The sequence below is a fragment of the Tuberibacillus calidus DSM 17572 genome, from assembly GCF_000430685.1.
GTDB classification, from domain to species: domain Bacteria; phylum Bacillota; class Bacilli; order Bacillales; family Sporolactobacillaceae; genus Tuberibacillus; species Tuberibacillus calidus.
This window is the reverse complement of the sequence record NZ_AUMM01000004.1, coordinates 115,343-171,787: the sequence shown is the minus strand read 5'-3', so window position 1 is coordinate 171,787 and position 56,445 is coordinate 115,343. Positions and strand designations below refer to the sequence as shown.

The 56,445-nt window shown below is 45.0% G+C and carries 57 protein-coding genes and 1 pseudogene; 9 read left to right on the top strand and 49 right to left on the bottom strand.

From position 1 onward, the window contains the following. The 6 genes and pseudogenes from H532_RS0101915 to H532_RS0101890 form a co-directional block, all read right to left on the bottom strand. Positions 1 to 228: UPF0236 family transposase-like protein (locus H532_RS0101915; RefSeq protein WP_027724065.1), on the bottom strand; the 228-nt coding region annotated here is incomplete at its 3' end. A gap of 113 nt (positions 229 to 341) precedes the next feature. Continuing rightward, a pseudogene (locus tag H532_RS0101910) lies at positions 342 to 575 on the bottom strand (sugar phosphate nucleotidyltransferase); the annotation flags it as partial. A 22-nt stretch (positions 576 to 597) separates the two neighbouring features. After that, entirely contained in the window at positions 598 to 1,365 is a 768-nt protein-coding gene (locus H532_RS0101905; RefSeq protein WP_027724063.1) for a tyrosine-protein phosphatase, read from the bottom strand. Positions 1,366 to 1,475: 110 nt separating this feature from the next. Continuing rightward, positions 1,476 to 2,141, bottom strand: coding sequence for a CpsD/CapB family tyrosine-protein kinase (locus H532_RS0101900; protein WP_038111316.1), 666 nt, complete (start codon positions 2,139 to 2,141; stop codon positions 1,476 to 1,478). A gap of 19 nt (positions 2,142 to 2,160) precedes the next feature. Next, positions 2,161 to 2,904, bottom strand: coding sequence for a YveK family protein (locus H532_RS0101895; protein WP_027724061.1), 744 nt, complete (start codon positions 2,902 to 2,904; stop codon positions 2,161 to 2,163). Between the two features lie 276 nt (positions 2,905 to 3,180). Further along, complete coding sequence (locus tag H532_RS0101890) at positions 3,181 to 3,432, bottom strand: hypothetical protein (protein ID WP_027724060.1); 252 nt, start codon at positions 3,430 to 3,432, stop codon at positions 3,181 to 3,183. A 338-nt stretch (positions 3,433 to 3,770) separates the two neighbouring features. Here H532_RS0101890 and H532_RS0101885 point away from each other — a divergent pair, with 338 nt between their 5' ends. Further along, on the top strand, positions 3,771 to 5,285 hold the full coding sequence (locus H532_RS0101885) for an alpha/beta hydrolase (protein WP_027724059.1): 1,515 nt from the start codon (positions 3,771 to 3,773) through the stop codon (positions 5,283 to 5,285). A 2,663-nt stretch (positions 5,286 to 7,948) separates the two neighbouring features. Here H532_RS0101885 and H532_RS0101875 read toward each other — a convergent pair. Then, complete coding sequence (locus tag H532_RS0101875; RefSeq protein WP_027724058.1) at positions 7,949 to 8,974, bottom strand: DUF3231 family protein; 1,026 nt, start codon at positions 8,972 to 8,974, stop codon at positions 7,949 to 7,951. A gap of 429 nt (positions 8,975 to 9,403) precedes the next feature. On the opposite strand from H532_RS0101875, the gene H532_RS20165 reads away from it, so the two are divergent. From H532_RS20165 to H532_RS0101860, 3 genes are all read left to right on the top strand, one after another. Then, positions 9,404 to 9,562, top strand: coding sequence for a hypothetical protein (locus H532_RS20165; RefSeq protein ID WP_155994942.1), 159 nt, complete (start codon positions 9,404 to 9,406; stop codon positions 9,560 to 9,562). Positions 9,563 to 9,824: 262 nt separating this feature from the next. Next, a complete protein-coding gene (locus H532_RS0101865) occupies positions 9,825 to 10,901 on the top strand; it encodes a CotH kinase family protein (protein ID WP_027724056.1) in 1,077 nt (358 codons plus the stop codon). 13 nt (positions 10,902 to 10,914) lie between these two features. Next, the gene (locus H532_RS0101860) at positions 10,915 to 11,283 is read left to right on the top strand and encodes an SET domain-containing protein (RefSeq protein WP_027724055.1); all 369 of its coding nucleotides are present in this window, start codon (positions 10,915 to 10,917) and stop codon (positions 11,281 to 11,283) included. Positions 11,284 to 11,713: 430 nt separating this feature from the next. On the opposite strand, the gene H532_RS0101855 is transcribed toward H532_RS0101860, so the two are convergent. Beyond that, positions 11,714 to 12,577 carry a hypothetical protein gene (locus H532_RS0101855; RefSeq protein ID WP_027724054.1) on the bottom strand — a complete coding sequence of 288 codons (864 nt, stop codon included), beginning with the start codon at positions 12,575 to 12,577 and terminating at the stop codon, positions 11,714 to 11,716. 446 nt (positions 12,578 to 13,023) lie between these two features. Here H532_RS0101855 and H532_RS19770 point away from each other — a divergent pair, with 446 nt between their 5' ends. The 4 genes from H532_RS19770 to H532_RS0101835 all read left to right on the top strand — a co-directional run bounded on the left by H532_RS19770 (position 13,024) and on the right by H532_RS0101835 (position 15,632). After that, on the top strand, positions 13,024 to 13,116 hold the full coding sequence (locus tag H532_RS19770) for a YjcZ family sporulation protein (protein ID WP_081412265.1): 93 nt from the start codon (positions 13,024 to 13,026) through the stop codon (positions 13,114 to 13,116). Positions 13,117 to 13,474: 358 nt separating this feature from the next. Further along, on the top strand, positions 13,475 to 14,101 hold the full coding sequence (locus H532_RS0101845; RefSeq protein ID WP_027724053.1) for a VOC family protein: 627 nt from the start codon (positions 13,475 to 13,477) through the stop codon (positions 14,099 to 14,101). Positions 14,102 to 14,370: 269 nt separating this feature from the next. Then, positions 14,371 to 14,805, top strand: a complete 435-nt coding sequence (locus H532_RS0101840) for a MarR family winged helix-turn-helix transcriptional regulator (RefSeq protein ID WP_027724052.1) — start codon at positions 14,371 to 14,373, stop codon at positions 14,803 to 14,805. 8 nt (positions 14,806 to 14,813) lie between these two features. Next, a complete protein-coding gene (locus H532_RS0101835; RefSeq protein ID WP_027724051.1) occupies positions 14,814 to 15,632 on the top strand; it encodes a class I SAM-dependent methyltransferase in 819 nt (272 codons plus the stop codon). A gap of 174 nt (positions 15,633 to 15,806) precedes the next feature. On the opposite strand, the gene H532_RS0101825 is transcribed toward H532_RS0101835, so the two are convergent. The 10 genes from H532_RS0101825 to spoIIID all read right to left on the bottom strand — a co-directional run bounded on the left by H532_RS0101825 (position 15,807) and on the right by spoIIID (position 24,144). Then, a complete protein-coding gene (locus H532_RS0101825; RefSeq protein ID WP_027724050.1) occupies positions 15,807 to 16,343 on the bottom strand; it encodes a CcdC protein domain-containing protein in 537 nt (178 codons plus the stop codon). Positions 16,344 to 16,454: 111 nt separating this feature from the next. Continuing rightward, the gene (locus H532_RS0101820) at positions 16,455 to 17,195 is read right to left on the bottom strand and encodes a class I SAM-dependent methyltransferase (RefSeq protein ID WP_027724049.1); all 741 of its coding nucleotides are present in this window, start codon (positions 17,193 to 17,195) and stop codon (positions 16,455 to 16,457) included. 350 nt (positions 17,196 to 17,545) lie between these two features. After that, the gene (locus H532_RS0101815; RefSeq protein ID WP_027724048.1) at positions 17,546 to 18,634 is read right to left on the bottom strand and encodes a DUF1648 domain-containing protein; all 1,089 of its coding nucleotides are present in this window, start codon (positions 18,632 to 18,634) and stop codon (positions 17,546 to 17,548) included. 1 nt (position 18,635) lies between these two features. Beyond that, positions 18,636 to 19,025: a GntR family transcriptional regulator gene (locus H532_RS0101810; RefSeq protein ID WP_027724047.1), complete on the bottom strand. Its 390-nt coding sequence runs from the start codon at positions 19,023 to 19,025 to the stop codon at positions 18,636 to 18,638. A gap of 515 nt (positions 19,026 to 19,540) precedes the next feature. Further along, entirely contained in the window at positions 19,541 to 19,981 is a 441-nt protein-coding gene (fabZ, locus tag H532_RS0101805; protein ID WP_027724046.1) for a 3-hydroxyacyl-ACP dehydratase FabZ, read from the bottom strand. Between the two features lie 300 nt (positions 19,982 to 20,281). Then, on the bottom strand, positions 20,282 to 20,656 hold the full coding sequence (locus H532_RS20765) for a DNA-directed RNA polymerase subunit beta (protein ID WP_245566383.1): 375 nt from the start codon (positions 20,654 to 20,656) through the stop codon (positions 20,282 to 20,284). A gap of 26 nt (positions 20,657 to 20,682) precedes the next feature. Beyond that, positions 20,683 to 21,531 (bottom strand): flagellar hook-basal body protein, encoded by an 849-nt coding sequence (locus H532_RS0101790; protein ID WP_027724044.1) that lies wholly within the window; start codon positions 21,529 to 21,531, stop codon positions 20,683 to 20,685. A gap of 158 nt (positions 21,532 to 21,689) precedes the next feature. After that, positions 21,690 to 22,505: a flagellar hook-basal body protein gene (locus H532_RS0101785; protein WP_027724043.1), complete on the bottom strand. Its 816-nt coding sequence runs from the start codon at positions 22,503 to 22,505 to the stop codon at positions 21,690 to 21,692. Positions 22,506 to 22,661: 156 nt separating this feature from the next. Next, on the bottom strand, positions 22,662 to 23,663 hold the full coding sequence (gene mreB / locus H532_RS0101780; RefSeq protein ID WP_027724042.1) for a rod shape-determining protein: 1,002 nt from the start codon (positions 23,661 to 23,663) through the stop codon (positions 22,662 to 22,664). 208 nt (positions 23,664 to 23,871) lie between these two features. Beyond that, on the bottom strand, positions 23,872 to 24,144 hold the full coding sequence (gene spoIIID, locus H532_RS0101775) for a sporulation transcriptional regulator SpoIIID (protein ID WP_027724041.1): 273 nt from the start codon (positions 24,142 to 24,144) through the stop codon (positions 23,872 to 23,874). Between the two features lie 1,499 nt (positions 24,145 to 25,643). On the opposite strand from spoIIID, the gene H532_RS0101770 reads away from it, so the two are divergent. Next, positions 25,644 to 26,126 carry a GNAT family N-acetyltransferase gene (locus tag H532_RS0101770; protein ID WP_027724040.1) on the top strand — a complete coding sequence of 161 codons (483 nt, stop codon included), beginning with the start codon at positions 25,644 to 25,646 and terminating at the stop codon, positions 26,124 to 26,126. Between the two features lie 205 nt (positions 26,127 to 26,331). On the opposite strand, the gene H532_RS0101765 is transcribed toward H532_RS0101770, so the two are convergent. The 31 genes from H532_RS0101765 to upp all read right to left on the bottom strand — a co-directional run bounded on the left by H532_RS0101765 (position 26,332) and on the right by upp (position 56,327). Beyond that, positions 26,332 to 27,411 (bottom strand): sensor histidine kinase, encoded by a 1,080-nt coding sequence (locus H532_RS0101765; RefSeq protein WP_027724039.1) that lies wholly within the window; start codon positions 27,409 to 27,411, stop codon positions 26,332 to 26,334. After that, complete coding sequence (locus H532_RS0101760; protein WP_027724038.1) at positions 27,408 to 28,088, bottom strand: response regulator transcription factor; 681 nt, start codon at positions 28,086 to 28,088, stop codon at positions 27,408 to 27,410. The genes H532_RS0101765 and H532_RS0101760 overlap by 4 nt, the downstream gene beginning before the upstream one ends. 155 nt (positions 28,089 to 28,243) lie before the next feature. Next, positions 28,244 to 29,059, bottom strand: a complete 816-nt coding sequence (locus H532_RS0101755; protein ID WP_027724037.1) for an ABC transporter permease — start codon at positions 29,057 to 29,059, stop codon at positions 28,244 to 28,246. Next, entirely contained in the window at positions 29,056 to 30,075 is a 1,020-nt protein-coding gene (locus H532_RS0101750) for an ATP-binding cassette domain-containing protein (RefSeq protein ID WP_051263066.1), read from the bottom strand. The genes H532_RS0101755 and H532_RS0101750 overlap by 4 nt, the downstream gene beginning before the upstream one ends. 442 nt (positions 30,076 to 30,517) lie before the next feature. Further along, complete coding sequence (locus H532_RS0101745) at positions 30,518 to 30,967, bottom strand: CBO0543 family protein (RefSeq protein ID WP_027724035.1); 450 nt, start codon at positions 30,965 to 30,967, stop codon at positions 30,518 to 30,520. Positions 30,968 to 31,675: 708 nt separating this feature from the next. Continuing rightward, the gene (locus tag H532_RS0101740; protein ID WP_027724034.1) at positions 31,676 to 32,218 is read right to left on the bottom strand and encodes a chromate transporter; all 543 of its coding nucleotides are present in this window, start codon (positions 32,216 to 32,218) and stop codon (positions 31,676 to 31,678) included. Beyond that, positions 32,215 to 32,790 (bottom strand): chromate transporter, encoded by a 576-nt coding sequence (locus H532_RS0101735; RefSeq protein ID WP_027724033.1) that lies wholly within the window; start codon positions 32,788 to 32,790, stop codon positions 32,215 to 32,217. Before H532_RS0101735 ends, H532_RS0101740 begins: the two co-directional genes overlap by 4 nt. A 69-nt stretch (positions 32,791 to 32,859) precedes the next feature. Then, positions 32,860 to 34,503, bottom strand: a complete 1,644-nt coding sequence (locus H532_RS0101730; RefSeq protein WP_027724032.1) for a gamma-glutamyltransferase family protein — start codon at positions 34,501 to 34,503, stop codon at positions 32,860 to 32,862. A gap of 21 nt (positions 34,504 to 34,524) precedes the next feature. Next, positions 34,525 to 35,508, bottom strand: coding sequence for an ABC transporter ATP-binding protein (locus H532_RS0101725; protein WP_027724031.1), 984 nt, complete (start codon positions 35,506 to 35,508; stop codon positions 34,525 to 34,527). Then, the gene (locus H532_RS0101720) at positions 35,471 to 36,478 is read right to left on the bottom strand and encodes an ABC transporter ATP-binding protein (RefSeq protein ID WP_027724030.1); all 1,008 of its coding nucleotides are present in this window, start codon (positions 36,476 to 36,478) and stop codon (positions 35,471 to 35,473) included. The genes H532_RS0101725 and H532_RS0101720 overlap by 38 nt, the downstream gene beginning before the upstream one ends. 6 nt (positions 36,479 to 36,484) lie before the next feature. Further along, positions 36,485 to 38,023: a glutathione ABC transporter substrate-binding protein gene (locus tag H532_RS0101715; RefSeq protein ID WP_027724029.1), complete on the bottom strand. Its 1,539-nt coding sequence runs from the start codon at positions 38,021 to 38,023 to the stop codon at positions 36,485 to 36,487. Between the two features lie 40 nt (positions 38,024 to 38,063). Next, positions 38,064 to 38,930, bottom strand: a complete 867-nt coding sequence (locus H532_RS0101710; protein ID WP_038111312.1) for an ABC transporter permease — start codon at positions 38,928 to 38,930, stop codon at positions 38,064 to 38,066. 59 nt (positions 38,931 to 38,989) lie between these two features. Then, positions 38,990 to 39,931, bottom strand: coding sequence for a nickel ABC transporter permease (gene nikB, locus H532_RS0101705; protein ID WP_027724027.1), 942 nt, complete (start codon positions 39,929 to 39,931; stop codon positions 38,990 to 38,992). A 241-nt stretch (positions 39,932 to 40,172) separates the two neighbouring features. Beyond that, on the bottom strand, positions 40,173 to 40,622 hold the full coding sequence (locus H532_RS0101700) for an Lrp/AsnC family transcriptional regulator (protein ID WP_027724026.1): 450 nt from the start codon (positions 40,620 to 40,622) through the stop codon (positions 40,173 to 40,175). Positions 40,623 to 40,971: 349 nt separating this feature from the next. After that, complete coding sequence (locus tag H532_RS0101695) at positions 40,972 to 41,859, bottom strand: DUF1028 domain-containing protein (RefSeq protein WP_027724025.1); 888 nt, start codon at positions 41,857 to 41,859, stop codon at positions 40,972 to 40,974. A 1,161-nt stretch (positions 41,860 to 43,020) separates the two neighbouring features. After that, positions 43,021 to 43,848, bottom strand: a complete 828-nt coding sequence (gene spoIIQ / locus H532_RS17575) for a stage II sporulation protein SpoIIQ (protein WP_038111284.1) — start codon at positions 43,846 to 43,848, stop codon at positions 43,021 to 43,023. Between the two features lie 174 nt (positions 43,849 to 44,022). Next, entirely contained in the window at positions 44,023 to 45,003 is a 981-nt protein-coding gene (gene spoIID / locus H532_RS0101675) for a stage II sporulation protein D (protein ID WP_027724022.1), read from the bottom strand. Between the two features lie 329 nt (positions 45,004 to 45,332). Next, on the bottom strand, positions 45,333 to 46,655 hold the full coding sequence (murA, locus tag H532_RS0101670) for a UDP-N-acetylglucosamine 1-carboxyvinyltransferase (protein ID WP_027724021.1): 1,323 nt from the start codon (positions 46,653 to 46,655) through the stop codon (positions 45,333 to 45,335). A gap of 90 nt (positions 46,656 to 46,745) precedes the next feature. Further along, positions 46,746 to 47,489, bottom strand: coding sequence for a YwmB family TATA-box binding protein (locus tag H532_RS0101665; protein ID WP_027724020.1), 744 nt, complete (start codon positions 47,487 to 47,489; stop codon positions 46,746 to 46,748). A 92-nt stretch (positions 47,490 to 47,581) separates the two neighbouring features. Then, entirely contained in the window at positions 47,582 to 47,809 is a 228-nt protein-coding gene (locus H532_RS0101660; RefSeq protein WP_027724019.1) for a DUF1146 family protein, read from the bottom strand. 286 nt (positions 47,810 to 48,095) lie between these two features. Then, positions 48,096 to 48,497: a F0F1 ATP synthase subunit epsilon gene (locus H532_RS0101655; protein ID WP_027724018.1), complete on the bottom strand. Its 402-nt coding sequence runs from the start codon at positions 48,495 to 48,497 to the stop codon at positions 48,096 to 48,098. 32 nt (positions 48,498 to 48,529) lie between these two features. Next, a complete protein-coding gene (gene atpD / locus H532_RS0101650; RefSeq protein WP_027724017.1) occupies positions 48,530 to 49,951 on the bottom strand; it encodes a F0F1 ATP synthase subunit beta in 1,422 nt (473 codons plus the stop codon). 65 nt (positions 49,952 to 50,016) lie between these two features. Beyond that, a complete protein-coding gene (gene atpG / locus H532_RS0101645) occupies positions 50,017 to 50,880 on the bottom strand; it encodes an ATP synthase F1 subunit gamma (protein WP_027724016.1) in 864 nt (287 codons plus the stop codon). A gap of 58 nt (positions 50,881 to 50,938) precedes the next feature. After that, complete coding sequence (gene atpA, locus H532_RS0101640; RefSeq protein WP_027724015.1) at positions 50,939 to 52,447, bottom strand: F0F1 ATP synthase subunit alpha; 1,509 nt, start codon at positions 52,445 to 52,447, stop codon at positions 50,939 to 50,941. Between the two features lie 13 nt (positions 52,448 to 52,460). Beyond that, positions 52,461 to 53,000 carry a F0F1 ATP synthase subunit delta gene (locus H532_RS0101635; protein WP_027724014.1) on the bottom strand — a complete coding sequence of 180 codons (540 nt, stop codon included), beginning with the start codon at positions 52,998 to 53,000 and terminating at the stop codon, positions 52,461 to 52,463. After that, positions 52,997 to 53,485, bottom strand: coding sequence for a F0F1 ATP synthase subunit B (atpF, locus tag H532_RS0101630; protein ID WP_027724013.1), 489 nt, complete (start codon positions 53,483 to 53,485; stop codon positions 52,997 to 52,999). Before atpF ends, H532_RS0101635 begins: the two co-directional genes overlap by 4 nt. A gap of 207 nt (positions 53,486 to 53,692) precedes the next feature. Then, complete coding sequence (gene atpE / locus H532_RS0101625) at positions 53,693 to 53,923, bottom strand: F0F1 ATP synthase subunit C (protein ID WP_027724012.1); 231 nt, start codon at positions 53,921 to 53,923, stop codon at positions 53,693 to 53,695. A gap of 29 nt (positions 53,924 to 53,952) precedes the next feature. Beyond that, entirely contained in the window at positions 53,953 to 54,681 is a 729-nt protein-coding gene (gene atpB, locus H532_RS0101620) for a F0F1 ATP synthase subunit A (protein ID WP_027724011.1), read from the bottom strand. Further along, entirely contained in the window at positions 54,659 to 55,078 is a 420-nt protein-coding gene (locus H532_RS17570; RefSeq protein WP_038111281.1) for an ATP synthase subunit I, read from the bottom strand. Before H532_RS17570 ends, atpB begins: the two co-directional genes overlap by 23 nt. Positions 55,079 to 55,084: 6 nt before the next feature. Continuing rightward, positions 55,085 to 55,303: an AtpZ/AtpI family protein gene (locus H532_RS0101610; protein ID WP_027724010.1), complete on the bottom strand. Its 219-nt coding sequence runs from the start codon at positions 55,301 to 55,303 to the stop codon at positions 55,085 to 55,087. 394 nt (positions 55,304 to 55,697) lie between these two features. Then, positions 55,698 to 56,327 carry a uracil phosphoribosyltransferase gene (upp, locus tag H532_RS0101605; protein WP_027724009.1) on the bottom strand — a complete coding sequence of 210 codons (630 nt, stop codon included), beginning with the start codon at positions 56,325 to 56,327 and terminating at the stop codon, positions 55,698 to 55,700. Between the last annotated feature and the right edge of the window lie 118 nt (positions 56,328 to 56,445).

The following is a 56,445-nucleotide window of genomic DNA, read 5'->3' as shown; positions in this document are numbered from 1 at the left end:
GTAAGTCACAGCCCCAAAAGTAAACGTCAACGTCTTTTTATCTTTACGTTCTCTTTTCCATCCTTCTTTTCTTTTTTCATTCACAATGGCTTCATCGAGTTGACCAAAGACAATGCCCATCACGTCGGCAAATGTGCTGTACATCAGCCGTTTAAGCTGTTCTTCAAACGAAATAAAATCGCGAGTTTCATTTAACAATTGGTATATTTTTGGTATAATGTTTTCCATGAGAAGGCCTCTCTTCAAATGTATTTGCTTGGTGGCATACATTTATGTTAGAGTGCCTTCTCTATTTTTTTCCATCATTTTGCTTCGAGAAATATTTTACACATACTTATTGTCAGGTTTTGTTCGAGTTCAAAAGCGTTGTCGAAGTGATCCTCAATCGCGCGTTTGCCTTTGCCGGTGACGATAATGATATCTTCGATGCCAGCCTTGACCGCTTCTTCGACGATGTATTGGATCGTCGGCTTGTCAACGATCGGCAGCATTTCCTTCGGCATCGCCTTTGTCGCTGGCAAAAAACGCGTGCCGAGCCCGGCAGCCGGTATAATTGCTTTTCTGACGGTGTTCATGTGACGTTCCCCCTGTTTCGTGCTAGAAAATCCCCAAAAATTTTCTTTCCTTAATCGGCATCGGCGGTTCGGCATTCACGGACTGGCCGTGAATTAAAAGATCCGCGTTTTCTTCGAGAAGATAACGAAGCTCGACCCCGAAGTCAGACGCGACCGTTTCGTACGCTTCGCGGAGATGGAAAGCGCGCGATGTCGTGTTGTGTGCATCAGAGGCAATGAAATGCGCCAATTGATGGTCCAAAATTTTATAGGTAAGCTTCTGTATTTTCTTGCCGAACTTACCGATGACGCTTGCCGCCGTCACTTGCGACAGCGCGCCGTTATTGATCAGTTCGTAGAGGACTTCTGGTGATTTTTCAATCTCGTGATTTCGTTCAGGATGTACAATCACGGGTATGATGCCGGAAAGCTGCAAATCGTAAAAGATGCGGGCTGTATATCGTGGTACATGTGAGGTCGGGAATTCGACAAACACGTATTTCCCCGTACGGTTCATCGTTAAAATGTCCCCGGCTTCGAGTTTCTCGACCAGATCTCCCTGTATGCGGTTTTCTTGTCCCGGGAGAATCATGACGGGAAGGCCTTCTTGGTCGAGCCATTCATTCAGCAGCTGGACTTGGTCAATGATTTCGTCTTTCGTATTTTCATAGACGCCGTTTCGATGGTGCGGGGTGGCGACAATGTGCGTAATCCCCTCCGCACACGCCGCCCGCGCCATCTCCAGCGCATCTTGTTCGGTTTTTGCCCCATCATCCACCCCCGGGAGGATATGGCAATGTAAATCAATCACGGTTTTATCCCCTTTGTTTCGTGCTCATCTCGTATGCTTTCAATCTCTATCTCTATTGTATTCAATGACCTATCCTATTTTTAGGAAAACTGCATCTCGTTTATCTTTTCTTAATTTCCGTAATAGTAATAGTAGCGGCTGTTTTTGATCGGCTGACGGTTGAGCACCACGCCTAAAATGCGCGCTTGCGATTTTTGCAAGAGGTCTTTGGCTTCCAGCGCTGCATCTTTCTCTGTTGTGCCGCTTGCGACGACAAGCACGGTGCCGTCGGCTTGGCTTGAGAGAACCTGTGCATCCGTAACGGCGAGCACTGGCGGCGTATCGAAAATGATGATGTCAAAAATGCCGAGCGCCTCAGTCATAAAATCATGCATCGCCCGCGAACTAAGCAGTTCCGCCGGGTTTGGCGGAATCGGTCCGCTGGTGATGACGTAGAGGTTATCGACATCGGTTTTCCTAATAACTTCGGTAAGTGTCGCTCGCTTGGTTAAAAGATTGGACAAGCCTTCGGTATTGATCAAACGGAACGTATAATGAACCGTTGGCTTGCGAAGGTCGGCATCCACCAGTAGCACTTTGCGGCCTTGCTGAGCCATGACAACGGCAAGATTGGCCGCTGTCATCGATTTTCCTTCGCCTGGGCTGGAGGAAGTGACGACAAGTGAGCGCAAATTGCGGTCAGCGATTGAAAAATCGATGTTCGTGCGGATCGTGCGATATTGTTCGGCGATCGGCGATTTCGGATTCAGATGCGTGATCAGCAACCGTTGTTTCATGCTGTTGAGATTCGTGCGCTTACGCCTCAAGCCGCTCACCCCCCGGTACCGTGCGGCGCGTACGTGATGATAATGGCTTTAAGTCGTCCATTTTCGCTTCGGCGACCATGCCTAAGAAAGGTAAACCCAAATCTTTCTCAATATCGTCTTCAGATTTAATCGTGTTATCAAGGTATTCCAGCAGGAAGGCTAGTCCTACTGAAATCATTAAACCGACGACAAATGCAATGGCGATGTTTAACTTCGGCTTCGGTGATACAGGTGAGCCGTCGTTCGAAATTTGCGCTTTAGACAAGATCGTGACGTTATTGACATTCATAATTTGCGGAATCTTTTCTTTAAAAACCGCGGCAATGGTGCCTGCGATTTTAACCGCTTTAGCGGGATCGGCATCTTGAACGGCTACCGTGAACACTTGTGAATCTTTTTCACTATTCACCGAAATCATTTCTTTTAAATCATTAGGTGTGAGATCCAGGTGAAGTTTGTCGATCACATCCTTCAAGACAGTCGGGCTTTTGATGATCACGCTGTATGTATTGACGTACTGGACGTTCGCCTGAATTTGACTGACATTGTATTGGGATGGGTCTTGTTGCGCTTGGTTGACGAGAATCTGAGTTTGAGCTTCATATTTCGGCGTGATGAAAAAATAGGTCACAAAAGCGCTCGCGGCGGAAGCCAAAAGCGTTATGACGATAATCATCACAAGCCGTTTCTTTAGTATTTGGAATATCTCTTGCAAACTGATTGTTTCTTCCATGAATCGTTTGAGCCTCCATTACTGTCGAATCGTATCTTTGCTAAACTATGTTGTTATTATAGCATAGAATGCCCCGAGTATTTTAAAGATTCGGAGACTCAAAGAAAAAACTTCCACATCGACAAAATCACCGTTTTCTCGTCAATTTTATGTCAAAAAAAGGAACTACCGTAGTAGTTTTGTCCTTTTCGTATCATTTCAACATACATATCATACACCCGCTATCGTTACACTTCCGTTACAATAAGGAAAAAAGCCGTCCATCTAAAGTCATATTTATGAGAGACTGACTTCAATATAATAGACTTGCTCCACGGGTGGCTTAAGAAAGGCTTTTTTGACCATATAAGCGCGATAGGCTTCGTCGGACAGTGCTTCATATTGAACACATTCAAGATGTTTCCGCCGGCAAAAGCGTTCAATGGCCTGATGAATGTCGGTCGCCATAATTTGTTCGACGGGGGCATCGTACGCCTTAGCATGAGTACGCTTTCCATCAAATTCTAAATAGAAATGATATCGATCCAATCTTTTCACTCCCCGAAGCCATTTTGTTGGTTTTGGGACTTTTGTCCCACATTCTTTATAATGATAAATGATTTACCGTTACACAACCATTACAAAGATAGGTCTTATAGTCCTATAATTTGTAAAATTTTTCCGACATTATGCGACGTTTTTAGTAAGTCATGTTGCAGATTGCTGTCGATTTTTTTTATATGGAATGGATTTTTGTTGAATGCCTGCATGAGGTGGTCGAGTGTTTACCATTCTTTTCTATCTTTTTTGGTCATCGACGAGGGAATACGTTATAATAGGCAAAAAGGCTTCATCGAGTTCGTTTGCTGCGCTTAGGGGGGAAGACCATGGATTATCTTGTCAGAAAAGATACCGGTACCCGGTTAGCTTATGAGTTTTTCAAAGCGCGGAAATCCCAAGCCGAGTCCGTTATTTTCATCCATGGTTTAAGTCTTGACCACAACATTTGGAGCGGTGTGGTGGATGGGTTTCGGGGCGATTATCATATTTTACTATATGATCTGTGCGGACACGGACAGTCGGATGCTGTCACTCAGCCATTATCATGGGATTTAATGGTCAACGGTCTGAAACAACTCGCACACCACTTAAAAGTTAAGCGCTGTCATATCATCGGGCATGGCTTTGGTGGGATTATCGGCATCCGCTTCGCTCGACAATGGGCCGGCGTGCGCTCGTTAACGCTCGTCTCGACACCCCTTTACTTCCCCCAAGAAATATACAGCTATGAGTATTCCGCCCGGTCTTTATACATAAAGGATCATATCGAAAGCTTTGCCGAAAGAATCATTCAATCCGAAGTCGTTGGAACGGAACAGGAAAAAAGAGCCTTAATCGAGAACGCCGTCCGTAAAGTAGACCCGGATATGTATCGCAAGGGCGTCCGGCTCATTTTTGGCAACGGCCATTCGTTGATGGAACACCTTCCAGGCATTCGCGTACCGACGCTTTTGATAAACGGTGACCGAAATCCCATTTTCCCGCCCCATTATATTGCGTTATATGGGTCGGTGATTCCGGCAAGCCGCGTGCAAATTTTCCCGAATGCGCGCAATGCTGTTTTTATCGATCATCCCGAGCTTTTCATCCGTTCAGTGAGAGAATTCTGGGCGAATCCGCCGGAGTCGTCTCATCCGCCGAGTTATCATTTTCTCTTAAAAAAAATGAGAGAGGCGCTGGAAAACGCGTATAAAATGGAAGTCGCCGCACCGGTTCTGGAAATCCGGACAATCGGTAAGTTTTCGGTGAAATGGCGAGGCCTGCCCATCGATGGGGCATGGACCCGTCGCTCGTCCCGAGAGCTTTTGCTATATCTCGCACTCGAAAAAACCGTGCCCCGCGAAGCCTTGATCGATGCGTTTTTCTCGGAAGTCGATGCCGAAAAAGCGAAAAATTACTTGCGCGTGATGTTGAATCATCTGAAATCGATTTTTGAGTCGACGGGGGATGCCGAATTAGTCAATGCTCTAAAAGTTACGCGCGGCTCAGTCAGCCTGCAATGCCATGTCAATAGCGATGTCACCCGGTTTATTCACGCGCTTCACGAAAATTTCCATGAAGGCCGCGACTTGAAAGAGATGAAAGCGGAATTCCTGCACCTCATCGAGCTTTACCAAAGCGGCTTTCTATCCGGACTGAACGCGCCATGGATTGTCGACTTAAGGATCACCGTCGAAAACAAGCTTGCCAACTTGCTCATGAAGCTCGTCAACCGCTGCGAAGAACACGAAGCCTACGATGATGCCCTCGAACTCCTGCGCGAAGGCCAAGCTGTCGAAATCTACGACGGCTACTGCAAGGAGAAAATCAACGAAATCATCGCGCGGGTTAGAGGGCGGTGATGTGGATTTGGGTGATGTGGGGGCCGATGATGCGGTTTTGGCGTGGAGGTACCTAGGAGGCGATACTGCAGCTTTGGCATGGAGGTATACAGTGGCTGGAAGTCGCAAGGGGGCGAGTCAGTGTTATTGAGGCCGTACAGCGGTGCGGAGTCGTCCGGGTTAGCTCGGTTGAGCAGATGGCCGAGTTGAGCAGATAACTGGGTTATGCAGGACGGCATGGATGATGTGCGTTTCGTTGTACGACATAGGTTTACCGAGTTCCAAGGGGATGTCACTGAAGTGGCACGGTTCACGAAAAATCGCTGGATGTGCCGTTTTGCTTGATAGAGTGGGTGGCGCCTTACAGCATGAGTGATTTGGGATTTGAAGGATGCATCAGTGATGCTACAGTCGTACGGGTTACAGCGCGTCATCTCAGTTGGCGGGAACTACAGGCCGACATTTTGTGTAATTGTTCATTATGACAGGGGATCAATACGCCTTGCTTCCGCGCTCAGATGAAGGAATCATTTATCCACCAGATTGAACAGACTTAGAAAACCATGTGATCACCACGAATCAGGCATTTTTCTTAACTTCATATCCATTGACACAGTTACACGTCCCACTGTGTCCCGGTTTCGGGATGCTAGTGGGACGTTTTTTAGTCCGCTCCTTCATGCAGGATTTTTTACCTCAGATTGGGAGATCATTTTGGGAAAATCGAAAGCTTAAAGCCTTTTTCGGGCACACACGCTTCATGACAATTTCTCTGATCTCGTATGGGGGTGTGGATTCTAATTATCGGGGTAAATTGCAGCAAGGTTTCGAAGGCGTCCTATTCCAGTCCGCGGGAAGCAAAATCGTAGTGCGCCCTAATTTAAAGACCATTATGACCCGTTTCTCACTTTAATACGATCAATAGGATACAGAGATTGGTAAAACAACTCCCAAACGGGTCATGTTTTTCCAATAAATTCTAGCTATCAGCCGTTTTAAAAAATTTTTCAGTCCAAAATGGACGTTAGAACCTTTCTAAACACCATTTTGATCCCCTTCTGATTTAAAAATGGTCAATAGGATACAGATATTGACAAAACAGCCTTCAAATCAGCTTCGATTTTCCAATAAATTCAAGCTATCGACCATTCCAAAAAAATTTTCAGCCCTAAATGGCCGATAGAACCCGAGACGGCAACCCATACCTATTACTGCGCAACGGGAACATCAGCCTGATTATAGTGCCTTGATTAGGCCCATTAAAAAAATAGGCTCCGCCCAGGCTTTTAGTTGAAGATAGTGCCTTAGTGGCCCCTAGGCTCGCCTAATAAATAATTTCTTACCAGTACAAAGCCTTGTTGCCGAGGCAAAAACCTTAGTGATCCTTATACTGGCCTGAAAAATAATATACTTTTTTTCAGTATAAAAAAATCGGGCATACACCCGGTCTTTTTTTTACAGAGTTAAACTGAGTTTCTAGCCGTTGCGCGAGTTTTTATCGCCGCTCTCTTGAGAAAAATAGCACAAATTTAGTTTGCGGATGTTTTGACCGCCGATCCCCCGGGAAGCTAACGTTCATTGTGCTTGGGCTAGATTTTATAGTCACAGACTCTTGAAAATAACACGGTACACGATACTGTGGGAGATCCGAATCTTTTATACTAGCTTTTACTTCTAAAAAAATTTTCCGATTAGGCCGAAAGTGTAATGAATTTGTAATGGGGCAAACGTTATGATATAGATGCAAGTCGACATTAGGGGAACATGTCGGCTTTCGGATCCGCATCACGTTTGGTTCAGTTTGTATTTAGGGATCTAGCCAAGAAAGCCGTGGGGGGTCAAGATTCGGTATATATGAACCAAACACTTGCGATCCGATTGTCTCTTTTCATACTTTGCTGTTTTGTGGAAAGACCTGGAGGGCACCGTCATAACCCAAATCATCTTTACAAGGTCTTTTCCACCCTTCTCTCTCGGGGAAGGTCCCCTGCTCTATGCAGGGGGCTTTTTTTATGTAAAATTGACTCACCTTTGTTTTTCGCCACTTCGGGGGTCACTCTTAAGGGGAATCAGTAGCCTTGGGTTCACTCCGCATTGATCCTTTAATCTAACCATTTAGATAATTCGCTTCGATTTCACTTTTTTTGGGGTTGTCATTCGTTAAAAACTTGAATAACACTTATTAAATCTAATCTAATCCAATTTCCAAGCAGAGACCAAATTTTTTGCTTGCTGGCAACTTTTCCATAAAAACGGTGTAGTCCTCAAGTTCGGCAGCCTTTTTGCGCGTCGAGTTTTATTACAAAAAAGGCTGTAGCCCTCGCCAAGGGATTGTTCCGCATGTTTAGTTATAAAAAGGGGAAGCGCTATCACTCCGCCCTTATTTTACCATCGCCCCTCCCTAAAAGATATATGACAAATGTCGTGGTTCTGAAGGGGTCTTAAGACCTAGCCGCACAATAAGTTGTATCTGACTCATGCTTTATGCGGTATAAACCGAATGGTTATTAGCGGCCACCGCATTTGCCAGTGTTATTTAGAAGTTGGTTCCAATTTTATACCGACTTACCAGTATAAAGGAAACTTGGCTCCGCCAAGCCTTTTTAGGCGAAGGCGGAGCCTTAATTGTACTTATGCTGGACCAAAAAAGACGGTATGTCTATACCGCCCCATTAAACCCAAATTTATGAGTTTTCACGGTTCGCTGCGTGAGGAGGCTGTTCGAGCCAGCCATTATCAATCAGGATATTAGATCCATCTTCCATATATAAGCTGACGTCGGCAATAAGTTTTGTATACATTGCCGCCAAATCCCGTCTACCGTTAAGGGAAAGGGCATTGCTGTAGGATCGGATTTTCATCGAGAACATGTCGACCTTATGTTGTACCATTAAGTTCTCCGAAAACGGTGGAAAGTCTGATGTGCTGACGAGATGATCCAACAGCGGTGGAGATGGTAAGTTATCCTTATGAAGTTTCTGTGAGCATATTTCAACGTGTTTGTTTGTAATATCTTTGCCGCGAAGTAAATATTCTTTCACTTTTTTTTCTTTGGCCGTTTGGCTAAAACCAATCAAAAGCGCTTTGCTGACAACATTGTTTTCAAGATTATCATAAAGATGGGTGATCTCCAGCGCGTGTAGCGTTCGAACATTCCCAAAATAGCCATTGAAAAAGCTTTGTTTTTCAACAATATCGATTTTGTCGGGGACGGGAATAGGCGGCGGCTTCATGAGCCACCCCTTGTCCAACATCACATCATTGGCCATTGATAAAAGCTTCATATTGCAATTTAAACAATATATAAAGAAATCACGGACGTCCTTTCTTAACACTAAAGGTACAGCAACGGAATAAATGCTTAAGCCCGCTTTACCGACATATTTTAAATAATGCAAATAAAACTCATCGGCAAATAATCTTGGTGCCCCTAAATTAACATCTTCTGAAGTCAGTCCCAAAGGAAGGGGTATACCTTCCTTCTTAAAAATATATTTTACGTTTTGGACGAATTCGTCGCTTAAACTATTCGCATAACTCACAACTTTTTTTACATCCGGATCGTTCACATGCTGCAAAAAGTAACTTAAAATGCATTGTGACAGCGTGTTACCCAAATAGATCGCCCACAGTTTACCGATCTCCGTGGAAGACAGTCTTTCATGGGTAGAACTCGGAGTGCCAAGTTTAAATGGTTTAAAAAACTCCATCGATTAATCCCCTTTGCCAGCTTTTTGCTTAGTTTTGAGCTATATATCAAAAAATATTCTTTGATTTAGGTATTTCGTTCATAGGAACAAGTGATGGATTTGAAGCTGCTGTTGTTTTAGTTTTTATGAAAAATCTCAAGGACGATAAGCCATTCGAAGGTAAGTATCTGTCCATTTGCAAAAACGTCTTAAAAATACATACTTGGTCTGATTCAAATGCCGTCCCTTATTTAACAATGCGCTTATATACTACAAATAAAAAAAGAAAGAAGGTCATTGATATGCCGAAAAAAGGAATTTTCGGACCCGGCGGCCCTGGATCACACGGGTCTGGGTCTCATGGATCTGGATCTCACGGATCTGGCTCCCATGGATCTGGGTCTCACGGACATGGGTCGCATGGGTCCGGATCTCACGGGTCAGGGTCGCATGGCTCCGGGTCGCACGGGTCCGGATCTCATGGCTCCGGGTCTCACGGGTCTGGGTCGCACGGGTCTGGGTCGCACGGGTCTGGTCTTTTTGACACCTGCCATACAAGTAATGGATCTGGAAGCGGATCCGGCTCCAACCACACTCATGGTCCCCTAGACCCTGGGCTTCCTCTAGAATTGGGACTCGATCCCAAGAAGAATAAGAAGAAAAACAAAAAGAATAAGAAAAAGAACCGCAAAAAACATAAGAATAAAAAAGGGAATTAAACAAAGAGAACTTTCATACCCATTGGAGTTCTCCAGACAATATCTATGAGGAACCAAGGGCATTGACCCTTGGTTTTCTCAATTCAACTTTTTTAGTAATGAATTTCTGATCCTACATTTTAGCGAGGTTATGGAGGTGGGTGAATGCGTCAATGAATGATCGAAAACGATTGCCTAAGTTCCAACTATTTGTCGACCCTAATGATATTGCAAAATTAGATGACCCTAAATATACATCAAGTGTCCCGGGTCAAATGATGATTGATAACAAAAAATTTTCCATTAAAACCCGATATCGCGGGCATTACACGAAAAACCTTCCGAAAAGATCGTACTTTATAAAATTAAAGTCACGCAGAAAACCGCGGGAATTTCATCTCAACGCAGAATATAAAGATCCATCATCCATTCGCAATAAACTTTCCCTTGATTTATTTCAGGCTTTTGGTGTTTTAGCGCCTTCTTCACAACATGTGCGTTTTTATTTAAATGGCGAATATGAAGGCGTCTATTTGCTATTGGAATCTGTAAACGAATTGTTTTTGAAGAAGAGAGGGCTTCCGCTTGGTCCCATTTATTACGGGATCAACTATGATGCAGATTTTTCCCTGATCAGCCCCTTAACGAAAAAAGAAAAAGAGTCATTGACTAGTGGGTATCAACGGAAGGTTGGAACGCCCAAAGACGATCTCTTTTTAATTGAATTCATTCGTAAGATTAATCAGACTCCAGACTGTGAATTTGAAAAAGAGATACAGAAATACCTCGCTGTCGATAAATATTTGCGTTGGCTCGCCGTTGCCGTTTGCACGCAAAATTTGGATGGTTTTTACCATAACTATGCCCTTTACCGCAACCCTGAGTCCGGTCTTTTTGAAATCATGCCGTGGGATTATGACGCGACTTTTGGCCGTGACTGGAGAGGCAAAAGGCGCAAACCGGATGTCATGCTGATTGGCGGCAGAAAAAACGGTCTGTCCGGCAGGCTTTTTGAATTCCCCGCTTTTCGGAAGCAATATCGCAAGCTCTTGGAGGAGTTGCTCGACACCTTATTTACGACCGATTATCTCGAGCCGATCATCACATCCCTGACCGAGACTATTCGTCCCCATATGATTTTTAATGATGCTTCCGACCTTGAGAAATTTGACGGAGAAAAAGATTTGATGCTGACATTCATCGAAGAGCGAAGCCGTTTTTTACGAGACTGTCTAGAAGACTTAGAATAAAGGGTTGGTGCAAGTGATCGAGATAAAAAAGTCCAAATACGGAAGAGGCGTATTCGCCCGCCGCGATATCAAAAAGGGTGAGTTGATCCATGTAGCGCCAGTCATTGTCATCAAAGCAGAGGAGTTCCCGCTGATCGATAAAACGGTTTTGTCCAATTACGTGTTTCACTGGAGCCAAACGAATGGCGACTGCGCCTTGGCTTTAGGATATGGTTCCCTATTCAACCACTCTTATACACCAAATGCCATCGTAAAAATTGATACGGAAAAGAAAACCATTAACTTCATTGCCTATCGTGACATTAAGGAAGGCGAAGAAATCTTTATCAATTACAACGGCGACCCGAATGACCAATCGCCGTTATGGTTTAAGGTTTTGTAAAAAGACCGTGTTTTGAAAACATGGTGCTGCTGAGCCTCTTGGCGAAGGTGGGGCCAATTGTTGCCATAGTACAAGCGAAAAATGATATCTTTACTTACCAGTCATTTCCGAGGCAGAGTCTTAATTGCCTTTATCCTGTCCTGAAAAATGATAGCCTTGCTTACCAGTACAAGTCTTTGGCAAATAGCCTAATAACCCCTATATCTGATTGCTGCGCGGTATTTCAAACGCCGCTGAGTCTAAAAACGTTGCGATTTAAGTTTTTGCGCAACGTTTTTTCGTGCCGAAAAACCAAAAATCGCTCGCGCAAACGCGTTTGGAAGGTTGGGGGGCACCGTTTTGAATGGAAATCCTTGTTGATTCGATTTCGGATCGGCCTTGGCAGCACGACGCTCTGAACTCTCCTCCGAATACGAAAGATAAGGAACCCTTAAAGCCGAACTGTATTCTTAATGTAATTAATGGCTTCCAATGCCCATTTTTGAAACAAAGGCCATTTTTGATCCGGAAATAAATGCAATTGTGCTTCAACAGCCCAGTAAAGGCGAAGAAACCCATAAATCCTTATGATTTCAGGGTCTACATACTTCATAAGATCTATTTTCTGCGAAACGAGCAAAGAAACGAAATCAACATCTGGCGGAGCGATGATGGGCCGTTGCCAATCGATGACACGATATCCATCTGCGGTGATAAACACTTGATCACCTTTAAGGTCACTATGTATGACACGCGAACCATTTGTAACGGTTTTAAGTGTATTTGTGGATTGAACCCAAGATTTTAGATTCTCTATCGCCTTCGCGCTTATAAGGCTAAAACGGCCATCATCAGCTAATTTTCTAAGATTTTTCAATGTCATTTGGGCAAAATCTATCCACGCATCTTGTGAACTTATATCGAGATATACCGGTAGTTCGCCTTCGATATGACCGATCTCCGTGACGATCTGCCTTCCATGCTCCACAAAATCTTTCTCTTCACATCCTTTGTGACAAAGCAATGGCGCATCGATATACTCTAGTATCATCGTATCGCAATGATCAAACTTTCCTAAATATCGATGTGTAGGCAAAAGATCAGAACGAGCATGTTCGTAGAAACTGGCTTCCACCGTTGGAGGCCGCTGAGACTTATAAATCCACTTAGTACCATTATATAGCTGCAATTCCTGAACACATGATAAGGGCCATTCGTGCATTGTCCTTCTTTTCTCGATGCCAACTCCAAGCACCTTATATAACTCGCCGTTCGAGTGCAATTTTAAATTTGAAAAGACAGGATGTGTGATCATTTTTTAAATCTCCTTAGGTCCCTCAACAAATTTTACAACTGCAATCCCAATCCATTAACCCATACCAATCCAACTTTTATTTTATAAATTCCTAGTATTCATCCCGAATCCGATCGATATTTTATTGCCTTTAAAACCTGCCTGTAGTTATATGCTAATTCTCCCCACGACCCGCCTACATCTTAAGCTGTTAGTAGAAAAACATCGGCACTATCGGGAATGTAAAGGTCCATCAGGGTGGTGAGGAGAGGATTGCCCAATCTGCTTACAATTTTATAAGGCCTCGATAAATCCCATCATGGAGCCCGAAAAAATCGACATGGGACGCCTAAGGGTATTTTGACGAGGTTCAAAGGTTTGTTTTTTTGTTAATAAAACGTTTGTCCATATCAATATTTAAGATAACACGTAAAATACATCAGATAAATAAAGGGAGGTGAGCGGTGATGGGTTATGGATACGGATACGGCTATAACTTTGCGTTGATTGTCGTATTGTTCATTCTCTTAATTATCGTTGGTACCGCCTACGTTTGGTAATTTAACGTGAACCATTCCCTTTTCTAAGCGGAAGCCGTCTCAAGTTGAGGCGGCTTCTTCATATTTTGCCTGCGGGTTAAATTTTTATTGGGAACGTCGGAATTCCTGTTCACGGTTAAGGTGGTTTTTCGCGTGCCTAAAAGATCTTATTCATGACGTCTTGTTAATGGTGCGGTCTGCGTTGGAGAAGAATGTCTCACCAATAATAGCCTACATCCTTTCGAAGCGTAAGCGGCAACAATAACAGAAAGCTATGAAGGGATATGTCGTTGGCTAAATTTCCGTCAATTTTCAGTCATTATTTTTGATTGCGACTACCCTTTTCGTCTATGCTAATGGCAAATGGGGAGGGATGAAAATGCACATTCACCACGTTCAGTTGAAAGTTCATCAATTTGATGAGATGAAAGATTTCTATGTCAATACGCTTTCCATGAGGCTTGTTAGTGAAACGCCGCATTCCTTTAAAGTTCAAGTTGGTAATTCGTTTCTTTCTTTTGAAAAAGGGAATGAATGGCCCTATTACCATTTCGCCTGTTTGATGATTGCCGCCGCTTTTGACGATGTGGTTGCGCGAATTCCTGAAAAAGATGCTTTACATCGCGGAGAGAGTTGGAAATGGGGAGCAAAGCAATTTTACTTCAAGGATCCAGACGGCAATATTGTGGAATTGTTAGGGATCGATCAGCAAAACGCACTTTCTGATTGGCTTAAAATCGTGGAAATCGGCCTTCCCGTCCCTAACATTGAAGCATTTAAAAAAGAGCTTCAGGCCATCAAGGATATCCATGACGGAGATTCGGAAACCTTTCAGTTTTACGGCGATCAAGAGGGTGTACTCGTTCTGACGAAGGAGGGGCGGCCGTGGTTTCCAACCGACAGAGGGGCAACGATCCATCCTACGACCGTCGAGGTGAAGGCTGAGCAAAACTTTACAATTGAAACTGCGGAGCCTCCATATAAAATTATTGGAACAAAGTTTTGATTTCTAAAATAAGGTTTTTAACAGCACTCATTAAAGAGTGCTTATTTCTTTTCAGGCATAAAATTAGTAAATAAAAATATACTTTTTTTCGAATAAAAGTTTGACATAACGTACATATTGTAATATTATGTTTACCATATAAAAAACTTAGCTCTGCCAGCCCTTCTGTCGGCCTATGTAAGCCTTTTGGCGCAGGGGGAGTCCTAGTTGCCCTAATATTGATGTGAAAAAATTATACTTCCTTACCCATATAAAGAAAGGAATGTTTTATGATCGAAGAAATTGCGAAAGAATACATGGCACTGATACCGAATGTCTTCGATAGTTTTAGCGATTTAAACAAAGGCATCGCGGGATTATCCCATTTGCAAAATCATGTCGTGGAATATTTGTACATGCAAAAGCGGGCGTTAAATCTGAAAGACATCAGCAAAGGCTTAAATATCGCGAAACAGCAATTAACGAATATCATCAAGGATTTAGAAGCGGGCGGTTATGTCACAAAAGCACCGGACACGAAGGACCGGCGTGCCGTTTTAGTTTCCCTTACACCCAAAGGAATGGAAATGGTCAATGAAAAATGGACGCGGATTTACCAAAAATTTTCTGGACAAGTCGCCAAGCTGAGCACGGAAGAACAATTCGATTTAAAATATGCCCTCCATAAAACGAACATCTTGTTGAAAAAAATGTGCGAGGAGTAGAGATGAACATGGCGGGTCCAAATAAAACTCACAAAATCCATTTAACTGAAGAAAAAGAGACGCTTCTTATTACTTTACAGGCAAAAGCTCTGGACAGCCGCTCAAAACATACCATTCTTAATGATAAAAAAGCCGAAGCGATTCTCCGCATGCTGGATTATGATTTTGAGAAAATCAATCAATTCGGAAATGAAATCATGCTCATGAGGGCTAAACAAATGGATACATGGCTTGAGGCGTTTATCGGTCAGTATCCCTATGCGACGGTGCTTAATCTGGGCTGCGGTTTGGATACCCGAATCACCCGGATCCAGCCCCCATCCACAGTGAGTTGGTATGATGTCGATTTTCCGGAAGTGATCGAACTGCGCAAGAACTTTTTCTCAGAACATGAGGGTTACAAAATGATCGCCTCTTCAGTCAATGACCCGGGCTGGCTGGAGCAAATCCCCCAAAATAAGCCCATCATGATCATCATGGAAGGCATGTTGGAATACTTGACGGAAGATGAAGTCAAAAGCCTGCTCAATCGGCTGACCGATTATTTCCCACATGGACAGATGGCTTTTGATGTCATGAACGCTTTCGCTGTCCGTTCTGGTAAAGAGGAACTAAAGGAGACGACGGGGGCCGTGCACAAATGGATGGTTGACGACTTGAAAGATGTGGACCGCTTAGACCCCAAACTTCAGAGAATCACTGAGGTATCGATTTTTAAATCCACATTCATTCGTCAACTCCCAATGAAAACGCGGTTGCTTTATTCGGCAATGGGTCTGATTCCCACCTTCAGAAATATGATGCGCTTGCTTTTATATAAATTTTAATGGTGGGGAATGCCCGATTGGCGGGCTGTGATCTTGGCCCAAAAATTCCGTCATGCGGAAACCCCCATCGTTCTTTTTCATAAGCGGATTTCCGATGCCGGTGAGCACATATTGTCCCCGTCAGGATTACAAGGATCACCTTAACGGTTTTATACGCAATGGTCTTGCTCTTAATTAGTTCCTAAGTTTTTCAGGCAATTGCTTGAGCCTCTTTAACAGAATCGCATAGTAAATAATATAGTAAGCAAACATGATGAGGATTAACCCGGATGACCAGGAATGACTAAGTGACGAAAAGGGGTTTCCGGCCCCATAAGTCTGTTTCTGTAAATCTTTAAATGACGTGTTTTCAAAAACCTCATAAAAACGATAGATAAGGCGAAGAAGAAAAAGCAAAGTAACAAGACTTCCGATCCAAATGTTCGGGCGGTAATATAGTTTTCCTTCGCGCTGTTCAAAAGTGGTTGAAGATACCGCATAATAGGCAAGAATGGCTCCAATCATAATGCCGACGATGTTAGACACCAGGCTAATCGGATGTATTGCCCCTTCAATGAAAAAGATTAGTCCGACAACGGTAAATAAAATGATTCTGAAAAGCAAGTACCCTTGACTCAGCCTTTGCAGCCCGATATTCCGGCGAGCACGTTTGTAGATCCCAAATAAAAAAATAAGCACAATAAGAGCAATGGGTAAAAAACCCTGATTCATATTTAATCCTCCATCCAAATCATAAAAAAGATGTTTTGAGAAAAAACACTATATATTGAGCGGTGCTTACATTATAACCTTTGTTTCGTTATCCATCATCTATCTTTTGTTCTATCTCTCTGTAATTTTTCTTGCCGAAACAATCAGCATCATGGGACGGCGCATTTCCTCTTTCATACCTGGAAGATCCATCATATGCTCCGGCGGCATCGGCTCCACAATGTGCTGGATAACAAAACCATTGGCAAGCAGTGTATTTAGATAGGTGGTGAGTGTTCGATGGTATTTCGTCACCTTTTCACCCAAAAACACGGCAGCTCGTTTTCCCTCATAAAAATAGTTGTCCACCGGAAAATGCAGGATCTCTCCTTTTTCGTTATAATACCAGTCTTGTGGCCCATTAGCCGTAAACACAGGATGTTCCACTGTAAAAATGAGCTCGCCTCCAAACTTCAGCATTCGGTAGATCTTTTTGATTAAATTCTCGTAATCCGCGACGTAGTGAAAGGCAAGGGAACTGAGTATGACATCAAAACTTTCTTCCGGGAATGCCACATCTTCCATCGCGCAGCATCTATATTCTACCTGCGGAAAAGGTGTCTTTTCTTTGGCCACCGCAAGCATATTTTGAGAAATGTCTACACCGACAACAGAAGAAGCACCCTGTTCCATCGCATAAATACAGTGCCACCCGTACCCGCATCCTAAATCAAGCACGCGTTTGTTTTTAAAATCCGGCAAGAGCTTTTTCAAGGTTTCCCATTCTAATGCACCGGCCAGTCCCCGCTGCGAGCGGCTCATCTGACTGTACTTTTGAAAAAATCGTGGATCATCATATTTGTTTTCTTTCATCTTTGAAAACCCCTTTTACTTTATGGCGTCATCTTAAAAAAATGAGATCGGGTAGTGCCAAAAATTCGCTGAAACAAAGGGGCCGGTTTGTTGAATGCCTGCACGGAAACCTACACTCGGCCTGTTATTCGGAGTATCTTTTTTCATTTTAGACCCAGGGGCCACAATGAAGCGTACTGGTTAATCCCTGAAACCAGTGCTCCTCCTCCTGTTTTTCAGAGGCTTTTTTCAACGTAGACTCGAGTGCCAAAATGAAGCGTACTGGTTAATCCCTGAAACCAGCACTCCTCCTGTTTTTCGGTGACTCTTTTTTTCAAGGCAGACCCTGGCGCCACAATGAAGCGAACCGGTCAATCCCCTAAAAACCAGCCGATGAGAATAATGATCACGATAAACCCGATGATGATAAGCCAGGATAATGGGTGGGCAAAATTATTCGTCCAGCCGATGCCAAATCTTTTTTCTACAAAAAGGGCAGGATCTTCCTTATTAAAGTAAAAGACACCGAGTTTCCAGTAGCGATCATCGTTGCGGTTGACCAACGTCGCATTCGTTTTGGCAGGTAATTTAATGCGGCTACCGCCCTGCCCTGTTGTAAACGATAATATGATGGTACCCATGATCACGATAACTACAAAGATGATATGAAGGACGCCCATGACTTCGGGATGAACATTGAAAAGCATAGAAACTTGCGTGAGACCCATCATCAAAATGAGCAACGTACCCATAGTAATCATAAATGCGGACCAACGCCGGCGGAAGATCGCATTCCTCTGTGCGGAAGCTTCCGGTGCATCAGGGTCAATGACCGCCTTTGCCCGACCGATCATCACATTCACGAAAATAAACAAGCCGAGCAAGTATAATTGAATGATCGGAATGTAAAGCAGCGTCCGCACGTTTTTGTCCGCCCATCGGGTAGCAGTTCCGTCTAATGCAAACTTCATCGGGATTCTGGACGGAATTTTATCATACACGGCAAAACTGAAAATGATCGTCGCCACCGAAAGACACAGGCCGATGACAAACCAGCCATTGGAATAAGTTAATTTCTGGGATCGGAAGCTGGTATCAACGGTAACCGCTTGTTTTTTCTCGATATACCAATTTTGTTCGGCTTTGAAGGCTTTCATTTTACGATGAAAATAATAGTAAACGAAAAATGAGCTGACTAAATACGCCAGCAGGAGAATGGGAAAAGCCGGCATCCAGTTTCTAGTGAGCAACATCAAGACTAAAGCCACGATGGCTAGCATCAAGCTCCCGGTCGCATAAGTCTTGCGCATTTGTTTTAGCGTGGGATTGTGAAACTGTTCAGCAGGAATGGCCACCCCGAAGCTTTCCGTCCGGCGTGTTAAGATGGGCATGCAAGTTTGGATCAAAGCGATCGGAATAAAGACAATCAAAAAAAGGATAAAAGTAAACAAGCTAGACATTTTAACCCCTTCTTTCGTCCATCATTTGTTGGTAAATTTTTTGCACTTGTTCAACGAGTGCCTCACGACTCAGCCCCCGGCAAATCGCTTCCGCTGTAAGATTTTTCAGGTCAGCATGTAATTTTTCTAAAAAGGATGGCTCAACGCCGGGAAGTTCAGTGTTAACCATGACACCTTTCTGACGATGGATGAGGACGAAACCATCATTTTTCAGTATCTGGTACGCTTTATTGACGGTGTGCATGTTGATGCCGATGTCTGCCGAAAGAGACCTTACAGAGGGCAGCGGTTCGCCTGGCTTGAGCTGCCGCGTGGCAATGCCATAAATAATGGCGTCGACGATCTGCTGGTAGATCGGTACTTCCGATTCCAAATCCAAGTTAAAAATCATTTGGCAGCCTTCTTTCGTGTTATCTCTGTTATACATATTATATAACAGTTGCAATAATAGGGCAATGGTAATGCGGTTTTTGCTCATTTTCTTGGCTGGTCACACTACAATTTGTGCATATGTTCCAGTTTTTTGCAAATTTTGCTGTAGGTTTTCCATATTATGGGGCGTCTGCGCATTTTCACGTCTTTTCATGTTGTAAAATGCGCATAAATTAAGTTTTTGCGCATTTTCGATCCCGTTCCGCCTTAAAATTGCGCATATGCACTCAACGGGTCTTCAACAAAAATATTTATGTTTACCGCCGGGTTTTTCGTTTTTACCGCCGAAATTCAGGCTTTTACCGCCAGTTTTTTTGATTTTACCGTCGGATTTTCGCTTTTTACCGCCAACTGGATACTATTCTGATAATTTACAGTTAACCGCTGGTGATAACAATACGGCAGGCTTAAAATGTTATGAATTCGCAAACTGAAAAAAAGAACCGCTGTTTGAGCGGTTCGATCGTCTGTGGGTTATTGTTTTTTGTCATCGTCAACGATGGCGAACATGATTTCGGCTTCCAGGCAGAGTTCGCCGTCAACAGTGGCGATGCCTTTGCCTTTGCCAATTTTCCCACGGAAACGGGAGATTTCCACTTCCAGACGGAGTTGGTCGCCGGGACGCACTTGACGGCGGATGCGGCAATTGTCAATACCGGCAAACAGAGGAAGGCGGCCTTTGTTCTCCGGCATCTGCAGCATTGTCACGCCGCCAACTTGCGCTAAAGCTTCGACAATCAGGACACCTGGCATGACGGGGTAGCCTGGGAAATGGCCCTGGAAAAATTCTTCGTTTGCAGTAACGTTTTTGATGCCGACAGCGCGCTTTCCGACTTCCATTTCAATAATGCGGTCGACGAGTAAAAACGGATAACGGTGTGGCAAAATTTTTTGAATGTCGTCTATGTTGAGCATAATCTTCCGCCTTTCATCTTCAATTCCACTTAATAGAATAACCGATTTACACGGCAATTAAAAGAAAAAAGCGGGCATCACCATTCCGGGTGTTGCTTGCCGGGAATTTGATTTTTTATCCGAAAATAATAGAAAAAAGGCGTTGCCATTTTCGGGTTTTGTATGCTGAGATTTGATTTTAAATCCGGCAAATAATAAAGCGAGGGGCACAATTTCCGGGTATCTCATGCCGAGAACTTGATTTTTTATCCGGCAAATAAAAAAAAAGCGGGTAGCCCCGTCGATTGCCGTTCCTTATGTTTATTTTTTGAAAATGATATCACGAATATGAGTCCAAGTTGCGGGATGAAAAACATCAGTAGGATGGCCACCACCGACCCCGTAGCCGATCATGGCACCACCAAAAGCCGCAACTAAGCAGAGTACAAGAATGATGATGAGGCGGAGCCAGATGGGAAGAAGCCGGACTCTGATTTGCTTGGGCTCGCGCTCAGGTTTCTCTTTACTCTTCTGATGGCGTTCCTGAGCGCGCATTTGCCGCCGCTCCGTTCGGGTCACAGGTCTTGATGCTTCTTGATTCCGATCGATTTCCGGCTTGAGCCTTTCGTATGATGCGGTCATGCCCTGTTGCCCTTCCGCTGGGCTCAACCCGCGGTCGTTTCGTTCATCTGTCATAACCATTCGCTCCGTGATCACCAATTTTAAGTGCGCAAATCATTGATCAGGCCTTGCATTTGGTCGCTGATGCTGAGCGATCGTGCGTTAAATTGATAAGCGCGTTGCATGTTCATAAGTTCGGTTAACTGGTCCGTCAAATCGACATTGGAGGATTCCAAAGCGCCTTGTTGCACAACACTTGCGCCGCCATTTGCCGCCAAGACATCAGCCTGAGTTAATCCAAGAGATGCTAAATTCGGTAGGGCTAATGTATTATCGCCTTGCGCAAGAAGCAGTTGCGGGCGCTGGATGCTGATTATGCCGAGCCGCCCAGCCGCAACAGACCGTTCTTCGCCGCCGGGCATTGTGTAAGTCACTTCACCCGTTGGCGTGAACCGAATATCACTGAAGCCAGCCGGAATTTGAATCCGCTGTCCGTTTTCATTAAGGACAAAATAACCGTTCGCTGTCACCAAATTTAACATATTGGGGTTTGCGGCATCGGGATTAAGATAAAAATTGCCATCCCGAGTATAGCGCGTCTCCGTATGGCCGTCGGGCCCCGTAACTTGAATAGTGAAAAAGCGGTCTGGCTCGGTCAGCGCCAAATCCAGCGGGCGGTCGGTTGTCTTGATGTTGCCAAGGCGCATGTCCATTTGCGTATCGCTAACGCGCGCGCCGGAACCCACGCGAATGCCAAGCGGAGTCAGACGTCCAAGATTTTGGTCTTTGTCCGGTTGATTCGTCATGTTTTGAAAAAGGAGGCTGGAAAACGTAGCGTTTCGGCTCTTGTAACCGTTCGTGCTGATATTGGAAAGATTGTTGGCGATCAAATCAATGCTTTTTTGAATTTGTGACATCGTGACTGCCGACATGATCATGGCACGATTCATGAACGGACACCTCTTTTTAATGAAACGTTTAATTAAAAATTTTTTACGGGCGGCCAAAGGCACAGCGTTATTAAGGCCGTTAAGCCCTACTGTCTAAGGGCAAACAGAGTCAATGGAGCAGGGACATGGAAGATTGTGCGCTTTACTCCCTCACATTATTAACCAATCTTGCCCACTTGGTTAGCCAAAAGATCCATCGTGTGGTCAATCGACTTTAATACCGTTTGGTTCGCTTGGAACGTTCGGTAGGTCATCATGAGATCGGTCATCGCTTGTTCCATATCGACATTAGATTGTTCGAGATAGCCTTGGCTGATGCTGTAGCGGATCGCCGGATTGCCGTCAGCTGACGGCAGTGTGCCGCCATTATTGCCCACTGTAAAAAGGTCATTGCCCTCTTTAACGAGTTGGGTTGGGTCAGCGGCATAAAACACGCCAATCTTGGAAGTCGCTCTGCCATTTTCGTAAACGCGGCCATCACTATCGATTTTAAAATCTTGCGTATGTAAAACAATCGGCTGGCCTGTGCTGCTTAAAACCAAATGCCCGTCCGCTGTGGTCAAGCGGCCAAGGGCATCCACCGAAAAATGGCCGTTGCGCGTATAACGGACCGTGCCATCAGGGCTTTCCACCGCAAATAAAAGCGTTCCTTGAATGCCGGTCTCAGGGTTTTCCGGCACTTCCACTGACATAAGCGCCACATCGGTCGGCAAGTTCGTCGCTTTTAATGATCCGTTCGCAAAGTTCGGCATGGCGTCTTGCAGATAGACACCTGTGGACATTTCGCCAACAGGCAAACCGTTTCCGATTGTTCCACCCATCTGCCTCAATAAAACATTGGGGAAACTGCGCAAGGATGACTGGTCCGCTTTGTAGCCAGGGGTATTGGCGTTGGCAATATTGTTCGTCAACATTTCCTGGCGCCGCATTTGGCTGAGCATGCCCGCTGCGGCTGTATAGAACCCACGTATCATTGTCCTCGACCCTTTCATCCGGGACTTGTCCAATTTTCTGTAATGCCGTGTTTTTTAGACTATCATCTATGAATGAAACGGGCGGTCAACCCGCCCGATTGAATGCCTTATTCTTGTTGTGCGCAGGTGCTTCATCGATTTGTTTCGCAGCTTATACTAACTGAGTTTACGCTTCGATAATTTATCCAAGTTTTCCAACATGCGACCAGTGCCTTCGGCGACGCAAGTCATCGGATCTTCGGCGATGACAACCGGCACTTTCAATTCTTCGGCAAGCAATTGATCAATGCCGTGGAGCAAGGCACCTCCGCCGGTTAGGATAATACCGCGATCGATAATATCCGCCGAAAGTTCAGGCGGCGTGCGTTCAAGAACATTTTTCGCCGCTTGGATAATGGTGTTGACCGGCTCTTGAAGCGCTTGCTGAATTTCCTCAGAGGTAACGGTGAGCGTTTTCGGAAGGCCTGTGACTAAGTCACGTCCGCGGATCGTCATTTCTTCATGACGGGAACCTGGGAAGACGGTAGCCACACCAATTTTTATATCCTCAGCCGTGCGCTCACCGATGAGCAGCTTATATTTTTTCTTAATGTAATTAAGGATTTCACGGTCAAAAGCGTCCCCAGCCAAGCGAATAGATGAAGAGGTGACAATGTCTCCCATAGAAAGCACAGCGATATCCGTTGTGCCACCCCCGATGTCAATGACCATGTTCCCGCTTGGTTGGAAAATGTCCATACCAGCACCAATGGCCGCGACTTTCGGCTCCTCTTCTAGGAAAACTTGTTTCCCACCGCTTTTTTCAGCTGCTTCACGGATGGCTTTTTGTTCCACCGAGGTGATGTTGGTCGGTGTACAAATGAGAATTCGCGGTTTTGTTAAAAAGCCTTTGACATTAATTTTGTTAATAAAATACTTCAGCATGACCTCCGTGATTTCAAAGTCGGCGATCACCCCATCGCGTAACGGTCTGATGGCGACGATGTTGCCAGGTGTCCGTCCCACCATACGGCGTGCTTCTTCTCCGACTGCCAGCGGTCTTTGTGTTTTCGTGTCAATGGCGACTACGGACGGTTCATTTAAAACAATGCCTCGTCCCTTGACATAGATTAAAACATTGGCCGTGCCAAGATCTATACCTATATCCCTTGAAAACATTTGTATCCCCCAATTTATTTGAACTCCAGGTCAAATTTATATGTTTCGTACCATTTCGACATTATTCATCTCAACATTTTACCATATATTTGACTGAATGGGAGATGTTTTTCGAAAAAAATTTGACAAGTGCTGCTTGGAGTGCTCGGATAACCATCGTTTTATACGCAAGGGATGGCGGGTGAGATATGTGTGGGAACATGTGGAGTTATTGGCTGATGACTTCGCCTTTTTCAGATTTTCGGTATTTGAGACGTGTCGCTTCTCCCCCACGAAGATGCCGGATCGACTTGTGATAATCAAGTACGGATTTAACTTCACTAGCCAGTTCCGGGTTTATGATGGGTAAGCGCTCCGTCAAGTCCTTGTGAACTGTGCTCTTGGACACACCGAATTCTTTGGCGATGACTCGCACTGTCTTTCTCGTCTCCACGATATGCCTTCCAATCTTGATAGTACGCTCTTTGATGTAATCGTGCACACCACTCGCCTCCCAAAAAATTAAGACATGCGAAATGAGCAAGTGCAGCATTTGTCTCCGAGAGTCGCGCTAGTTTAGCCATTATTGCCTTGGGCGTCAGACAGCATTATTTTTTTTCATGCGGTTAAATCCGTTTTTGTAATAAAGAGGCCAAAGTTTCGGGATTCAGGACGATTCGGCACAGGCATTTCAGTCCAGTTTTCGGTCAAAACCTTGTTTGAATTGCCAGTTGCGCACAGATTAGATACAACCGTTTTACATATGACCCAGCACAGCCGATTTTAAGTGCTGCTCGGGCACGACCGGTTTCTGCGTTTGGTCGGCGTACAACCGATTTACGTGATCCGGCAAAGTGGGTTTGTACGCGTATTCCGTGTATGCTGGATATTGTGCGCGGTCAGAGGACAACCCATATAGCTTGCTTCTGGCCAGTGGGTTCGTGCGTCTATTCAGAGCATGGCGGATTTACGCGGTTGTTCCGACATCGTTGGTTTGTGCGTGATTTCCTGCACAGTTGGTATTTGCGCGTGGTTCGAACACAGCCCATATACGCGTTCCGTGTACAGTGGGTGGTACGTGTATCTCGTGTACGACGAATATTGTGCGCGTGTCCCAGATACATCACATTTAGCGCTAGTACGATGTCTATGTATGTTGTTCCATGCACGGTTGATTTAGGCACATGTTCTGAGCAGCCCATTTACTGACGCGTTCCTTGCATAGTTCGTTTATCGGTATGGTCTCGTACTACCGATTTGCCTCTGGTTCAGATCATGGTCGGTTTGTGCGCTTGGCTTGGATAAATTGGCGCCACGAGTCGTGAGCGGGTTTCCTGCACAAAAAATGGATGACAGCCTTTGCTAATCCGATGTCCCTTTTGATGTGATGAACTTGCTTAATTTGACATTGAAGTGTTTGGCCTTACGTAACCTTGGATCTCGACCGGATGCTTTCGCGGAGCCTAATTTTTAGTCCAAAATATCCCTTTTCTCGATTTACCAAATATGTTTGTCGGTGTTTCCGAATTGAAAAGACGCCAGTCGGATGTTTTGTTTGGATGATGCGCGATCCTCCGCGAGCCCAAACGCCGCGTGGACCCATATCGATATGTGAGTTTTGTAACATTTTATTATTTGGCAGAGGCTTATATGCCAAAATCTCAAGGGGGACAAGGGGTTTTGTTTCACTTTTTGCTTGGCGCCCGAAGTTTGCAGGAGCTTCGATTGTGGTGTGCCCGAGGAATTATCAGAATTGTGTCTAGTTGGCGGTAAACGTAAATATTTTGTCTGAGGGTCCGTTGAGAGGGTAGCAGGATTTGTCCGAATGGTGTCCAGTCGGCGGATAGAAAACATGCTCCATTAATATAAATGAAGCGAATATAGAATTCGGAAATTTATGATACAATTGTCATGAACTCCTACCATTTAAGTTTTCGCTTAAAGGAATGGGCGTCTCGAATCACGTTCTCATGATAGGAAGTTGACCGGAGGTGATTGATCATGAAAATCTACTCTGTTGAGGAGATCCCAAAAAATAAAATCATAGAATTTTTCAAGTTGCACTGGGGAAGTACGAAAATGGTTATTTCCAGTGGCGTTTATGATTGCAGTACATTAGATGGTTTTGCCGTTCTAAATGAAGAAGGGCAAATCATTGGGTTAATTACATACGTCATCAAAGATGATGAGTGCGAGATTATATCTTTAGATAGTACTGAAGAAGGGAAAGGAATCGGTACAGCGCTAGTTAAAGAAGTCGAGAATCTGGCGACTAAGAAAAAGTGTCAACTCCTTAAACTCATCACATCGAACGATAATTTATTAGCGTTAAAGTTTTATCAAAAACGCGGTTTTATTCTGTCCAAAATTATTCACAACGCCGTGGAGGAAGCAAGAAAAATCAAACCCGATATCCCCTTAACCGGGAATGACGGTATACCAATCAGAGATGAAATTGAGTTGATCAAAGTTTTAAGTGAATAAAAGTTTTAGAGAAAACTTGGCTCTGCCAAGCCTTATGGGAGAAGGCCGATCCTTAGTGGCGCTTATATTAGGTAAAAAATCATAAAATGCGCCTAACCCCGTTACAAGTGTTTTGGTGCGAACCGTGTCGCTGAAGTGGTAGTGCTTAGAAAAACAACATAACAAAATTGAAGTGCAGCTTCTATCCTAGAGAACTGCACTTTTTTTAATCGTTTCTATGATTTGTTAAACGGATCGTAAATTCGGTTCCTTTGCCGAGCTCGCTTTGAACCCTAATTTCGCCTTTGTGGATATCCAAAATCTTTTTGACGATTGATAGACCAAGGCCGCTTCCGGCGGTATTGCGGTTTCTGGATTTGTCGGCTTTATAAAACCGTTCAAAAATGTGCATGAGCGAATCTTTGCTGATGCCGATCCCAGTGTCTTTTATTTTTACAATGACATCGCCCTCGATTGTTTTAAAAGCGGTAACCGAAATCATTCCACCTTTAGGGGTGAATTTTATACCATTATGAATTAAATTAATCCATACTTGATCCATCAAGTCTTCATCCGCGGTGATCGTTATATTTGCAAGTGAAATTTCCAAGTTTATGTCTTTTTCCGCCCATTGTGGTTCACAGGCGAGAATGACGCGGCGCAGTTGATGGTCTAAACGATAAGTTTTCGGTTTCAAAGGGGTAGGGTCGGACTCCAAAGTGGTGAGTTTTAATAAGTTCTCACTCAGCTTTGACAACCTATTGCATTCTGTTTCGATGATTTCCAGATAATGATGGCGTTCTTCGGGACTTAAATCGTTATTTTTAAGGGCATGGGCAAACCCGGTTATGGAAGTCAAGGGAGACTGGATCTCATGGGAAACATTCGATATGAATTCTTGCCGCATGCTTTCCATTTCACCGAGCTTTGCGGCCATCTCCCTAACGCTTTCCACAATTTTGAAATAGGGATGGTTCGTGTCGCCGTGAAATTGATTATTATAAAAAGAAAGATCGATATTAAAATTTCCTTCTGCTATCATTTTCATGGCTTTTATCATCGGATGCAGAACTTTTTCTTGCTGTTTTCTTACCCATTTTATTTTCTGTATAAAATAGATGCAGAATCCAAACAGAAAAAATCCTAAAATCGAGTTGATTAACTGCCTAAAAAATCCGTGAGGAATATAATGAATGGAATCATAAAACCATGACGTCAACCAGTAAGCCACTGACCAGAATAGTGCTAAGACAGACACTAAAGCTAATATACCGAAAATCCGCTTCACGATCTCAGGCAGCTTCATTTTACCGCCTCCAAACGGTAACCAAGTCCACGGATGGTCATGATTTTAAATGGGCAATCGTCGTGAGAAAATCGCTGGCGTAACCGTTTAATATGCACGTCAACGGTACGCTCGTCCCCTTCGTAATCAAATCCCCAAATCTCCTCGATTAATCGTTCCCTTGTGAGCGTTTTCCCAAGGTTTGCCGCCAATAGAAACAGTAATTCAAACTCTTTGAGCGGTAAGGTCATTTCTTCTTTTCCCATGATGACTTTATAGGAAGCGCGATCGATGATGACATCCTCAATTTCAATGCGATGAGAGTGTATAATTTGATAGCGTTTGAGAAGCGATTTGACCCGCGCAACGAGTTCTGCAGGAGCAAACGGTTTTACTAAATAGTCGTCAGTTCCGAGTTGGAAGCCTTTCACTTTTTGAGAAGTTTCTCCTTTCGCCGTTAACATTAAAATTGGAAGGGTATCTGAATAATACGTCCGCACTTCCTTGCAGAACGTCCACCCGTCCATATTCGGCATCATAATATCGAGGACGATGAGATCAATTTTATGCGTTTCAAGCAAGGACAAGGCAGCTTTTCCATCCTCGGCTTCTAAAATGGAGAAACCTTCTTTTGAAAGCAAGATGTGAACCAGTTCACGGATATGGGGGTCATCATCTACTATTAAAATGTTCGCCATGGCATTCATTCCTTTATTTAAATCCTTAAAATAAAAGCAGCCTGCCGCTTGTAAACTACTATATCAGGAAGTGCAGAAGGAAAAAAGTCGCAAAATGCGTGAACGAGTATGGCAGGCTGCATGCTCTTTTATGATATGGATGACTTTATCCGAACCTAGGCTTTCCGCATATATGCCTTCACGGTGATCGGAGCGAAAATGATCACAATGACGGCCGCACCAATAAGGGAGATTGAAAAGTCCCAACCAATGCTTCCGGAATTGGCTAAATCTCTGACAGCAGTGACGAGGTGTGAGATTGGGTTAATCTTCACAAACCATTGAAGCCAATCGGGCATTGTCTCAACCGGCACAAAAGCATTGGAGAGAAAGGTGAGCGGAAACAGCACCAACATGGAAATGCCTTGTACACTTGTCGCATTACGCGCCATCACACCGAAGAAAGCGAAAATCCAACTGATGCACCAAGAGCAGACGATGACCATAAGTCCGGCGATGACGACACAGCCAAGCCCTCCATCTGGGCGATACCCCATGATATACCCCATTAGAAAAGTGAGGGTGGTTGCGATCGTATAGCGAATCGTATCCGCAAGAAGCGCGCCAGCCAATGGCGCAATCCGCGCGATGGGGAGTGATTTAAACCGGTCGAAAACTCCCTTATCCATATCTTCACGAAGCTGAACACCAGTGACAATCGATGTCGTTATGACGGATTGCACGAGGATGCCAGGAATGATGACGGGCAAATAATTGTGCACATTTCCGGAAATGGCGCCGCCAAAGATATACGTAAACATCAGCGTAAAAATAATCGGCTGAAACGTCACATCAAATAATTGTTCCGGCGTGCGCCGTATTTTCAGCAACCCTCTATAAGCCATTGTCAATGAATTCCTAAGCGCTTGAAGAAAACTCGTTCGATTGCGCAATTTCCGTTCGCTGATTTTTCCCGTTAATGTTTGATTCATACGCTTACCTCCATTTCTTCTGTCGGATCCTGTTTTTCATCCTTAACGCCATGACCGGTAATCGCGAGAAAGACTTCATCAAGAGATGGTTTTTGCACGCTTAATTCCTCAAGTTGAATACCCACCGCACGAAGAGCGATCAGTAAATCCGTTACACGATCGGCATCCGCCATTGGTGCGGTTATTTTCCCACCTTCTGGTGAGACGTTTGATTTGACGCCTAAAACTTGTTCAACGATACGACGCGCTTTTTCAAAGTCAAGCGGGTTTTGGATTTTCAATTGCAGCGAGGAACGTCCGATGGAGGCTTTTAGCTCATCCCCCGTCCCCTCGGCAACAACCCGCCCCCGATCGATGACTGCGATGCGATCGGCCAATTCATCCGCCTCTTGAAGATATTGGGTCGTAAGCAGTATGGTTGACCCATTCTTAACCAATAGGCGGATGGTTTCCCACATTTGATTTCGCGTCCGCGGGTCAAGACCAGTCGTCGGCTCATCCAAAAAGATGAGTGGCGGCTCGGATATGAGACTTGCTGCTAAATCGAGCCGGCGGCGCATCCCTCCGGAAAAGTTTTTCAGTGGACGTTTCGCGGCTTCCGTCAAGCCAAACTCCTCTAATAATTCGTCCGCTTTTTGCTTCGCTTCTTTTCTTCCTAGTCCCAGAAGCCGCCCGAAAATAACCAGATTCTCGATGGCACTTAGCGTTTCATCGACGGAGGCATATTGACCGGTGACACCGATGAGTTGGCGGACGATCTGCGGTTCTTTCATCACATCATGTCCGAAGATTTGCGCTGAGCCCGCATCCGGCCGCAATAGGGTTGCCAGCATTCGGATCGTGGTCGTTTTCCCCGCCCCATTCGGGCCAAGGACCCCGTAAATCGTTCCGGCTTTGACGTTCAAATCGACACCATCGACGGCGCGGTTATCGCCAAAGACTTTTACTAAACCATGAGCTTCGACGGCCCATTCGCCATTTTCAGGCCGAGCCGAGTGACTATTTATATTATTCATCAATACTCTCCTCCCTGTCTGATTACTTTAAGTTGTCTTGGGTTTGTTTCAAATCATCCTCCGCCGGATTGTTTTTCAGCCCCAAGACGGAAATAGACATGATTGATTTCAAACTCTAAAAAGGATAATAAAAGACTTTTATGAACGGAATATGAACAAAAGGTCAAAAAAGAAAAATTGACTCTGCATTATAAAACTTGGTTCTGCCAAGCCTTTTGGGCGAAGGCAGAAGTTTTGCCGCCCTTCTGCTGGCCTAAAAATGTTCGATTTTCTTACCATCCCGTGCTTTTGGGCGAAGGAAAAATTGATAGACTGCCTTACCAGTACAAAAAAAGACCGTTTTGCCGCTTGAGACAAAAGATCCCAAAATAAATTTGGCATGGGTCTTTAATAATTCAAAAAGGCTCAGTTGGGATGTCTGAGCCTCAAAAAAACAGCCGTTTTATAAACGCACGATTTTTCTTAGATACAAATAGTACACATACACTAATACATAGGGGACGAGATATGATAAAAATGTCCAATAGTTATTCCAGCCATTTCCGTAAATGACTCTCCCAAAAAAGACAAAAACGGTTTCGCTCAAGGTCGTAAATGTCGTCATGATGAGGATCATGATATAGGGGTGGCCCTTTTTCCTAATAAAATAAATCATATAACAGGACAATATCGGGTATAGGCCTATGTCAAAAGGTAAAGCTGCGATGATTTCCCAATGAGAAACGAATGTCAGCTTCCAAAACCCAAAAAGATGCCCGAAGTCATTGATGACAAAAGCAATGGCGCTGCCGAACGGAGCCACAAGCGGCAATATCAGACGATCTTTTCGGTATAGATGTATTAAAGCGATAAACCACGGTATGATGAACACGATCAGTGTATTGAGTATCATATTACATATATTTTTACCTTTAAAACCCCCGCATATTCAATGGTACATTAAAGAATCGTATGTTCGGTTGCGGCCGTTTCAAAAAATACCCAACTTTAAAAGGTTGATAGAACCGCACTAAAAGCTATTTTGGCCTGCTTGTCACTTCAAAATGGTCTTTTGGATACATATGGTGGAAAAGCAACCCTCAATTCGGGGTAGTTTTTCCAGTAACTGTATGCTATACGCTATTTCAAAAATCTTTCCTACCCAAAATGGTCTTTAGAACCGCGCTATATGCCAATTCGGAACACTTCCTGCTCCAAAATGGTCTTTTGGATACATATATTGGCAAAACAACCTAAGAATCGGTCTTGTTTTACCAATAAATTCAAGCTATATGCCATTTCAAAAAATTTTTCAGCCCAAAATGGTCTTTAGAACCGCGCTAAATGCTATTTTGGATCGCTTCCTACTCCAAAACGGCCTTTTGGATACAGATATTGGAAAAACACACCTAAATCGGGGCATAGTTTTCCAGTAAATTCAAGCTAATGTCCATTTCAAAAAATTTTTCAGCCTAAAATGGTTAATAGAAATGCGCTATATGCCATTTTAGCCCGCTTCACACTCCAAAATGGTCAATGGGCCAAATTGGAGGCTACCACTGTCCTATTTTTTATAGTTTTTTCAGTCGAATTTTGTACCTCTTAAAAAGGCTGCGCCCGGTCAGGAAGCCATGAAGATGGCTCCGTAACCGAGCGCGGCGACGACCACAAAGGCTGGATGAATTTTTAGTTTTTCAAGCAAAACGAAGCTGACGACGGCAATCGCTAGCGGCTGAAGCCAGCCGGCTGATTCATAGGCGTCTTTAAAAAATGAGTAGGCCATAACGCCCAATAAAACCGCAATGATCGGGCGGATTAAAACGGTCAACCTTTTAATTTTCGGTGAATCTTTATACCTATACAAAAGGTTTCCCAAAACAATCATTAAAATAAGTGACGGTACGACGGAGGCGATCAGTCCGACGACCAAGCCCGGGACGCCAGCCACGACATACCCAATGTAACCAGCCATCTTTGTTGCGATGGGGCCGGGTAAAGCATTGCCAAGTGCAAGAACTTTACTAAATTCGGGCACATCCATCCAATGGTAATGCCCGACCACTTCATTTTCGACGAGCGGGATGGAAGAGGGGCCGCCACCGTAACCAAGAATGCCGGGTATAAAGAAAGCCAAAAAGTCATGCCATAACTTGATGAGATTCATTGGGCTTTCCTCCCTTGTTCAACGATCTCGGACTTCTCAGAGCGCACTGGCCAAACTAGAACGAAAACAAGGGTTACGGTAATGACAATCGCCGGATGAATGTTCAAAACCTGGATCAATAAAAAGCTCCCGGCAACAAAAGCCATGCTTTTTACCCAGCCCAACTCTTTTTGTGATTTTGAGAAAAACTGCCATGTCATGGTGGCGAGCATGACGCCGACGACGGGGACAACGGCATGCGTCATGCCCCTCACCCATGGTTTATTTTCAAAACTAGACAGCGTCAATAAAAGAATCATCATTAGAAGGACCGTGGGAATGACCGTCGCGATTTCGGCGACCAGCACGCCGAGCCAGCCCGCTTTTCGATAGCCGATATAGCCAGCCATCTTTGTCGCGATCGGTCCCGGCAAGGCATTGGCAATCGCTAACATGTCGCCAAACTCATCGTCTGTCATCCATTTGTATTTTTCCACGGCCTCTTTTTGTACGAGCGGAATCGCCGAAGGACCGCCTCCGTAGCCAAGTAACCCCGCTCGCAAAAAGCCAACAAATAACTGTAAGAAAATCATAGAATCAAACTCTCTTTGCTGATTTAAACATGCTCAGGTTGTTAAGAAAACAACCATCTTCCAAATCGTCTAATATGCCGCAACCGCCCCGTCCGTGCGGGTTTCTGCTCCGCCGCAGAGGACGCCAGTTTCCGGGTCACGCCAGATGATTTCACCGCGGCCGAAACTATTGGGTTCAAGGGCGATTTTTATATCATGTCCGCGTTCGGCGAGGGCCTGTGCGAGGTGATGTGGGAAGGTTGGCTCGACTTCAACGGTTTTCCCTTTTATCCACTGCCAGCGCGGCGCATCAAGTGCGGCCTGCGGGTTGAGATGAAAATCGATCGTGTTCATGATGATTTGCAAATGGCCTTGAGGTTGCATGAATCCGCCCATCACGCCGAATGGACCGATTGGAACACCATCTTTTGTCAAAAAGCCTGGGATAATGGTGTGGAATGGGCGCTTACCCGGCGCAAGGGCGTTCACGTGATTCGGGTCGAGCGTAAAATTGTAACCGCGATTTTGCAAAGCGATTCCCGTTTCAGGAACAACGAGTCCCGAACCAAAACCCATGTAGTTACTCTGAATAAAAGACACCATATTCCCATCGCCGTCTGCGGTGCACAAATAGACGGTACCGCCTTTGGGTGGCGTGCCAGGAGCAGGGGCCGCTGCGGTTTCCGTCATCAAAGCCCGGCGAAATGCCGCGTACTCTTCAGACAATAAATCTTCAATGGCGTAGCGCATATTCCGTTGGTCGGCGATATGCTCGAAACCATCACTGAAGGCGAGTTTTAATGCCTCGATTTGGTGATGCAAAGTTTCGACCGTATCGCGCTCGGAGAACGAAATTCCTTTTAAAATATTCAGCGCCATAAGCGTTACAAGGCCTTGACCGTTCGGCGGGATTTCCCAAACGTCATAACCGCGGTAATTCACCGAGATAGGCTTCACCCATTCCGGCGCATAATCGGCAAGGTCCTCTTTGCGGATAAACCCGTCATATTCTTTTGAAAAGGCGTCAATCTTCTCGGCTAAAGCTCCTCTATAAAACGACTCTGCTTTTGTCTCCGCGATTTCGCGCAAGGTAGCAGCGTGATTCGGCGACGCCCATATTTCGCCTGCTTCCGGCGCGCGTCCTGATGGGGCAAACGTGTCGAACCAATGGGAAAATTCCGGACCGGTCAAACGCGCTTTAAAAATCTGGACGGCGCGCTTCCAATATTTCGCCAAGATCGGCGACAGCGGATAGCCCTCTTCGGCATAACGGATGGCCGGAGCCAAAACATCCGTTAACGGCAGTTTCCCGAATCGCTCGGACAGCGCTGCCCACGCCGCTGGTGCGCCTGGCACCGTCACGGGCACAAAACCATGGGTGGGGATTTCAGCCATACCGCGGGCTTTAAGCGCCTCAATGGATAAAAGTTCGGGCGCGGGGCCACTGGCATTCAACCCGTGGAGCTCGCCTTTGGTCCAAACGAGCGCAAACGCATCACCGCCGATGCCGTTTGATGTCGGCTCGACGACGGTGAGGCAGGCCGCCGTGGCGATGGCGGCATCAATGGCGTTCCCGCCTTTTTGCAAGATTTCTAATCCCGCCTGTGCGGCGAGCGGTTGAGAGGTCGCGACCATGCCGCGCCGAGCGTAGACGGGACGCCGCTTAGAAAAATAGGGCTGATACTCCGCACTAAAATTTAAGGCTTTTCTTGTCGCTGAGTTTGCCTGTACCATATTTTTATCTCCTCTCCACACTTATGCAAAATGGCAGGCCACATGATGTCCAGGTTTGACTTCACGGTATTCCGGCACTTTCCGAGCGCAAATCTCTTGCGCCAACGGGCAGCGGGTATGGAAACGGCAACCGCTAGGAGGATTTGCGGGGCTTGGAATTTCACCTTGAAGTTTAATTCTTTCACGATCTTTGCGGATTTCCGGGCGAGGGATTGACGATAATAGCGCTTGTGTATAAGGATGTAGTGGATTTGAAAAAATCTCCTCAACACTACCTAGCTCACACATACTCCCCAAATACATGACTAAAACCCGATCACTAATATGTTTTACAACACCTAAATCGTGAGATATAAAGAGATAGGTTAATTCGTAATCTTTTTGTAATCTCTTCAATAGATTGATGACTTGTGCCTGTACGGAGACATCAAGTGCTGAGACCGCTTCATCACAAACGATGAATGATGGGTTTAGGGTTAAAGCCCGAGCAATACCAACACGTTGTCTTTGCCCTCCACTAAATTCGTGGGGAAAACGGTAATAATGTTCCTTCTTTAAGCCGACCTCAACCAACAAATCCGAGACTCTTTTCTTTCTCTCCGAAGCGGATAAATTCGTATGAATGATAAGTGCTTCTTCGATGGCTGGGCCAATGCGTTGGCGGGGGTCCAGTGACGCAAAAGGGTCTTGGAAGATCATTTGCATTTCTTTTCTAAGAGGTTTAAGTTGGGAAGCCCGGTAATGTGTGATATCTTGTCCTTTAAAAACTAATTGGCCATCCGTAAGCGGTTCAAGTCCCAAAATTACCCTGCCTAAAGTTGACTTACCACAACCTGATTCGCCAACTACTCCCAACGTCTCCTTTGGATAGATTTGCAATGAAACGCCATCAACCGCCTTAACTTGACCTTTTGTTGTACGAAGTAATCCACCTTTAATCGGATAATATTTTTTGACATTTGTCACTTCAAAGAGCGTCTCTTTGGCTGTTAATGTTGTCGTCACTCACTTGCCCCCCTTTTAACCAACACCGAACCTTATGATTACCTATCATAGTCATTGATGGGTGTTGAAGCTTACATTTTTCTGTAGCAAAAGGACAACGCGGATGAAAACGGCATCCTTCAATTTTTTCATTAAGACTGGGCATGGAACCAGGTATCGCTGTAAGTTCTTCTTGTTCTCTATCGACATTTGGAACAGAGGCTAATAGCCCTTGTGTATAAGGATGCTGAGGGTCATTAAAAATCGTTTCCACATCGCCTTCTTCCACAACCTCACCGGCATACATGACGATGACGCGGTCGGCGACTTCAGCAACGACACCCATATCATGTGTGATCATAATGACACTCGTATTAAATTTCTGTTTTAATTCATTTAATAAATCCAGTATTTGTGCTTGAATGGTGACGTCAAGGGCGGTTGTTGGTTCATCAGCAATGAGAATTTTGGGTTCACAGGCAAGAGCTATGGCAATCATCACCCTCTGCCGCATGCCGCCGCTCAATTCATGTGGGTATTGTTTCATTCGTCTTTCTGGTTCCGAAATACCTACTTGTTTCAAAAGTTCCACCGCTTTTTTGGCTGCTACCGTTTTGTTTAAATTTTGGTGAATACGGAGAGGTTCACATAATTGAAACCCAATTGTAAAAACCGGGTTTAATGCCGTCATCGGTTCTTGAAAGATCATCGAAATATCATTGCCGCGAATTTTTTGAATCTCATCTTGGCGAAGTTTCACCAAGTCTTTTCCATCAAACCAAATCTCGCCGTTTGCAATTCGTCCATTAGCAGGTAAAAGCCCCATTATGGAAAGTGCACTGATACTTTTTCCACAGCCCGATTCCCCAACGACACAGACGGTTTCACCCTTTTTTAAATTAAAAGAAATACCACGGACGGCTGAAAGATACCCTTCAGCCGTCTTGAACTGGACTTCTAAATCTTTTACCCGGAGCACTTCCTCAGCCATTAAAATCTACTCCTTATAAACCGGATACAATGACCATTCCCCTGTCGGATCAATATTTAGTCCTTTGACATTATCGCGATAGGCTAATGTGACGACACCATGATTCATGACAATCCACGGAGCGTCTTTAATGGCCATTTTATTGGCTTCATCCAATTTCTTTTTTCGTACTTTTTGATCTACTGTAAATCTGGATTCATTGACAAGTTTGTCGAATTCAGGATTGTTATAGGCCGTGACGTTTGATGCCCCAATATTGTCGCTATGCAAGTTAGGATAAAGCAGCTCACTACCATCGGCTGTACTATTACTCCAACCGAGGAATGTAATATCAAATTTATCCTGTTTGGATACATCCAAGAATGTGCCCCACTCCATCGTTTGCATGTCGACTTTCAAACCAACTTTTTTCAGCTGGTCCTGAACGATTTCACCCATTTTCATGTAACCGGGCGTATTGGCAACAAGCATATGAATCGTCATGCCTTCCCAACCGTTTTCTTTTAGAATTTGTTTCGCTTTTTCCGGATTATATTCATATCCGACTTTTTCCGCTGACGGGTCGTACCCAAAAACTTTTGGTCCGATAATGCTATTCGATTTTGTCCCGAGCCCGTTCAATTGTTTCACGTAGGCATCACGATCAATGGCGTAGGCAATCGCTTGGCGGAATTTCAGCTCACTAAACGGTTTGTGACGAACATTGAAACCAAGGTACGAAACAGGTGTCCCTGTTTTTTTCAATGTTTTAACACCTGCCATCCCTTGGACACGTGACCATTGTTCCGCCGGTATGCCATCCAGAAAATCAACATCACCGGTTTGAAGCATCGAGATAGCCGTATTGACATCAGGAACGACTTTAAAGGTCACTTTATCGAGTTTCGGTGCACCTTTCCAATAGTTCGGGTTTTTCACTAAGGTAATGTGATCCCCTGCTACCCATTCTTTTAACATAAAGGGGCCTGTACCAACTGGCTTTTTCATAAGATCTTGCTTTTTATCAGCAGTCGGGCTAACAATTGAAGAATTATAGTGAGCGAGGGCTGCCAACATTGGGCCGTATGGTTGTTTCGTTTTTATGACAACGGTATAATCATCTTTTACTGTTATGGTATCCACCGCTGCCAAAAGAGACGCCCGCGGTGCCCCTGTTTTGGGATCACGCAGTTTGTCAAAAGTGTATTTGACAGCTTCCGCATTGAAAGGCGTACCGTCGGTAAACTTAATATTCTTTCTTAAATGAATCACCCATGTTTTGGGATCGGGGTTTTCATAAGATTCAGCGAGATTCGGTTTTATTTCCATTGTGTCTGGATCTTTGACAAATAGCGTTTCGTAGATTTGCGTAATAACGTTGGCAGAAACAGAATCGTTGGTCATAATCGGCGACAAACCGACGACTTTGGATGTCGAAGCATAGGTGATTTCTTGCGGAGTGTTCGATTTCCCACTGCTTTTACCTGAGCTAGATTCGGATGATTGGTTACTGCATCCTGTTAATACAAGGCCAATGAAAAACAATACACTTAATACTAACCCCATGACCTTTTTACTTTTCTTCAAGGTGTTATCTTCCTTTCTTTTATAATTGATCAATATTCATATTAGGATCGAGAACATCGCGAAGGGCATCGCCGACGACATTAAAGGCAAATACGACTAACGCAATGGCAATACCTGGAATAATGACTAAATGCGGTGCTTGCCACATATATTGTTGACCATTTGATATCATGGCTCCCCATTCTGGGGTAGCCGGGTCGGCACCTAAACCAAGATAACTTAATGAAGATGTTGATAGAATCGCGGTCGCCATATGCATCGCCCCAAAAACGATGATAGGTGCCAATGAATTAGGTAAAATATGTTTAAATATTATCCTTAAGTGTCCCGCACCAAGAGATCTCATGGCGGTGATATATTCTTGTTTTTTTACGGTCAACACGTTGCCCCGGACAATTCTCGCACAGGATGGAACCGACCAAATGCTGATCGCAATGACAACATTCACAAGGCTTGACCCGAGAATCGCAACGATGAGAAGTGCAAGAAGTATCCCCGGAAAAGCAAACATTAAGTCAGAAATCCTCATAATGATCCCATCCAAAACTCGGAAATACCCCGCTAAAAGACCTAAAATGGTGCCAGCAATCGTTCCTAGTGAGACCGAGGTAAAACCGATAATGAGTGAGATCCTAGCGCCGTAGATTAATCTGCTCCACATATCCCGTCCGTAATTGTCTGTTCCAAGCCAGTGGTGTTCCGAGCCGATCGGAAGGTTAACATGGCTTAAATCCTGCGCGGTTGGGTCATAGGCTGTTAACCAATTTGCTCCGACAGCTAAAATAATTTGAATTAAAATGATGGCAAAACCGACAAGAGCCAATGGTTGTTTAAATAAAACCTTGATACCTTTTAAAAAGTAATTTCGATTTAGTTGATTTTCCATTTCCTTTACTATCTCTTGGCCGGCGGCATCAAGCGACATGTCGTTCTACCTCCCTTCCATTAGTCATAATTGATTCGAGGGTCAATAAGGGCATAAACGATATCAACCAGCAAATTAATAACGACAAAGATCGTCGCAATGAGTAAGACGCCGCCTTGAACCATCGGAAAATCCCGGGCTGAAATGGATTCAATCATGAGTCTTCCAACACCATTTATTGCGAAAACCTGTTCAGTAATGATCGTTCCTCCAAGGAGACCCCCAAAGTTTAAACCAATTACAGTTACCACAGGGATCATCGCATTTCTTAAACAGTGCACCCAAATGACGGCGCGTTCTTTTACTCCTTTTGCCCGTGCAGTTCGAACAAAATCCGCACGAATAATCTCTAACATGGCCGAACGTGTCATGCGAGCGGTCATTGCTGCTGAACCCGTTCCGAGGGTAATCGCAGGTAATATAATTTCCTTGAAGCCTTGCGGGGTCCAGAATGGTGCATGCAAACCTCCGACCGGAAGCCATTTAAGGTGAACAGCAAAAATAAGAATAAATATAGCCCCTAACCAGAAATGCGGTACAGATATGCCGCCAAGTGATACGGTTGTACTAAATACATCAAGCCAGGAGTTTCTTTTTAATGCTGAAATGATCCCAAGCGGTATACCAATCAAAATGGATACAATGACACTGGCGACTGCCAAATTGACAGTATTCGGCAACCGGATCCAGATTTCCTCGGCGACGGATCGATTCGTTTGGAAGGATATCCCAAGATCGCCATGCAGGAGTCCATTTAAGTAATCCAAATATTGAATGATGATCGGGCGGTCCAATCCGAGACGTTCCCGAATCTGAATAATATCTGTTTTTGTGGCTGTTGGCCCGCCAATAATGCTCGCCGGGTCCCCCGGGGCAATATGCATGGCCATAAACACGATAAAAGTTATGCCGATTAAAAGAAACACAAGCTGAACCATTCGGCGAATAATCATCGCAAACATTTCATCACCTCCACTCAACTAAACTCATAAAACCTTCTTTATGTAAAAAATGAGGGTAGTTAACTTACGTTTAGGAACCAAATATCGATATTTGATTTACAAAAGAAGGTTTAATTATAGTTTGAAATTATAGATTATTAACCCTATAAAGTCAACGGCTAATTTAAAAATTTTTTAGTAATTATCTTTTGCTGATTTTTGGAAAAGAAAAAAACACTGCATCGAACATGCAGTGTGGTGGTTAAATTTTAAGGCCATTTCGACTTTTAAATCGTCTAAGGAGTATATGACTTTCCACTCGGGTAATCCCTTTTAGCTTATAAATTTCCTCATTTATAAACTGTTCCAACTGTTCAAAGTCCTCGAATAGCACGTGCATATGAAGCGTACTTGGTCCGGTCATTTGGTAACAACTAACGACAGAAGGGTGATTAACCAATGTCTCCGCTACAGGAACAAGATATTGCGGTTCGCAATCCACCTCAAAAAAAGCAGAAACTTTTTTGCCTGCTGCTTCCGAATTGATGACCACGCTAAACTTTTCAATGATCCCCTTCTCAATCAGTTGGTTGACCCGTTCCCGTATGGCCACCCTCGATAGGTTAAGTTTTTTCCCAATATCCGCATAAGACATCCTGCCATTTTCAATCAGACAATCCAGAATCCTTTTATCGATATCATCGATTTTAATAACTACCACCCCTTTTTCTATATGTAAAGGGCTCTTACGGAAAAGCTCTGCTAATGCGACGTTAACGTAAACATATAAAAAAGTCAATATATTATTACAAAGGGCAAACGTATTGTCGAGTTGGTAAGGGGTTGGTTTCGCCAAGCGGAAGATCATGGCAAGCGATGGTTAAAGTTGAAATGACAAGTGGCAACCTGACTTTATAAAAATAAAGGGCTTGGTGTGAGCCCTTTTAATATTTTCTATTCGCATCAGGCACGTTCTATAGGCGCCGTTACCTTCTGCTAAAGCGCATCGCAATTTCCTGTTCGTATGGTGGGCCTGTCCATAGCTGGGGATAGCCACACGCTCAAGCCGACGGCATTTTTCTTAGGAAGTGAACAACGGCCATATCGATTTGTCCCCGTGGCTGTTCGCGCTCCTCGAAATTTTCCGTGTGGAAAAAGGTGGTGAGCGCTTTGTAGAAGGCATCATCGGTCAGCGTTTTCGTTCCGTCCTTGATAAAACCGGTGCGAGTGAGTTCGCGGACGAGCTCTTCCTTTAATTCACTCGTGATCGGGACAATGTCTTCTGCTTTTGGTGGAGAAAAATAAAGTTGTTGCAGCTTGTAAATCCGCTCAAGCTCCTTTATCGGGTCAGGATGATCATCGACTCGGAGATCAATAGCGCGATCATTATAGCCGCCGTACCCGCCTTTTTCGCGGACGACTAAAAGGGCAGCGGATTGCCGGCCGCGCCGGTCGCCGCCAGCATTTTGACCCGCATCAAGCGCCTTAATAAGCCGCTCGGCAAGGGTGCCGGTTGCCTCCTGGAAGGTGTGAGCCATTGCTTGCACGGTTTCTTCACCGACTAGAATATTGCCTTGTGCCGCAAAGTTAGGGCCGGTCACTCCCCCTGCCCATTCGTAGCAGTCTTTTCCTGTATATGATGCGGATCCACCTTTGGCATCCACGATACCCACTTGCCGCATGTCGCGATCTGGATCGTCTTTAATCAGCATGTTCAGTACTTCTTCGGCGCTATAGCCCTTCTCTAAAAGCGCTAATCCGTCCGGACCGTATGCCGTGTTGGCCATGGATTGAGTGGCGATGGCACCGACTCCGGCTTTAGCAAACGGAACGACTGCGCCAACCGCTAAAAATTTTGATTGAACAGCAACCCCCCACTCCTGGGCAGCGGGGTCATAACCAACGATGGAAAAAGTTGCAATGATATCCTTTGGTTCTTTAGCCGTCACGTCATTCCCTCCCTAATGTGTTCATCATTTATGTTTTCGATGCCGGGGAGGGGTTTTCCTTTTTTCTCTAACTCTTAGACTTGTTTTGCGGAATTGACTGGACACAAATCAAACCGAACAATTCCTTGCGCTCATCATCGAAGGTGATTGGGTTTACCAATTTTCTCATTTGTAATTACTGAGCCAGATTCATATAAAACGCACCTTTGTAGAATGGAGAATCAGTTTTGCTTAAAAAACTTTATTTTGAAACGAAGGCACATAAAATGTCTATCAGATAAGCATTCTAATTGGAAACCTTTTATATTTTTCTACAAAAAATAGGAGGATTTTTGCGATTTATGTCGAATATAGGAAATTAGAAAAAGTCATGATGCCAGAGTCGGCAACAATTCCACTGGAAATCGACCTCGACTGTCAACCCTTAGACTCCCAACCTTTCTTACTCCTGTGTTCATACTTCAGGCGAAAAAAGCTTTTGGAATATCTATTTCCAGCTGAGCTATGCATCGGGTGGATACAGGTTATAACGGAACTGAGGAAGTTGAACAAATTCCTTTTCCTTCTTCTACTTATAAGTCAACCTTTACTCCCAAAACAACATTCTCTGATGTCCACCTTGATGGCAAAACTCACCCCAAAAGCTATTTTTTAGCCACAGGCAGTGATCGGGACGTGTCTCACAACCTGTCTACGGCTTCGTTTGTCCCGTAAAAAATATTTACTGCAATCCCCAAAATAGAGAAAGTCATTTCTAAAGCATCCTTTCTGTACATGCCTTTTATAGGCCCTCAACACCCATTTTGGTCAACCGGCCAACCCGCCTACATACTCCTCTGGCGGGGCTCTTTTTTTGTGTTTGATTAGCCGCGTCTTGAAAATCTGATTGCTGCGCGACGTTTCGGCCGCCATTGAACCGAAGGATGTAGTGATTCTACTTTTTTGCGGAACGCTTTCGCGTGTCGAGAACCTTAAAAAGTCGCGCAAAGGCGGCTGAGCCCCTTAACCGTGCCTGGATTCTCCTAACATTTGATTGCCGAGCGACATTTAGGTCGGCCACCAGAAAAAATTTTATCTTTCATTCCAACACAAAGAAAAAAACCATCGACGTCATTTGTTTTGTCGATGGCATAGAAAACTTCGAACGTTGGTTTTACAGACTTAACTGTGGCTTGCGTCGGTTTGGTCGCCTTGATCGGTTGACGTGCTGCTTTCCTCAGGGGAAGGCGTGTTTTCCTTTACGTTTGATTCGCTGTCATTGTTGTTTTGTTTGTCCACGCTCGTTTTTTCGGTTGCCTTGTTAACATCATCAAGGCTAGCCAACCCTTTTTGGAAGTAATCGGTCGGATTAACAGCCACACCGTCTTTGCGAATTTCAAAATGCAAATGCGGTCCGAGGTCTGTCATCAGTTTTTCCGTACCGGCCGTACCAATCACATCACCTTGAGTGACGGTTTGCCCTTCTTCAACGGCGATGGATGCCAGGCTTTGATAAATGGTGTGAACACCGTCTTTATGCTCGATATCAACGAAGTAACCAAGCAGATCATCTTTTTGCGCTTTGACAACTTTACCGCTCATTGATGCCATGACATCAAAACTTTTGTTGTCGCTCTTAACGATGCAAATTCCTTTGTTCGGCACAAAAGTATTATCATAATTTAGAAGAGCGGCAGCCTGTTCAGTGGCATCCGCATTAACGTCATAAAACGGGACGGCCACTTTAACGGCATTTTTATCAGCAACCGGCCATTTAAATACTTCTTTGGCACTGTTAACAGGAATGGCCTCATTTTTGCCCTGATGAAGTGCCGTTTGGCCTTTTTCTTTGTGCTGGTTGTCCGACATGCTGTGCTGAATCCATAATGAACCGATCATGACGACAGCAGCAGCACAGAGATATACAGCCGGGTAAAACCAACGTTTTTTGGTAAGCTTCCGCAATTTGCTGATTTGTTCCTCTTGCGGAGTCATCTTTTTATCTGACATTTGCATCACCTCAGAAATCATTCTGAACAGATTTCCGAGGATCTATACTTATATTTTTAAAAAACATATTATTTTTCGTTAATTTATTTTAAAAAATACATTGGAATGTGTTTTAATGCAACCGCCCCAACAATACTTCTTATGCTTTGGACATTATCCGGTGAGCCCTACACTTTACTTAATAAAATCCGAAAGCTTGGAAAGGGTCACGCCGCGGTAATAGTATTTCAAAATGTCTTCGCAGCTTTTGCCTTCCTTAGCCATGCCGTTGGCGCCGTACTGGCTCATGCCGATGCCGTGGCCGTAGCCTTTGGTGGTGATCTTCACTTTGCTGCCGATGCGTTCCATTTTGAAGTCGGCAGAGTACAGATTCAATTCTTCACGGATTTCGCGACCGGTGAAAACGATGCCTCCGATTTTAAATTCGGCCACACGCTTACCCGGCGTGCGCGATAGAATGGTGCCGACCGTCCCATTTTGTCTCGGCAAGTGCACCCCTAACTTTTCCTCGATTTCTGTAACAGGTTTTTCTACTGTCCGTAAAAATTTAGGAGAAGACTTATCCCACGTGCTTTTCACGGATTTTAAATATGGCACCGGTTTCTGCCAATAGGCTTCGGCGTTTTCAGTATAGCCGTTGCTTGTTGAAAAAAATGATGGTGAGATCAAGTCACCTTTATAAGTCAGCACTAATCCAGCCGTTTGGTCAACGGCCTCCGTGATTTTTTTCATTTTTGCATTGTATGTAGAGCCCCAGGCTTTCTTAAGCTCGGCTCGGCTTTCATACACTTGATCATCCGGGGTATCCGTGACGGCGTCATCGGCTCCGGCAGTCATCATAAAACGGGCGATGTAGGTGCGCGCCGCGATCGCTTGCGCTTTTAATGCCTCCAGCTCGAATTTGGCGGGCATTTCACTGGCGACAACGCCAATCAAGTAATCCCTTAATCCGACATGAGTCACTTTCTTGGTAGCATGCCTCATGACGGGTATGGCGATGTTGGGATCGTGTTGAATTTGGCTTTTTTTCGATTTCGCTAAAACCTTCGTCGTCTCCGGATTTTTGTGCTCGGAAAACGGAAGGACAATAAGGGCAGGAATCACAATGGCCACTGCGACGAATAGAGCAATTAAAACGAGGATGGAACGTTTCATGATGAGGTCCTCCATTTTGTCCTTTTTATAAAACATATGGGATTGGACAAGCTGGTAGAACCTTTTTATGGTTAAATGAAATTTTTATAAAAGAATGTTATTTAAAATTGTTCTTTTTGGATGTCTGTTTTCATAAAAATGGTTTAGAGAATCGCATGAGCGGCCGCAGAGCATAGTGCACCGTGTGATATCGGTCAGTAAAAATACGGTGTGTCATCGCGGTAGACGACAGTGGAGGACGCCTAAGCCTTATAAAAATACAGCTGGTTGTAAAACAGAGGAATATAAGAAAAAGAAGCCGGACGGCGGCTCCTTTTTATCAATATCCATTAAGCGAATTTCGGTTTCATGTTAAGTTTTGGTGCTTTTGATGCAGTAACCAGTTCGGTTTCTTCCATGTCTACGCGCTCGATGTCGGCGCCAAGTGCGCGGAGTTTGCCGGCGAAGTCCACATAACCACGGTCAATATGCTTTAACCCCGTGACTTTGGTTGTGCCATTTGCGACTAAACCGGCGATGACTAGTGCCGCACCTGCACGCAGATCGGTGGCTACCACTTCAGCCCCCTGAAGTTTGCACGGACCGCTAATTATGGCCGAGCGGCCTTCAATTTTAATATCAGCGTTCATGCGGCGGAATTCTTCCACGTGCATGAAGCGATTTTCAAAAACCGTTTCCGTGATGACCGCCGTCCCTTTCGCCTTTAATAAAAGGGCCATCATTTGCGATTGCAAATCGGTCGGAAACCCGGGATGCGGCATCGTTTTGATGTCGGCCGGGCGAATAATGTCTGGACCGATCACTCGGATTCCGTTTAACTCCGGTTCAACGATAACCCCCATCTCCGTCAGTTTGGCGATCAGGGGACGAAGGTGGTCAGCGACCGCATTTTCAACGAGAACATTTCCTCCCGTTATCGCAGCGGCGATCATATAAGTGCCGGCTTCAATTCGGTCGGGGATGATTTCATGGGTGGCTCCTTTTAATTGTTTCACACCGGTAATATGAATCGTACTCGTACCGGCACCTTTTACTTTCGCCCCCATGGCATTTAAGAAATTGGCTAGGTCAACGATTTCGGGTTCGCGAGCACAGTTTTCAATCAACGTCTCACCATTCGCTAAAACCGCGGCCATCATAATGTTTTCAGTGGCACCAACGCTTGGGAAATCAAGGTAAATATTTGCCCCTTTTAATTCGCCGTCGACTTTAGCCTCGATAAAACCGTTCCCGATATTGACCTTTGCTCCCATCGCTTCAAAGCCTTTAAGATGTTGATCAATGGGCCTTGAACCAATGGCACAACCCCCCGGAAGTGCGATGCGCGCATGCCCAACACGCGCGAGGAGCGGGCCCATGACGACAAAAGAGGCGCGCATTTTTCTCACATATTCAAAAGGCGCTTCCGTGTTTAGTGCAGCTTGTGCGTTCACCGTTATGACGTTATCCTCAAATTCCACATCGGCTTTCAAGTGCCGCAGGACTTCGTTGATCGTATATACATCCGCCAAAGCGGGAACATTATAAATTTTACTTATCCCTTTATTTGCCAAGATTGATGCGGCAATGACAGGCAATACGGCGTTCTTTGCTCCGTCAACGCGAACGGTTCCGCTTAACCGTTTACCGCCTCGGACAATGATTTTTTCCAATATATTCCCCTCCGCGTCCATTTTCTTTATGCTGTTTTATCTCTTTTTAAGCGGCTTAGACCACGGGCATTTGCCCAACCGTACACTTTATTAGTATTCAATCGTGATTATGGGTGTGCCAATTGTCACTGTAGTCCCTTGATCAACGGATCTAAGGCCCACTTGTAGATTCATTTTCCGTCCATTGGTTTGAATGGAGTCTTTCCAATGATTAGTATATGCTGATACAGATTCAAACGTTTTTTCCTCGACCTTTTCAATCACTTTGGCATGAAAACGGGAGAGGATTTCACTTGCTTTTTTTGAAACCACAATGTCTATTTTATCACTGTAAAAACCTTGAGCACAAGCGAATATTTTCCCATTTTCTTGGAACAATACATCCAGTCTGTGGTTAAGTTTCGGGGAAAATTGTGCCCACTCTTTTTGACCCCAGGACGACCCAACGAGTTCATAAATTATATACGTGACCCAAGTGTCTTTGAGGGGGTAGGAAAACAAAATGATGTGTTCTTCGCCGTGGAAATTTGGCAATTTATTGACGGCGGAAATTTCCATTCGACCGTTCGCCGTTTTGAGACCAGACCAGTTGAAGGAAGGAAAAGTCTTTTGTAAGCTTTTGGCCTTTTTGATGAAGTCTTGCGGTGACTGAACGGTCATTTTGTGGCGGGAATACAGTGACCATTTTTGCACATGAGCGCCTTCTTCTTGTAAGGCTTGAACAAGTTGCGGAACCTTTTCGGTTGGGGAAGATAAGGCCATTGCCTGTGACCGTGCCAATGCGCCAAGAAATAACAACATAATGAAAATCATGGCATAAAACGTTCTTTTCATATGACTCCTCTCCTTATTTACAGTTTTACCTGTATGAAGAGGGTCATACGTGGAACTTTACGCTAAAAATCGACACTGCCGCCGCGAAATATTCAAAAATACGGTAATTCCATTGAACGGTTGAAGTAATTAATAAAAAATTGACCAACGAGGTAACTTATGGCAATGGCGATGAGGAGCATAAACACTTTGGCACGCGGGCTGTTGGGATTTTTTAATATGACATCAAACTTTACCGATTGCATCGCCCACCAAGTAAGGATCAAGGAAAGAATATGTATGAACAAATACAAAGCGGCATAAGCACCAAAGCTTGACACAACCCATTCCTCCTCATTCAGTGTAAGCCCTTAGGCCGTTCGTCGCCTGAACTAAAAATTCAATTAGGTTTATTGTAACATAATTGCGCTGTTAAAATTAAAGTAATTTTGTGAGCTTTTCATGGGAAGACAAAAACGTGTTCAATAGCGGGAAACTTTATCACTTCGTTCATAAGGAAAACTTGCCGCTGCCAAGCTTTTTGGGTGAAGGCAAGGGCTTAGTGGCTATCTTTTCTTTACAGTATAACAAAAACAAAAACCACGGACGGGCCGTGGTTTTCGTTTATTATAACGAGGCGACGTGCAAGCGGTTTTCAGCGCGCTTAAGGTCGTTTAAAACCGCTTTATATTCAGGGGAATCTTCGGTGAGACTAGCAAGTTTGGCTTCAGCTTCTGCCTTGGCCCGTTCTGCGCGTGCCACATCGATGTCAACTTTTCGTTCCGCAGATTCCGTTAGGATCGTGACACTGTCGCGGCGGATTTCGACAAAACCACCGCTGACTGCCACGTATTCATCCGATTCCAAATGTTTTAATTTAACCGCGGAAATTTTCAACGGTGCGACAAGCGGCATGTGGTTCGGCAAAATGCCCATGTCCCCGGAGGTTGCCCGGACACTCACCATATGAACGTCGCCCTCATAAACTTTTCCGTTTGGTGTCACAATACTTGCAAAAAGTGTGTTCATTTAGCAACCCTCCTTGGGTAGCATCCCGCGCATTACGCGTTTTGTTCCATTTTTTTGGCTTTTTCAACGACTTCCTCAATGCGGCCGACAAGGCGGAAGGCATCTTCCGGAAGATCGTCGTATTTGCCTTCGAGGATTTCTTTAAATCCGCGTACCGTTTCTTTAACTGGCACGTAAGAACCAGGTTGGCCAGTAAATTGTTCTGCCACGTGGAAGTTCTGTGATAAGAAGAACTGAATGCGGCGCGCGCGGTGAACGACGAGTTTGTCTTCGTCAGAAAGTTCATCCATACCAAGGATAGCAATGATGTCTTGCAATTCTTTATAGCGCTGCAGCGTTTCTTGAACGCGGCGGGCGACATTATAGTGTTCTTCGCCAACGATTTCCGGTGCTAAGGCACGGGATGTGGAAGCGAGCGGATCCACGGCTGGATAAATCCCGATTTGGGTTAAACCGCGGTCAAGGTTCGTCGTCGCATCCAAGTGCGCAAAGGTCGTCGCCGGAGCCGGGTCGGTATAGTCGTCGGCAGGCACGTATACTGCTTGAATGGAGGTAACGGAACCTTTTTTCGTTGAGGTGATCCGTTCTTGCAGTTTACCCATTTCCGTCGCCAACGTCGGTTGGTAACCAACGGCCGATGGAATGCGGCCGAGAAGCGCGGAAACTTCGGAACCGGCTTGTGTGAAACGGAAAATGTTGTCGATGAAGAGCAGCACGTCTTGACCTTCTTCATCACGGAAATATTCCGCCATGGTCAGACCGGTTAAAGCAACACGCATCCGGGCACCCGGCGGTTCGTTCATTTGTCCGAACACCATCGCCGTTTTACTGATAACGCCGGACTCCTTCATTTCAAAATAAAGGTCGTTACCTTCACGGGTGCGTTCACCAACGCCAGCAAATACAGAAATACCACCGTGTTCTTGTGCAATGTTGTGAATCAATTCTTGAATCAAGACGGTTTTACCTACACCAGCACCACCGAAAAGACCGATTTTACCACCTTTTACGTATGGAGCGAGAAGGTCGATAACTTTAATCCCTGTTTCAAGGATTTCCGTTTTCGTTGTTAACTCATCGAATTTTGGCGGATCTCTGTGGATGGAATCACGGCGAACTTCAGGTCCGAGTTCAGGCTTGAGATCAATGGGTTCACCAAGAACGTTAAAAACGCGCCCCAGTGTTTCCGGACCAACGGGAACAGAGATCGGTGCCCCTGTATCCACGACTTCCATGTCGCGTACGACGCCGTCGGTAGAAGCCATGGCGATCGTCCGAACCGTATCATTTCCAAGGTGAAGCGCAACTTCAAGGGTGAGGTCAACGCTCGCTTCACTGTCGGATTGGGCTTCGTATTTGATTTTTAACGCGTTATTCAATTCAGGGAGGTGGCCGTGTTCAAATTTAACGTCAACGACCGGACCCATGACTTGAATGACTTTGCCCTTATTCATGTCATTTCCCTCCTAACGAAATAGCTTGAGCACGTGGTCAATTTTAACCACACCGTACGTTCAATTTATTGCAAGGCGTTGGCACCGCCGACAATTTCACTAATTTCTTGCGTGATCGCCGCTTGACGCGCGCGGTTATATTGCAGCGTATAGCGTTCGATCATTTCGCTGGCGTTGTCCGTTGAGTTCTTCATGGCCGTCATGCGGGCAGCGTGTTCCGCTGCTTTGGCATCGAGCAAGGCACCGTAAATGTACCCCTCGATATATTGCGGCAGAAGGGTTTCCAACACTTCATTTTCGGACGGTTCATACTCATAATAGGTTTTATGATCCCCGCCTGATTCAACATCGGTGAGCGGTAAAAGTTGAACCGTGCGAACTTGTTGGGAGATGGCGCTCACAAAGTGAGTATAGATGATGTGAAGCTCATCAATTTCTTGGTTTTCAAACAGCCTGACCGCATCTTTTGCTAATGCCTTAATGGATTCAAAAGACGGTTGATCCGGTATACCGACAGCCTGTGAGGAAACGGGCATTTGACGTTTTTCAAAATATCTTTGCGCCATACGCCCGACGACCAAGCCCGTATAATCGTCTTTGGACTGGTTCTTATCTTTGATCAGAGCCTCCAAGGCTTTAAAAACGTTGTTGTTATAGGCGCCGGCCAACCCCCGTTCACCGGCGATGACGATATAGCCGACTTTTTTGACCGGCCGTGTTTCCAACATAGGATGACGAAGGCTGCCTTTGTTACCAGATGCGATATGGGCGACAACGCTTCTTAGCTTATTCATATACTCCTGATAAGCTTCGGCTTGAAGCTGGGAGCGGTTGAGGTTAGCCGCCGCTACCATATGCATGGCATTGGTGATTTGGCGGGTTTTTTTCGTTGCATTAATTTTGGATTTAAGGTCACGCAAAGAGGCCAAGAGTCGTTCACCACCTTTTTAAGAGGTCAGCCACCGCTTGGCGGTGTCTGACCCGCGATTATTCCGATACGGCGAAAGTTTTCTTAAAGGCTTTTATGGCCGCGTCGAATGCTTCTTCATCCGGAAGTTGTTTCGTTTCACGGATTCCGTCCAGAATATCTTTATGATTTTGATTCATATAATTTAGGAAATCTTTTTCAAAGCGGCGGATGTCTTCCACCGGAATATCGTCCAGATAGCCATTATTTAAGGCGAACAGAATGGCCACTTGGTTTTCAACGGGATATGGATCGTGAAGGTTTTGTTTTAACACTTCAACCGTACGTTGACCGCGGGCGAGTTTCGCTTGCGTGGCTTTATCCAAATCCGAGCCGAATTGGCTGAACGCTTCAAGTTCGCGGTAGGAAGCGAGATCCGTCCGCAGACGGCCGCCGACTTTGCTCATCGCCTTGATTTGCGCGGCCCCGCCAACCCGAGAGACAGATGTCCCGGCATCGACAGCCGGACGTACGCCGGAGTAGAACAGATCGCTTTCAAGGAAAATTTGTCCGTCCGTAATCGAAATAACGTTTGTTGGAATATAGGCGGAAATATCGCCGGCTTGGGTTTCAATGATCGGCAGAGCCGTCATCGATCCGCCGCCTAAAGCATCGCTCAGTTTGGCTGCGCGTTCCAACAAGCGTGAGTGCAGATAAAAGACGTCACCAGGATACGCTTCACGGCCCGGCGGACGGCGGAGCAACAAGGACAATTCACGGTAAGCGGCAGCTTGTTTGGAAAGGTCATCATAAATGATCAAAACGTGTTTGCCGTTATACATGAAATATTCGCCCATGCTTGCACCGGCATATGGCGCTAAATAAAGAAGCGGAGCCGGTTCTGAAGCACCAGCGGAGACAACGATCGTTTTATCTAATACACCGTTTTCGCGGAGCGTTTCCACGACGCCAGCAACGGTTGATTCTTTTTGGCCGATGGCAACATAGATGCTGATGACATCTTCATTTTTTTGATTAATAATGGTGTCGATCGCAATCGATGTTTTACCGGTCTGACGGTCGCCAATGATCAATTCACGCTGACCTCGGCCGATCGGAATCATGGAGTCAATCGCTTTAATACCAGTTTGCAGCGGTTCATGAACGGATTTCCGATCCATGACGCCTGGTGCCCGGCTTTCGATTGGACGTGTTTTCGTCGTGTTAATCGGACCTTTTCCATCAATCGGTTGACCGAGCGGGTTGACAACGCGTCCGAGCAATTCCTCACCGACCGGCACTTCCATGATGCGGCCCGTCCGCTTGACTTCATCGCCTTCGTGAATACCAGTATATGGGCCGAGGATGACGATCCCGACGTTGTTTTCTTCAAGGTTTTGTGCAAGACCCATGATCCCGTTTTGGAATTCAACGAGCTCGCCGGCCATGACATTATCCAGACCATGGGCACGAGCAATCCCGTCACCGACTTCGACAACCGTACCGACATCGGTTACTTTAATGACGGCATCATAGTTCTCAATTTGTTGTTTTATTAGAGAGCTAATTTCTTCAGCTTTAATGCTCACGTCATTTTCACCCCTATCTGCTAGCTTTTAACGCTTGAGAGAAACGGTTCAGTTTCCCGGCGAGCGTTCCGTCATAGAGACGGTTACCGATCTTTATGAGCACGCCGCCGATGACATTTGGGTCAACTTGGGCGCGAACACGTAGTTGTTTCCCCAAATGGCTGCTGACAGCGTGAACCAGCTTATCTTCCTCTTCTTTCGTGAGAGGCTGTGCTGTTGTCACCGTCATTTCAACGATGCCGCGGGCTTCATCGGCAATCGCGGTGAATGCATCTTTCAGATCTAATAAAATGGTTTCCCGGCCGCGGTCGACAATGACTTTCAGCAAATTCAGCACTTCTTGGCTGACGTCTTCTTTAAAAATAGACGCTAAAAGCGCTTTCTTCTTTTCCTTACTAACTCGCGGATGGGTTAAAACTTTCCTTAAGTCATCGCTTTCCAACAAGGCTTGATGCACCGTCTCAAGGCCGCGTTCGGTTTGGTCAGCGGTCCCACGAGACTGGACAACATCGAAAAGCGCTTCGGCATAACGCTTCGCTGCGGCTTCACTCATAGACGATCCCCTACCTGTTTGATAAAGGCATCCAGTTCTTTTTCGTGATCCGCTTTTTTCACTTCGCGTTCGAGAACCTTAGATGCAAGTAGCATGGACAGTTCAGCCACTTCGTCGCGAAGGGAGGCAATAGCTTTTGCCTTTTCATTATTGATCTCAAGCTTTGCTTCTTCTATCATTCGATCGGCACGAGCCTTCGCTTGGTTGATAATTTCCTGAGCTTGGGCTTCGGCGCGTTTTTTCTCGTTTTCAATAATAAGATGTGCTTCTTCGCGCGTTTTCTTCAATTCCTCTTGCTGCTTAGCGAGCAATTCGCGCGCTTCCTTTTGGCTTTGTTCTGCCTCGTTTAATTGTTGATCAATGTGGTCTTGACGCTTTTTCATCATGTCCGTGACAGGACCGATGGCAATCTTTGTGACAATGATCATTAATACAAGGAAAACGACGAGTTGGAATAAAATCGTACCTAAATGGAATTCCAGCACCCTTGGTCACTCCCTTCATCAAAAAGCTTTGGCGCCTTCATTTTGGGGACATAAGAATATGGTAAATTTCACATAATTCATTGGAACGATTGTGAATCGCAGGATAATAGCTTTAAGAATCATCTATAGCTGCAGCAACAATCATTCATAATGTCGGTCTTTTCAGAATAGAAGGCGGGACTTTTTTCCCGCCAATCGACTTTTTGTTTAACCGCCGATGACTCCGAAGAGGACTAAGAGGCCGAAAGCGATTGAAATGATTGGCAAAGCTTCAACAAGACCCAGAGCAACCATCGACTGACCAAAGAGTGTACCGCGCGCTTCAGGTTGACGCGCAATTCCTTCAAGATAGCGACTGAAAAGCACACCGTTACCAATACCTGCTGCAAGAGCACCAAATGCGATCATAATACCGCCTGCTAAAATAGCTAAATTCATCTTTGTAAATCCTCCCTTAAGTAAATCAATTAATGTTCATCTGCAATTTTTTGTGAAATATAAACCATTGCCAAAACGGTGAATATATAAGCTTGGATGGCACCGACAAAGAGTGAGAAGCCGAGCCAAGCGCCGAGCGGAAGCCAAGTGATGTATTTTGCCCCTTCAGCCAAAATAAGGATTAAGACTTCACCGGCAAAAATGTTCGCCCAAAGCCGCGCGGCATGTGTTGTCGGTTTTGCGAGTTCATCGATGATATGAAGCGGCAACATCCAGGCGTAAGGTTGAACATAATGTTTTAAGTAGGTCTTCGGTCCCTTAAAGAACCCGGCTAGGTGAGCGTAGATCGTGATAGCAAAGGCCATGGCAACCGTGACGTTGATGTCAGAGGTTGGTGATTTAAACCAAGACACTTCTGCTTTTTCCGGCAGTCCAAGCCATGGAATCGAATGATGGGCTTCGGACGTGATCATGACGATGACGCCGAGTTCATTAGCAATAAAAATAAAAAGAAAAGTCGTCACCGCAAAACCAAGGTATCTGGCTGCTTTTTTGTGATCGAGCATCATGTTCGTGATCCCTTGAATGAATTCAATGACCATTTCCATGATGTTTTGCATCCCCCGTGGGCGCAAGTCACGACGTCGGGTTGCAGCCAGGACGATGATCAGCACTAAAATAGCCGTCACAAGAGTCCCGATCATGACTGTCACATCAAATGTCAAGCCCAGGAACTTAATTTTCGGGGTGATTTCCAAGCATATTCCTCCCTTCCCGCAGCATTTTTTCTTTCTTTACATAGAAGCACGAGGCGGGTACTAGCATGGCATAACAGAGCGGTATGCCTAACATGAGGGTGCGGAAATCGATCCATTGCGGAAAGCGATAGGCCAAGATGATTGCAAAGGCTATCATTAATACTCGATTGAAAAAACCGAGGCCCGCTCGCCGCGTCGAACCACTTATAACCAGCATACCAGCAATTTGTACGCGCCGTGCTAAATAAAGAACATTGTAGAGACTGATCGCCCCGCCGAGGATAAAACCAGCGACTAAGGACTTGGCAGGAACTAAAAACCATAGAAGGATTGAAATAAGTAAAATGCAGCTTGTCAGGCTGAGGATGATGCGGCGTAACCAAGTCAACTCGTTCATCTTGACTCAGTCCTTTATAAAAGATCTCAATGTAAAAAGTGCGCTAGCAATGCCGACAGCCATGCCAGCAAAAATCCCGATGATTAAACACACGGGCTCTGTAGAAAACGTGCGGTCAAGATAACGTCCTAGATAGACGCCGCCTATTATAAAAGCCGCAATTTCGACACCGAGCGTGCCCATTAGACCGAGCATCCGCGCCGGATTGTCTGTGTTCTTTTTCACAAATTACCCCTCCCTAAAATTGCTCCCGAAGCAATCTCTTTTTTGTTTTCCAAAAAGAGAGATGGCTTGGAAGCCGGGAAGTTCATCGGGTAAATTTCCAATTTTCAACACTTTTCGCAATGAAAGCCCTATAATAGTCCTCGTCCCTTGAAATCTTACCAATCGGCACCGGGCTTGTCAATGTAAAACAAGTGAAAAAGTATTAGTAAGTCACATCACCTATTTTAACTGATGACAGAAGGCTCGACGCTTGATAAATGTGACGTTTTTTTGAACGTAAACCGCAGGAATGATCCATGGATTTGTTGTTCTCTGATGCAGACGCTATTACGTTATTAATCTTGCCGCCTTAGATCCCTGAAGAAAGTCTCCTGAGGCGGCAATCCTACCTTCCTCACTTCGTCCCAAACAACCTGTCACCCGCATCACCCAGGCCGGGAACAATGTAGCCTTTTTCATTGAGTTTTTCATCCAAAGCGGCGAGATAAATATCCACATCGGGATGGTCGGTTTGGATCCTTTGGACGCCCTCTGGCGCAGCAATGAGGCACATAAGTTTAATGTTTAATGCGCCTCGCTCTTTTAAGAGAGTAAGGGCCGCAGAAGCTGAACCACCTGTTGCAAGCATCGGATCGACGACAATTAAATCACGTTCATGAATGTCGGATGGCATTTTAAAATAGTATTCAACGGGTTTCAGCGTTTTAGGATCACGATATAAACCGATATGGCCGACTTTGGCGACGGGTATAAGTTTTAAAATACCGTCGACCATTCCTAACCCCGCACGCAGAATCGGGACGATGCCGAGTTTCTTGCCAGATAGTTGATAAGCCTTTGCCTCAGCCACCGGGGTTTTAATTTGGATTTCTTCCAATTGGAGGTCTCTCGTGATCTCAAATGCCATGAGCGTCGCGACTTCATCCACCAATTCTCTGAATTCTTTTGTGCCTGTTCGGTAGTCTCTTATATATGTTAATTTATGCTGAATCAGCGGATGATCCAGAACTTTAACTTGGCCCATGTAAAACCTCTCCTTTTATGATCAATTCCAAAAAGCTCTCCCGTGAAATTGTACAGAAAAACCATGTCCAATACAAGACCGCAGGATGCTAAGCAAGCATTAAATTTTCCCTTTGGTG

Coding starts and splice junctions, on each gene's coding strand:
- H532_RS0101835 (WP_027724051.1), top strand. CDS start 14,814: ATGGCGGGTCCAAATAAAACTCACAAAATCCATTTAACTGAAGAAAAA.
- H532_RS0101840 (WP_027724052.1), top strand. CDS start 14,371: ATGATCGAAGAAATTGCGAAAGAATACATGGCACTGATACCGAATGTC.
- H532_RS0101745 (WP_027724035.1), bottom strand. CDS start 30,967: ATGATACTCAATACACTGATCGTGTTCATCATACCGTGGTTTATCGCT.
- H532_RS0101825 (WP_027724050.1), bottom strand. CDS start 16,343: ATGAATCAGGGTTTTTTACCCATTGCTCTTATTGTGCTTATTTTTTTA.
- H532_RS0101730 (WP_027724032.1), bottom strand. CDS start 34,503: ATGGTACAGGCAAACTCAGCGACAAGAAAAGCCTTAAATTTTAGTGCG.
- H532_RS0101740 (WP_027724034.1), bottom strand. CDS start 32,218: ATGAATCTCATCAAGTTATGGCATGACTTTTTGGCTTTCTTTATACCC.
- H532_RS0101710 (WP_038111312.1), bottom strand. CDS start 38,930: ATGGAAAATCAACTAAATCGAAATTACTTTTTAAAAGGTATCAAGGTT.
- atpD (WP_027724017.1), bottom strand. CDS start 49,951: ATGAATAAGGGCAAAGTCATTCAAGTCATGGGTCCGGTCGTTGACGTT.
- H532_RS0101755 (WP_027724037.1), bottom strand. CDS start 29,059: ATGAATCAAACATTAACGGGAAAAATCAGCGAACGGAAATTGCGCAAT.
- H532_RS0101665 (WP_027724020.1), bottom strand. CDS start 47,489: ATGAAAAGAACGTTTTATGCCATGATTTTCATTATGTTGTTATTTCTT.
- H532_RS0101820 (WP_027724049.1), bottom strand. CDS start 17,195: ATGAAAGAAAACAAATATGATGATCCACGATTTTTTCAAAAGTACAGT.
- mreB (WP_027724042.1), bottom strand. CDS start 23,663: ATGTTTTCAAGGGATATAGGTATAGATCTTGGCACGGCCAATGTTTTA.
- H532_RS20765 (WP_245566383.1), bottom strand. CDS start 20,656: ATGACAGATGAACGAAACGACCGCGGGTTGAGCCCAGCGGAAGGGCAA.
- H532_RS0101750 (WP_051263066.1), bottom strand. CDS start 30,075: ATGAATAATATAAATAGTCACTCGGCTCGGCCTGAAAATGGCGAATGG.
- H532_RS19770 (WP_081412265.1), top strand. CDS start 13,024: ATGGGTTATGGATACGGATACGGCTATAACTTTGCGTTGATTGTCGTA.
- H532_RS0101635 (WP_027724014.1), bottom strand. CDS start 53,000: ATGAGTGAAGCCGCAGCGAAGCGTTATGCCGAAGCGCTTTTCGATGTT.
- H532_RS0101875 (WP_027724058.1), bottom strand. CDS start 8,974: ATGGAGTTTTTTAAACCATTTAAACTTGGCACTCCGAGTTCTACCCAT.
- H532_RS0101720 (WP_027724030.1), bottom strand. CDS start 36,478: ATGGCTGAGGAAGTGCTCCGGGTAAAAGATTTAGAAGTCCAGTTCAAG.
- fabZ (WP_027724046.1), bottom strand. CDS start 19,981: ATGCTCAACATAGACGACATTCAAAAAATTTTGCCACACCGTTATCCG.
- H532_RS0101760 (WP_027724038.1), bottom strand. CDS start 28,088: ATGGCGAACATTTTAATAGTAGATGATGACCCCCATATCCGTGAACTG.
- H532_RS0101790 (WP_027724044.1), bottom strand. CDS start 21,531: ATGAATCGTGCCATGATCATGTCGGCAGTCACGATGTCACAAATTCAA.
- H532_RS0101885 (WP_027724059.1), top strand. CDS start 3,771: ATGGATTATCTTGTCAGAAAAGATACCGGTACCCGGTTAGCTTATGAG.
- H532_RS0101895 (WP_027724061.1), bottom strand. CDS start 2,904: ATGGAAGAAACAATCAGTTTGCAAGAGATATTCCAAATACTAAAGAAA.
- H532_RS0101715 (WP_027724029.1), bottom strand. CDS start 38,023: ATGGGGTTAGTATTAAGTGTATTGTTTTTCATTGGCCTTGTATTAACA.
- H532_RS20165 (WP_155994942.1), top strand. CDS start 9,404: ATGGCTCCGGGTCGCACGGGTCCGGATCTCATGGCTCCGGGTCTCACG.
- upp (WP_027724009.1), bottom strand. CDS start 56,327: ATGGGCCAAGTTAAAGTTCTGGATCATCCGCTGATTCAGCATAAATTA.
- H532_RS0101855 (WP_027724054.1), bottom strand. CDS start 12,577: ATGATCACACATCCTGTCTTTTCAAATTTAAAATTGCACTCGAACGGC.
- H532_RS0101815 (WP_027724048.1), bottom strand. CDS start 18,634: ATGTCTAGCTTGTTTACTTTTATCCTTTTTTTGATTGTCTTTATTCCG.
- H532_RS0101785 (WP_027724043.1), bottom strand. CDS start 22,505: ATGATACGTGGGTTCTATACAGCCGCAGCGGGCATGCTCAGCCAAATG.
- H532_RS0101770 (WP_027724040.1), top strand. CDS start 25,644: ATGAAAATCTACTCTGTTGAGGAGATCCCAAAAAATAAAATCATAGAA.
- H532_RS0101655 (WP_027724018.1), bottom strand. CDS start 48,497: ATGAACACACTTTTTGCAAGTATTGTGACACCAAACGGAAAAGTTTAT.
- H532_RS0101735 (WP_027724033.1), bottom strand. CDS start 32,790: ATGATTTTCTTACAGTTATTTGTTGGCTTTTTGCGAGCGGGGTTACTT.
- H532_RS0101865 (WP_027724056.1), top strand. CDS start 9,825: ATGAATGATCGAAAACGATTGCCTAAGTTCCAACTATTTGTCGACCCT.
- H532_RS0101900 (WP_038111316.1), bottom strand. CDS start 2,141: ATGAAACAACGGTTGCTGATCACGCATCTGAATCCGAAATCGCCGATC.
- spoIID (WP_027724022.1), bottom strand. CDS start 45,003: ATGAAACGTTCCATCCTCGTTTTAATTGCTCTATTCGTCGCAGTGGCC.
- nikB (WP_027724027.1), bottom strand. CDS start 39,931: ATGTTTGCGATGATTATTCGCCGAATGGTTCAGCTTGTGTTTCTTTTA.
- H532_RS0101845 (WP_027724053.1), top strand. CDS start 13,475: ATGCACATTCACCACGTTCAGTTGAAAGTTCATCAATTTGATGAGATG.
- atpE (WP_027724012.1), bottom strand. CDS start 53,923: ATGAATTTAGCTATTTTAGCAGGCGGTATTATGATCGCATTTGGTGCT.
- H532_RS0101810 (WP_027724047.1), bottom strand. CDS start 19,025: ATGATTTTTAACTTGGATTTGGAATCGGAAGTACCGATCTACCAGCAG.
- spoIIQ (WP_038111284.1), bottom strand. CDS start 43,848: ATGTCAGATAAAAAGATGACTCCGCAAGAGGAACAAATCAGCAAATTG.
- H532_RS0101765 (WP_027724039.1), bottom strand. CDS start 27,411: ATGAAGCTGCCTGAGATCGTGAAGCGGATTTTCGGTATATTAGCTTTA.
- H532_RS17570 (WP_038111281.1), bottom strand. CDS start 55,078: ATGAACGAGTTGACTTGGTTACGCCGCATCATCCTCAGCCTGACAAGC.